Here is a 57,671-nt window from a genome sequence, read left to right as displayed (position 1 = left end):
TGGTGGTCACACATTACAAAACCCTGGAAGATTGCCTTTCCGATGTAGTTCCGGTAATGGAACATCCTTTGCAATTGTGTGAGATGATGGACAAGGTAATCCTGGATTGCACCAAAAATAATAGAGCGCAATTGGCGAACCGATTTTTTGTGGAAGGCGACCCGGAAGCTTTGCTACTATTACAAGTGAGTGCACATAATGAAAAAGGATTGCAAAAAGCTGTTAATGAACTCCAAAAAACAATTGCCGGATCTGGGTTGAGCTATGCCAGCCCCGTCTTAATGGGCGTTGATATCAACAGGGCTATTGAACTGCGCAAAGCAGGGCTGGGACTTTTGGGGAATATAGTGGGCGATATGAAGGCCGTGGCCTGTATTGAAGATACTGCGGTCGCCTTACCGGACCTGAAGGATTTTATTGGTGAATTCACCCAAATTATGAAGGGGTATGGGCAAAAGGCGGTGTATTACGCCCATGCGGGGGCGGGGGAATTGCATTTACGCCCGATCCTTAATCTCAAAAAGAAAGCCGATGTGGCCCTTTTCAGGGCCATTACCACGGATGTGGCCAAGCTGACCAAAAAATATAAAGGATCTTTTAGTGGAGAACATGGCGATGGTATCGTAAGGGCAGAATTCATACCATTGATGATCGGGGAAAGCAACTATGGACTTTTAAGGCGTATAAAATCATATTTTGATCCTAGAGGGATTTTTAATCCGGGTAAAATCGTAGATCCTTATCCCATGGACGGATCTTTAAGATATGAGGTGGACAGGGAAGAGCCCGAGATAAAAACACTTTTTGATTTCTCCGATAGTGAAGGGATTTTGAAGGCTGCCGAGAAATGTAATGGGAGTGGAGATTGCAGAAAGACACATCATATGCCCGGGGGAATGTGTCCGAGCTATCATGCCACCAAGAACGAAAAGGACACGACCAGGGGCAGGGCCAACGCCTTGCGGGAGTTTTTGACCCACCCTAAAAAAGCCAACGGTTTTGATCGGACGGAATTGAAGGAAGCATTTGATTTATGCTTAAGCTGTAAGGCCTGTGCCAGTGAATGCCCCAGCAATGTGGATGTAGCCACATTGAAAGCGGAATTCCTGTATCAATATCAAGAAACGAACGGGTACTCTTTACGAAGTAAATTGTTCGCCCATAACACCAAACTCAATAAATTGGGAAGTAAGGTGCCTGGATTGACCAATGCCGTTTATTCTTCGGGATTTTTGGGGAGGTTGTTAAAAAAAGTTAGTGGAGTGGCCGAACAAAGGACCTTGCCTAAGGTTTATAATTTTAATTTCGATAAACACCTTCAAAACATTGAAAGTCAATACAATGTGAATAAAAATAAAATTGTTTTATACATAGATGAGTTTACACGGTATTTGGATATAGAAGTAGGTAGAGATGCCCTGGAGCTTCTAGTGCGGTTAGGGTATGGTGTCCAACTTTTTTATGCGGAAAGCGGAAGGACATATTTGTCAAAAGGGTTTTTGAAAGAAGCCAAACGATTGGCACAAAGAAACATGAGGGCCATGGAATCCTTTATGGAAAAAGGGCAACCGGTAATAGGCTTGGAACCATCTGCTATTCTTTCCTTTCGCGATGAGTACAAACGAATGACGGATGATAAGGATTTAGCCGATCGTATCTCGGGAAATTCTTTTTTGATCGAAGAGTTTTTAGCAAAGGAAATAGAAAAGGGAGTTTTGGAAGCTTCCATGTTTACCGAAGAACCAAAACATATAAAAATACATAACCATTGCCATCAAAAAGCATTGAGCGATCAAAAAGTGACTTTTGATGTACTGAACCTCCCAAAAAACTATAAAGTGACCATTATCCCATCCGGATGTTGCGGTATGGCAGGTTCTTTTGGTTATGAGAAAGAGCATTACGGGACCAGTATGAAGATTGGTGGCCTAAAGCTCTTTCCGGCCATATCCAAAACACCCGAAAGCACTATTATTTCAGCAAACGGCACAAGCTGTAGACATCAAATTTTTGATGGCACCCAAAGAACGGCAAAACACCCGGTGAGCATCTTAAAAGAGGCCTTACGGCTCCACTAAAGGACCTGTAATATTCCCTAATTTAATTTAATAGAAATATAAAATTTATTTCTGCTGCTCCAAAAATGCCAGTAATGAGGCCATTTCCTCATAACTAAGGGCATTGGCCAATCCAACGGGCATCATGGAATTTTCCAGTTCCTTTCTTTCGGAAATATCCGATTTCTTTATCTCCGTAGCCAATCCGGCGATATTCCGTATGGTAAGTGCAGAGGCGGATTCACTGGTAACAAAGCCTATATAATTCTTTTCCCCTTTTGTACGGATCTGTACGGTAGAAAATCCTTGTGAAATAGAGGCATTGGGTTTCAATATGGATTCCGCGATCTGCTCCCTGTTCATAATGGAACCGATTTGTCCCATAAACGGCCCTTTCATCGGTTCGCTACTTTTTAAGCTATGGCAGGTATTGCAAGCCTGTGCCTTATATATTTTACTGCCCAGTTCGGCATTTCCCTTAATTTGTTTGATCGCTATCATCACATCTTCTATAGAAGCTTTTCCTATTTGTCCCTTTTTGTTTTTGATGTTATCCAAATCAACAATGGGCAGGTCTTCCTTAGGTTCGGAAGGTTCTATAATTCCGAACTCATCAATTTCCAATCGGTATTTTGTGTTCAGTGCCGCATAAAAATCCTTGTCGTTTTCGGATTCCTTTTTCCATTCATTGGTCAGGAACGTTTTAATTTTTTTGGTAGATTCCCAAGGCCTTGTCTTATAATAAGGTCCATGGGTATCCGGTCTTGTGCTCCACCACCAGGATGCATCGTATGGAGCTTCTTTGTGGTAGATACGGGCCAAAGTGTTTGTTATTTTATCTTTAAAAGTATCCTCGGTCGTATTTTTATATGCAGTTATCAATCCATCCACTACCTGTGGATTGTGCATATATCTAAGTGCCCAAAGTGCCAGTTCCTTACGGTCAGAATCCAATGCCGCTATACAGATTTCCATAGCGTTCATTTCCACTAGGGCCTTTACGGCCAGATGAGGAAGCAAAATATCCGAATTAGGTTTGGCATGTGGTCCTTCGGTACCCATGGCCGGGGCAACAAAGGAATCGGGCACGGTTACGTTTAACAACACATCCGCCGCTTCTATTTTTCCCAGTCGGCCCAATCCTACTATTGCCGCCGCCTTTGTGCGGTCCGATCCCAATTTTAAGGCCTTTAAAAATGGTGCTAAAGGTATTTTATCCGTGTTCACCTTTCTATCGGCCAGGGCCCTCAGGGCAAATTCCTGGATATCCATATCTTCCGTCAATGCTATCAATTGATCGATTCCTTTATCGTTCATTAATTGGGCATAGGTAAAAACACCGGCTACCCGTACTTCCAATGGCAATGTTTTGTCTTTCGCTATCTCTAGGGCGGCATCACTTCCTTTTCCCCTTCGCAGCAATTCATACTGGGCACTTAATCGTGTTTTTGCGTTGTTTGATTTTAAAAGCTCGGCCACACTTTTTGTCAAGAAAAAATCTTCAACATCCGGAAAAACCTCGTACTCCAGATTATTTGGGATTACCCGGACTACATAACCCTTATCCGGACTTCCGGAATATCCCGCACCATCCCATGCGGAAAGGTACATGGCCCCTGCGGCATCAATGTCCACATCGGTAATTTGGGGGAGTTTGATAAATTGCTCTTCATCTTGCCTAAAACTGGCTTTATCCTGTGCCAGTCTGTGCATATATAAATAGCTCCTGCCCCAATCGGCCATCATAGGGACATTATTGTAATTCTCGGGCCAACGGTCGTCGTTCAAAAAAAGTGCCCCGGTCCCTGAACCTCCGCCTACATCAACAAGAGCAGGAATTATTTCTTCGGTAAAATGTTTGAAAAGAACGGGGTATCCATATTCCCCACTTTGTATCTGATGAATAAATCTTATGTTCCATCCACCCCCATCATTGGTATTACCTCGGGTGAATATATTCATGTAGGGATCTATGGCCACATCATAAATATTTCTAAGGCCATGGGTATAGACTTCCATTTCCGTTCCGTCTGGACGTACGCGTACAATACCCCCGCCCAACATGGTCAATTGTGTACCATCGCGATCCGTCGCATTATGAAATCCAAAGTCGCCAACAGCAATATAGATCCAACCGTCTATTCCCATTTGGATTCCGTTCGTAGCATGATCGGTGCCTCTTTCCCGTAAATACTTTGGATTACTTATATTTTTGATCAATACTTTTGAAGGACCGTCCGCAATACCATCTTTATCCACATCTTTAAAGACTACCAAATCCATATTTACCGCTTTCTGGGTTTCTTCGGAAAAAGTGGTATGCAATACGAATACTTCATCACCAATGGCCAAAATACCCCTCGGGTTATTTACTTGGGCAAATTCGGTATATGAATCCAGGATACCATCGTGATCACAATCTACCAAGCGCTTAATATGTCCCTTGTTCATATCCTTGCCCAATGACCCCATCATGTCCACGCCCACAAATACTTCTCCAGTAGAGGCAACGGCCATACATGCAGGGCTTGGGGTCAGTTCTGGGCTAGAAAATGTAGTAATATTTAAATCTTTCGGCCAATTTAATACACTGGCCAAAGAATCCGTTTTTGGATAGTCTATAACTTTTACATTTGAAGCACAGGATGTCTGCTTCTTATTGCAACTAAATAAAATTGTACAAAAAAAGAGTGAAAAACCGATTCTTTTTAGCATGATGGAAAATATTGGATTTATTTCAAAAAAAGCCGGAAGTTACTAATAAATCATCATAATTTTTGAAATATGGATGCAGTTAACCCTAAATTTTATCAAATTTTTAGCATATTATAAATAACTGTTCCCGATTGGAAAATTTATGGATCGTGTTTGAGCGTTGTATTATTCGAATCTTAAATACTTGACTGAATTGCAAACCGTTTAATTTTTATTTAGATTTAGCACCAAACAAATTTATCATGAACCGTATTTTGACCTTAAGACCTTATTTGGTTATTATTTCGCTATTATTCATTGCCTTTATGGCAATAACAAATTGTAAACCCCAGGAGAAGGAACCGGAAAAGGAAGAATGGATAACATTGTTCGATGGTTCCGATATGGGTGACTGGACACCGAAATTTGCCGGATACGGGTTAGGCGAAAATTACAAGAACAGATTTGTGCTAAAAGACAGCCTGCTTAGCGTTAGATATGCTGAAAAAGATACCTTTAACGGTAATTTTGGACACCTGTATTACAAGCATAAATATTCCCATTACAAACTAAGGGCTACATACCGTTTTGTGGGCGATCAACAATCTGGCGGGCCTGGGTGGGCCGTTCGGAACAATGGTTTAATGCTCCATTGTCAAGACCCTTCTTCTTTAGGGCTTGACCAAGATTTTCCTATTTCATTGGAATTGCAATTATTGGGAGGCAATGGCACCAACAATCGTACAAATGCAAATTTGTGTACACCGGGCACAAATGTAGTTCTTAACGATTCGCTTTTTACACCACATTGCGTTGGTTCTTCCTCGGACACCTATCATGGGGACCAATGGGTAGAGGTTGAGGCTTTGGTGCTTGGGGACTCTCTAATTCAACACATTTTAGAGGATAAGGTTGTCATGGAATATAGAAAACCGACCATTGGGGGAGGTTCCATAAGCGGTTACTCGGAAAAAGCATATCAAGAAGGAACGCCCTTGAAGGAAGGTTATATCTCCATTCAGGCAGAAACCCATCCTATAGATTTCAAGTCCATTGAATTGTTGGATCTATGTGGTTGTATGGACAAGAAGGCCAAGAATTACAAATCTTATTATGTAAAAGCGGATAATACCACCTGTGTGTATTGAGTTGGATGGGAATTATTATCAAAAGAAAAGGATTTCTTAAAGAATGAATGTAAGTCCTGATTTTTGGAACTTTAATTTTCCCCTTCTTTTTGCTTTTTTGCCTTCTTTTCCATGGTAATAGCAGCTATCAGCTCATTGATGTCCATTTCTTTGAGTTCTTCATCCATGTAAAAAGGCAAAAGTTTATCATTCTGGTAATTGTAAAGCTTCCATCTTTTAAAAGAATATTCCAGGGCTGTAAGGTTTTCTACCCAATCGCCCGAGTTTAGATATAGGCATTTTCCTTTTTTTGTTTCTGCCAGTTCTTTTTTAGGTTGATGGATGTGACCGCAAACCACGTAATCAAAATGATTATCAATGGCCAATTCAATGGCAGTTTGTTCAAAGTCCGAAATATATTTGACCGCTCTTTCTGCACCGTCGTCCTTTATTTTTTGGGATAACGAATATCGTTCTTTGCCCATTTTTTGCAAATACCAATTCAACCATTGATTTATCAGAATAAGGAAATTATAGCCGTAACTTCCTAATTTGGCTACCCATTTGGCCCGATGTACGGAGATATCAAAAACATCACCATGAAAGAACCAGGCTCTTTTTCCGTCCAGTTCCATGATAAGTTTGTTTCGGACCTTAATATTTCCCATTGCGGTGTCCGCAAACTTGCGCATCATTTTATCATGGTTTCCCGTAATATAATAGACCTGTGTTCCTTTGGAGGCCATTGAAATTATCTTTTTGACAATGTTCAGGTGCGAAGGTGGAAAATAACTTTTGCTGAATTGCCATATATCGATAATATCGCCGTTTAGAATTAAAGTTTTGGGCTGTATGCTACTTAAATAGACAAGTAGTTCATCTGCATGGCACCTATAAGTACCTAAATGTATATCGGAAACAACGGCTATTTCAAGTTTTCGTTTTTTCAAAATAGGATTTTGTCACTAAATTAGACCAAATGGTATTTTTAGATACCTATCCCGTATCAATATTTTTTAAGTTTAGTGTTAAATTATCGTTACAAAATCAGCTCAAGGTTAACGGAATATTAAGGCGGGCGTAAATTTTTCTTTAAAGCATTTAAGATTTACCTTTGACGGAATTTGAAATAGCCCACAACTATATATTGAAAACATGGCGGGAAACAGTTTTGGAAACTTCTTTAGGGTAACAACATTTGGGGAATCACATGGTAAGGCTATTGGAGGGGTGATAGATGGTTGCCCTGCAGGAATAGCGTTGGATCTAGATGCAGTTCAAAAAGACCTTGATCGCAGAAAACCGGGGCAGTCCGCCATAGTGACCCAACGCAAGGAACCGGATGAGGTAGTGTTTTATTCGGGCTTGTTCGAAGAAAAGACCACGGGAACGCCTATTGGCTTTGCCATTCACAATACCAACCAGAAGTCCAAGGACTACGGGCATATAAAGGATTCTTACCGACCTTCACATGCCGATTATGTCTACGACCGGAAATACGGGTTTAGGGACTATCGTGGCGGTGGAAGGAGTTCGGCCAGGGAAACGGCAAGTAGGGTAGTGGCCGGTGCCATTGCAAAACAATTGTTGAAGGATGTTAAGATCAATGCGTTCGTTTCTCAGGTAGGGACACTAAAATTGGACAAAAGCTATCAGGAGCTGGATTTTTCCGAAATAGAAAAAAATCCGGTACGCTGCCCTGATCCCCAGATGGCCGCTAAAATGGAGGCGTATATTAAATCCGTTAAAAAAGAAGGGGATACCATAGGAGGTGTTATTACCTGCGTAGCCCAAAACGTTCCCGTTGGCCTTGGGGAACCTGTATTTGATAAGTTGCATGCGGAATTGGGAAAAGCCATGCTTTCCATTAATGCCGTAAAGGGTTTTGAATACGGTAGTGGTTTTGAAGGGGTTAAAATGAAGGGAAGCGTACACAATGACCCTTTCAATACCGACGGCTCCACCAAAACAAACCATAGCGGGGGCATACAGGGAGGTATTAGTAACGGGATGGATATTTATTTTAACGTGGCCTTTAAGCCCGTGGCTACCGTTATCCAGGGTTATGAGACCATAGATAAGGATGGGAATACTATAAAGACACAGGGCAAAGGGCGCCATGATCCATGTGTGGTGCCACGGGCAGTACCTATTGTAGAAGCAATGACCGCTTTGGTCTTGGCCGATTATTACTTGCTCGCACGGGGCAATAAACTTTGATCTTTTTCATTTAGGGCTTCTGCTTTCAATTTGGTATATTGACCCCAAAACAGATTAATATGCGCAAACTGGAACTTCATTGGAAAATTTTAATAGGAATGCTCTTGGGTATTCTTTTTGGTTTTGGGATGACCCAAGTGGATTGGGGAAAGGATTTTGTATTCGATTGGATACAACCTTTAGGGACCATTTTTGTAAAATTACTCAAGTTGATCGCCATTCCATTGATTCTCGCTTCTTTGGTCAAGGGGATTTCGGACCTTAAGGATATTTCAAAATTTAAGAATATCGGTTTGCGAACCATTGGGATTTATATGTGTACGACCGTAGTGGCCATTATACTTGGCCTTTTATTGGTAAACGTATTACAACCAGGGGATGGCATTTCTACGGAAACCATTACCAAACTGACCGATACTTATGCCTCCAACAGTGGCGTTACTTCCAAATTGGAAGAGGCCACCAGACAGAAAAGTGCGGGTCCGCTACAATTTTTGGAAGATATGGTACCGGATAACGCCGTTGCCGCAATGAGTAACAATAGATTAATGCTCCAGGTGATATTCTTTACCATATTTTTGGGCATATCAATGCTATTGATCGGGGAGAAAAGGGCAAAACCCTTAAAAGATTTTTTTGACTCCTTAAATGATGTTGTCCTGAAAATGGTGGATTTGATCATGTTGATCGCTCCCTATGCCGTTTTTGCACTTTTAGCCAATGTAGTGGTTTCCTCAGGCGATTCTGAACTGCTCTTGGCCTTATTGAAATATGCAGGGGTAGTCGTTTTAGGTTTAATGCTCATGATCGTGTTCTATGGGGTTTTAGTGACATTCTTCACCAAGAAAAACCCTTTTTGGTTTCTTAAGGAAATGAGTCCCGCACAGTTATTGGCCTTTTCTACAAGTTCCAGTGCGGCGACCTTGCCGGTTACCATGGAACGTGTGGAAGAGCATATTGGTGTGGATAAAGAGGTGTCCAGTTTTGTATTACCGGTGGGAGCTACCATAAATATGGATGGCACGAGCCTGTACCAGGGTGTGGCGGCCGTATTTATTGCACAGGCCCTGGCCTTTGATCTGCCCCTTTCCGCACAGTTGACCATTGTGTTAACGGCTTTATTGGCATCCATAGGCACTGCGGCCGTACCCGGTGCCGGAATGGTCATGTTGGTCATCGTATTGGAATCGGTAGGCTTTCCATCGGATAAGCTCGCTATTGGCCTGGCATTGATTTTTGCAGTGGACAGGCCCTTGGACATGTTCCGCACCGTGGTAAACATTACAGGTGATGCCGCGGTATCCATGATGGTGGCCAAATCTGTGGATAAACTGGGAAAACCGAACGTTAAAGAATGGGACGACCACTTGGATGAGGTCAAATAGAAAATAACAATTCCAGAAACTTCACAAATCAAAACTTGAATGGCCGTTCTTAAAAAAAATTACGGGTTAAAACGCAATACAAAACCGTCTGCACCGGAACCTGTGGACCTATTGTTTTGGTCAAGGAGCAATTGCCCGTCCAAAAAGGAAATTCCGGAAAATTCCTGTCCATCAATTTCCAAATAATGTTCGTTTTGAACCAGGAGTATGGCATAGTCATATGTTCCGGTAGGTAGGCCGTCATAAATGGCCGTTGTTGGATCGTTGGTATTGACAACCGTTAGCTTTGACGTTACGGATGCAAAAGTCCATGTAATGACACCGGAAGTATAATCATCATCTATTCCGGCGAATCCTCCGCTTATATTTTGTACTTGCCAGGTTCCGCTTAGGATATCGGCATCTTTTGTACCATCCGTATCGGTACAACCTAACAAAGTCAAAACAAAAAGTAGGACAAATGCGGTAGCTTTCATCATAATAACATTGGATTAGTTGTTAGTAAGATGCCAATTCTTCAAATAGGTTGCTTTTCAGGGACATATCGGTCCTAAACCGGAAGTCATTCCAAGAATTTGGCCTTCAATTCCATGGTCGGGACCATACAAACCTCTTTTTTGCCGTACCACTTGTATCGGTTCCTTGCTATAAAATCGTATATGATATTTCGTAAATTACTGGGAATCAATATTAAAATTTTAGAAATGGTTCGGCAGCCCTTTAAATAGGCGCCAATTTCCAAAGCGGCATCGGATTTCGTATAATAGGCTACTCCTGGGTCGATCAAAATGATGGAATCTACTTTTGTGATGTCGATACTGCGTTCGGATATTAATTTTTTACCCACCTCACTTTGTATGGCCGCAAAGCGGAATTCATCTTTTTCGTCCTTGTTGATCACAAATTGGACCGAACTGTTGCAAAGGTTGCAAACGCCGTCAAAAAGAATGATTTTTTTATTTTCCTCCACGGTATAAAGATACTATAGCGTACAATAATTACCTAGATTTATAGGGCATTTGAAAAACAGCTTGTCGATTTAATGATCCGGTGTGCCGACCGTTATTTTTTGGCTTCTACCAGTTCTAACTGATCTATGCTAACATTGGTAGTGAAAACGCCATAATTTACAATGGCCTTGTTTTTTTCCAGTACATCTATGCTGCCAACGGATTTGCCGTCCTGCATACGCACGCGATCGCCCACTTTAAAAACGGGCCTTGGTTTGTTTTTTTCCTTGATAATGGCCTTTTTCTTTTCGATTTTCTTTTTCTCCCGAATAACCTTGACCTCTTTTTGGACTTCCTGTGCTATTTGTGTCTTTTTGGCACGTTCCGTTTTCGCTTGTTGGGCGGTTTTCTTTTTGCGCTTGCTGTTTTCGGTCTCTACAATGCGCAGGAGTTCGGAGACCAGTATTCTTTTCTTTTTGTCCTGAAAGTATTTGTCCGCTGCGGTATTGACCTTATTTCCCAATTGGATCATACGTTGGTCGTGATCGTACAATTCCTGATAATTTTCCAATTTGGACTTTATCTTGGCGTTCAGTTTTTCTAAACGAACGGCTTCTTCCCGCGCCTTAGCCTCTTCCTCTTGCAACCGGGAACCGGTTTGGGACATTTTACTGCGTTCTTTCTGCAGTTTTGCGATCGTAGCATCAAAACGGACCTTGCTGCGGTCTATTTTTTTCTTGGCCTTGTTGATTAGCGAATAGGGGATACCGTTTTTTTGTGCCACCTCAAATGTAAAGGAGCTGCCCGCCTGCCCCAAGACCAATTGAAAGGTAGGTTCGAGTGTTTTTCCATCAAAAAGCATATTGGCATTGGTGGCATGGGGCAGTTCATTGGCCAAAGCCTTTAAATTGGCATAATGGGTGGTAATGACCCCATAGGAACCCCGTTCATAAAAGACCTCTAAAAAAGTCTCCGCCAGGGCCCCGCCCAATTCCGGATCGCTACCGGTACCGAATTCATCTATCAAGAATAAGGTCCTATGATTGCAACGTTTTAAGAATTGATTCATGTTTTTGAGCCGATAACTATACGTACTTAAATGATTTTCAATGGATTGATTGTCTCCAATATCCGTTAATATCTTATCAAAAAAACAAACTTTACTACGTTCGTGGACCGGAATCAACATACCGCTCTGTAGCATCACCTGTAGTAATCCAATAGTTTTTAAAGTGATGCTTTTTCCACCGGCATTGGGACCCGAAATCACAATGATCCGGTTTTTGCTATGCAATTCAATGGTCTGTGGAAACGTCTTCTCGTTCTTGCGTTTATTGCCCAAATATAAAAGTGGATGATAAGCATCCCGTAGATATAAGCGATTATCCGTATTCAATTCGGGCAGGATAGCGTTGATATCCTGTGCGTATTTAGCTTTTGCGGCCGTTACATCTATCTGGCTCAAAAAATCCTGATAATCGCTTAAAAGTGCTCTAAATGGTCTAATATGATCCGTCAATCGATTCAAGATCCGTTGTATCTCTTCCTTTTCCTCAAATTCGAGATTGTTCAGTTCCCGGCTGTATTTTAACGCAGCCTCGGGTTCTATGTAGACAATGCTACCTGTCTTTGAAGTACCCATAACACTGCCCCTGACCTTTTTACGGTACATGGCCTTAACGGCAAGTACCCTGCGATTCTCTACAACGGACTCCCGGATTTCGTCCAAATAGTCGGAAGATTGGTACAGGGCCAATGCCGTACCAAAACTATGGCTGATCTTACCCCGCACCTGGTTTATTTGCCCGCGAATATGATATAAGTCTTCGGAAGCATCGTCCTTTATTTCACCAAAACGATCTATTACATTATTGATCGATACCGGTATTTCCGTATTGGGTTCCAACTGGGAAGAAAATGCATGGAGCAACGGAAAATATTCCTTGAATTTTTTAAAGAACTTTTGATGGGTGGATACGGTCTTGCAAATGCCGGAAATACGTCTAAATCCCAACAGTTCCAATGTGGTGTTCTCTATTTTGAGCAATTTTAGATCTTCATTGATACTATCAAAACCGTGGTTTGGTACACGATTATCGCTTTCCAGTGAAGAAAGGTATTCCGCCGTTTTCCCTAAGGCCTCCCTGATTTGGGTTTCGTCTTGAAACGGGACGATATCCAAAGCGGCTTCTTTGCCCAAGGTCGTATTGCAACGTATGGATACCTGTTGTAAAACGATAGGGAATTCTAAATCTTGAAGGGTCTTGGAATGGATGTTCGCCACTTTTCTGGTTTCTGTCCCGTTGGTAACCGGGACGGCAAAGTTAAGGATTGGGGGTGAAATACGGAATTTGAATGCTTTATCGTCCTTAATATTCCCAGCGGCACTATCTTAAAGTTATTTATCCGAAACCCTGAATTCCAAAATATCGTCGATTACCGAACTTGTTGCACGTACTCTATAGCCATTATGTGTAGTTTCCAATATCTCAACATTAATTTCCTGTCCAATTAGCCCGCTTACATCTTCCGGATAATTCAATATGGTTTCATAGGTCATTATATATTCACATTCGGAAATCCATTCTAGAGAAGAATGGACTTCGAGTTTGGTAATGGGATTGATCTCAATTTGGATCGAGTCGTTCCTAATTATTAACTCCGGTCTATTTTCTAGAACATAATTGAATCTACCGACTTTATAATCCGAACATTTTTTTTCTTTCGAACAACTTGTAAAATAAAGTAGAGGTATGATGAAATAGATGGCGGTTTTTAGGTGATTTTTATTCACAGATCTATCTTAGATAGCTTGAAGATAATAAATTTGAACACCTAATAAATGCTACTCGTAATTTTCTTTATATACTTGTTGTGTGCAAGCTGAATAAAATGAAGTATTTAAAAAAAACTTACGGAATTGTAATATTGGTTTTGGTTGTTAGCTGTCAAATTTTTGACAAAAGTGAAAACCGACTCATCAAAGAATATTACAATCCAAAATCGAATATGAAAGTAATAGTATTCGAAAAAATTGGGAATGCAACAGTGAATAATTCGATTCAAGCTTCAATACACGGATATGATTATGAATTGAAAAATGAAGATATTGGAAATGTATTTGTGGCAGACAAAATTGAGGAAATAAGCCAAAGTGTTGACAGTATCTTAATGGTGAATTGGATTGAAAATGAAACTGTTGAATTTATACACCCAAAAAATATTTGGACTTTTAAAACAGAAAAACGATTTGAGAATAATGTTGGAAAAGTACGAATTGAATATAAATCGAATGAATAAAACCAGCACACAATAACATGTAAACCCCATTAAAAAGAGGTTTACACAAAACGTTGTGTGTAATACTGACCCGTCCTGAAAAATTTAATTTAAAAATTACCAAATGAAAAAATATCTAGTATTAATGTTAAGTCTAGTCTTTTTTTCTAGTTGTAAAAAAACTGACAAAGAAATTTTGAATGAAACCATTTTGAAAATGACTTCTTTAAACAATATAGAATATGATGTAATCAGCGAATATGTTAATAAATCATATAATCAAAATAGAAAAGATAGCGCCACTTGCTATTTTGACTTTTCCAGTAAAGACACTTTGATTGGTACTAAATATCATTTTACTTCAAACCACGGGGAACAAGTCTTTAATGGTCAACAAGAATTTAGTAGTCAAAATAAAGATAAGCTTGTATTATACAATGAGAAACCCTTAAAAAGGCAAGTGGTCAGTTCAATTTTTATGCAAAATTCATTTTTTGTGCTCCGCAATTTGCTTCCTAAAATTGTCAAAGATTCCACTATTAGTATTTCTCATTCACAAGATACTATACTTCTTGGTAAAGACTGCTATAAATTTGATATCTCAATGAAAGGTAAGTTTATTGGGTTAGGTGGCGAACTTACAACCATACAAGAAAAGGTAACCACTTCAATAAATTATGTTTTATTTATATCTAAAGAAAACCATCTTCCTGTACGATTTGGAAATATTCAGCAAAAAAATCAAGGTTATAATTATTCAACATTTTCAAATTATACAGTTTCAAATACCAAAAATGACTCAATTTGGAATTATTCCAGATTTCCAAAAGGCTATTTGAGGTCTACTTACAATGATTATTTCGAAGGGTTAAAGAAAAAAAATAAAAACTGGATTGGTACGATGGCTCCGGACTGGGAGTTATCTGACTTGGGTGGTAAAACAGTAAAACTTTCCAATATAGATAAAAGTCTAATTTTACTTGAGTTTTGGTTCCCTTACTGTGGGGGCTGTGTGCAGGCAACTCCGATTTTAAACGAAATACAAAAGAAATATAAAAACAAAGGGCTATCCATTTATGGAATTGAGTTTACAAATACACCTTCTAATGCTTTGATTGAATATTCAGAAAAGCAAAAAGTCGAAATTTCTACTTTGTATAATGGTAAAAATGTATCAAAAGATTATGGAGTTTACGCTGCTCCGACATTCTTTTTAATTGACAAAAAAGGGGAAATAATTTATACAAGTGTCGGACTTAATAAAGATAAACTGATTGAACAAATTGAAAATAATATATAATACAAAAATACTACACACACTCAACAATTACTTATAGCAGATACCGCCACAATGCCTTAGTTTTAAGCAGTTAAACAATGATTGTAGAATAATTAATGCCCCAAGGCAATATTGCCTTGGGGGCATTACCCAGGTGCATCTATGGTTTCCCGTTTGATTATTTCCAGTTGGTTTCACATTTCCGTAAATTCTCTTTAAGGTTTACCTTCCAGTCCGTCTTTATGCTTTCGCTATCAAAAAGATAGAGTTTCTTATCAATAATCTCAAAAGCATAGGGGTCGGAATTTGCCGTAAACCCTTTACTAATGGCAAAAGCGCAGTAACCGCCATATTGCGGGGCATATTTTTCAGGATTTTCAACGAACATCTTTTTGTTTTTGGCCGTGAAAAAATACCAATCTGCATTTTTCCAATGATGGGAATGCGCCTCTTTGCCCAATAATGCCTTGTTTTCCGTAAAATAGGCAACGGCATCGTATCCGTTGATGGCCTTGGTCGATAACATGGATCGGTTTACCATTTTATGTCCCCAGGGCAAAGGGGATATACGTTTTACCTTTGCAAAGATGAATACCAATGCCACAACTGCCACAAATGCTGCTAGTATAATTTTAGTGCTTTTTTTCATGATCATCTATTTTGCCAAACTTTGTCCGCTTTTTCAATACTATTGGGAAGGATTTTGAACAGGAACTTTGCGACGGGATTTAAAAATGAAAAAGTCCGTCCATTTTTTGTCAAGGTGTATTTTTCTTTGGTAACCGGGGGTGTTTTGCCTAAACTCAGGGCAAATGCGCACTTTCCATCGTATTCTAATTGTGGGTTTTTTTCCATGGTGTCGTTTTTTAGTTGATTCCGTCCATTTGTTTGATCGGTCGTATTTCAATGGTAGCTTCTTGGCTCTCGAACATGGGATTAGCTTTTGCAATGGTAATGGCCTCTTCCAGATTCTCGGCCAGAATGTGGAAATAACCTACAATAACCTCTTTAGACTCGTTAAAAGGGCCATCTTTAAAATTGCCTTTGTTGCCGTGGATGACCGCCCCGTCCATTTCCAAAGGTTGCGCGCCTTTTAATTTGCCGGATTCCATTAATCCACCGATATACCGACCTATTTTTTGAACATGGGCCTGTTGTTGTTCGGGTGAAAGCTCGGCCAAATGGTCACCCTTGGTCTTGATAAAAATCATAAATTCTTGCATGATTCGTTTGTTTGAATGTTTGTTGAAAATGTTTTATGCCCCATAGACAAATGGGGAGCGGTAAAAGGGACATGAAACTCGAAAAATAATCAACTATTTTTTGAGATTTCTTCTATTTTACTGTTAATTAATGCTTTATGTGCTTTTTCCAAAGGAAGTTCCAATGCTTTATTTAAAAGGTCAAGCGCAATTTTTGGTTCGTTATCTTGAAAATGAAGTGTTGCTTTTGTAATATAAAACGGTAGGTAAGCCTTAAAAACAGGATTGTTTTCTATGTTGTCCAACAATCGTAATGCTTCCTTTGGATTGGTCGTTTTGGAAAAAACAATGGCCCTGTTGAGTAGAATAATGGGGGATTTATCCACCTGAACGAGCATATCGTACAAAGACAATATACTTTTCCAATCCGTAGTTGCATAATTGGGTGCCGTGCAATGGTGGGCGGAGATGGTAGCGAGTATGTGATATATGGAAACTTCGTTTTGTTGTGTGGCAAATTCCAGATAATAAAGGCCCTTTTTTATTAAATCCCTATCCCATTTGGTCCTGTCCTGATGTTCAAGGTCCATGATATGATCGAACGCATTGACCCTTGATTTAAAACGTGATGCATTAAGAGTCATTAGGGCCAGTAAGGCATAAGTATTGGAAGATTTTATAATCGAGTTGGAAGCGATGATTTCAGCAAGTCGGATAGCTTCGCTACAGAGTTCAAAACGTATGAAAGTATCGCCAGAAGTGGCGTTATAACCCTCATTGAATAATAAGTAAATAGTTTCAAGAACGCTCGAGAGCCGTTGCTCCAATGCCTTTCCCGTGGGCACCTCAAAGGGAACGGTCGCGTCCTTAATCGTTTTTCTTGCACGTACTAATCTTTTATTGATATTTTCCTCATTGGTGAGAAATGCCCTTGCAATTTCCGGGATACTAAACCCACAAAGTGTTTTAAGCGTAAGGGCCACTTGTGAGTCGGATGAAATGGAGGGATGACAACAGGTAAATATCATGCGCAATTGATCGTCCGCAATTTCCTTTTCCGTGAATATATGCTTTAACGCTGGTTCTAATGTCCATTCCGACCGCAAATGATAGGCGACCTCGGATACGTATTCCTTTTTGTGTTTTTCCCTGTTCAGGACATTTAGCGCTTTGTGTTTCGCAACTTTGTAAATCCATCCGACAGGGTTGTCGGGTACTCCGGTATATGCCCATTTATGCAATGCTTCCAGCATGGCTTCCTGTACAACGTCTTCTGCCAATTCTATATGGGAAGTTCCAAAAGTTTTGGTCAATACGGCAACCAGTTTACCATATTCATGCCTAAACAGGTGTTCAATTTTATTGGATATATCGGTTTCATTTTCGGTCATAGATAAAGCTATAACAGTGAACGTATATGCTATATGGACTCGGGATAATTCTATGGAAATATAATAAAATTGAATTATTTAGTACAGGATACGACAATATAGAGTTTCCTACATCATGTCGATTTTTCATTTTGTAAGTATATACTGTTTGCAGCGTCTTAGTAGAAAAACAAATACAGATTAATTTAATTATGGAAAATCAAATTAAAAATGCACTTTTAGATTTAAAGGAATTATTAGGTAAAGGACAATTTATTGAAGCTATGGAAAAATATTTAGCCGATGATGTTGTGTTACAAGAGGCCAATAACGAACCAAAAGTGGGCAAGGAAGTTTGCTTACAGGCCGAAAAGGAACTTTTGGCCACAGTGACCGACTTTGGAGGGTATCAGATGAAAAACATAGCTATTAATGGTGACGTATCCTATTATGAGGCCGTGATGGATTTTACGACCAATGATGGCACAAAGCATCATTTTGAACAGGTGAACCGCACGCAATGGAAAGATGGCAAAATTATCAACGAACGCTATTTTCACGCATAGACCCTATAGTTTAAACAACTTTTCAATTCCGGTTTTCTGTATGAAAACCGGAATTTTTTATGGATACTGTTCGGATATTCCTTTTATAATACAGGCAAACCGAATAATCAATAATCCATACCTTTTTCATTAAATTTGACCCATCACTTTAAACGAACGGATTTCCATCTTTTGATGAAATGGGCTTGTAGCCCCTGTACGGAAACAACACTATGATATGGCGGTTACTATTCATGATAGCTGGAAAACCCAATTACAAACCGAGTTTGAACGGCCTTATTTTCAGGACCTGATCAAGTTTGTAAGACAAGAATACTCCCAACATACCTGCTACCCCAAAGGTTCGGATATCTTTGCCGCTTTTGACCATTGTCCATTCGATGAGACTAAAGTGGTCATTATCGGTCAAGACCCGTACCATGGCCCGGGGCAGGCCAACGGCCTTTGCTTTTCCGTAAAGGACGGGATTCCACACCCACCTTCGCTCATCAATATTTTTAAGGAAATAGAAACGGATTTGGGGCAACCCTATCCCAAAAGTGGTAATTTGGACCGTTGGGCCGGACAGGGAGTACTTTTGCTCAATGCCACATTGACCGTTAGGGCACACCGGGCCGGCAGCCATCAGGGAAAGGGCTGGGAAATCTTTACGGACGCCGTTATTCGGAAATTATCGGAAGAAAGGGAGCATTTGATATTTTTGCTATGGGGAGGATTTGCCAAAAAGAAAGCAGCATTGATAGATTCCAATAAGCATCACATCCTTACATCGGGGCATCCATCGCCCCTAAGTGCGAACCGCGGATACTGGTTCGGAAACCGTCATTTTTCAAAAAGCAATACAATTTTAACACGCTTGGACAATAAAAACATAGTTTGGTAAGTTCTCTACATAGGATTTTTTGTAATTCTAATAACGTAAATTCTGACCAAAACAAACGTAACTATTCTAAACTATGAAAAATTTAGACCATTTAAACTCTATTTTACTGGTAGATGACGATGAGGCCAGTAACTTTTTACACTCTATTTTCATCAATAGACTGGAACTCGACATTAACATTAATTCTGCACTCAACGGACAAGAAGCCTTGGATTTCATTTTGAATAAAGGAGTGGAAAAGCTGCAATTGCCGTGCATGATAATGCTGGATCTTAGAATGCCCGTAATGGACGGCTGGAAATTCATGGAGATGTACGAAGAGCGGGTACCTCTTGAATTAAAGGAACAAATTGATATCGTACTGGTCACTATTAGTGACAATGAGGAAGACAAGGAACGAGCCATTGCTAATCCGCATATTGTAGATTTTTCGCAGAAACCACTTTCTGACGAGACATTTAAAAAATTGATCAAAAAACATTTTTCCCGGGCTTTTGCCTAAAGAACATTAAAGATGGGCCAATATTTTATCTGCGGGCAATTTTGTAGTGATAAGTCCCAGTTCTAATAATGTTTCCTGTACTTTACGTAAGGTTACCGCAGTCATTTGCTGTTGGCTCCATTGCGTTAGGCCCAACCATTCTTGAATATCTTCGGGTTTTTGTCCATATCTGTTGGCCAAGGTCCGGTCAATGCTCGGAATGTGCTTAAACTCCATAGTATATCTGTTGATAACCCCCAGAATATTACGCAGTACCGCACTGTTTTCGCTTAAAAATGCATCGGTAGCCACGATCATAAAACAAGGCCATGGAGTAGGGCAATCGCCCAATCGCCTAAAAGTACCATTGTCTACCAGAGGCTTTGTGGTAAAATGTTCCCACATAAAATAATCGGCCTGTCCATTAGTGAGGCCATTGACCGCCCCATTAAGATCATTAATGATCTCAAAATCCAATGAACCGGTATTCCAACCTTCGCTTTGGGCATTTACATAGGCCATAAGATGGCTTCCGCTCCCATACCTGCTTATGGCTGCTTTCCCTGCCATTAGTTCCTGTACATCCGTAAAATTGCTATTGGCGGCAACATGAATGCCCCAGAGCAGGGGAGAACCGATATATTCCTGAACAATTTTGGATGAATTACCTTCCGTTATGCTTTTAATGATGCCTTCTGTGAGTATAATTGCCAAATCGGTTTCTTCATTGGCCAGCATTTTGCCCATTCTTCCGGTTCCTTCGGGAATATGGGTCCATTGAAGATCGATTCCGCATTCGGAGAATGCACCTTCCTCAATGGCCATATGCCAGGGAAGGTTAAAATGTTCCGGCACTCCTATAATTCTGATTTTTTTCAATGAGAGGTTAATTTTTGAAGGACAAAAGTAATGAGTTCGTCGATCGATTTGGAAGGATTTTTTGAAAATTCGCCCGTGGCCCTGTTCGCAAGGATACAGTTTAAAGATATCGCCTGGTGACCTAACAATCGGGATAGTGCGTATAGTCCCGAGGTCTCCATTTCCAAATTGGTAATTTGCTTGTTTTGATAGTTGAACCGCATTATTTTTTGCAGAAGGTCACTACCGTGTGGAGTTATACGTAAAGACCGTCCTTGAGGACCGTAAAAACCTGCACTCGTTGCAGTTACACCTAATCGTATATGATTATCCTTGAAAAAATTCCTTAATTCCGAACTGTATTTCACGATATAGGGCCGTGCCTTGTTCGGGTGCCATGCCGTTTGCGCAATAAAGGCATCTTCAAATTCTAAATACCGATCGTTCTGGTTTTTATACCAATGTAAAAGACCATCAAAACCGATAGCATATTCGCTTATCAGAAAAGAATCGACCGGAATTTCCGATTGGATGGCCCCCGAAGTCCCGATTCTTACAATTTTAAATCGTATATGATTTTTGTTGACCGATCGGGTACTAAAATCTATATTGGCAAGGGCGTCCAGTTCATTTAAAACAATATCAATATTGTCCGTACCGATTCCTGTAGAGATTACCGTTAAACGTTTTCCGTTTAAATAACCGGTATGGGTCAAAAACTCCCGTTTTCCTTTTTTAATTTCTACGGAATCAAAATATTTGGATACTTGCACAACACGATCCCTGTCACCTACGGTTATGATCGTAGTGGCAATGTCTTCTGGGCGTAAGTTGAGATGGTAAATACTGCCGTCCTCGTTTAAAATAAGCTCAGAGGGGCTTAAGGGCATGCTATAGTTTTAGTATTCTATCCGAATCGGTGTTGTAAAGAAAATTGTATTTTAAGGAACCGCCCAGGTAAACGTCATTGTTCCGCATATAGGAATAATAACTGGTCTTGCCTTCCAATATAGTTTTTCCTTTTCTGGTGAGTCGTACCGGATCAAAGCTGGTAAACAAGGGTTTTAGTCTTTTTATGGCCCTGTCATATTGGGTATCCCCAAAACCCAGATTTCCTTGATTTTTCAAAATAGCGTCCATAAGTCCGTTCCGATCCATTGGTTTTTTCTCCAAAGATTGCTTTAAAATATTGTTTTCCATATCGTTAAGACCATTGGCAATACTGGGAAAACGTTTTAAATGACTTTTTATGGCATCGCCCAAATAATCAAATTGAAAGTTATTGAAGTCGGATAGGTTTTCCAGACGCATGGGGTTGTCGCTACAGTATAATTGCCATACATAATCGGCATATTCAATATCGTCCTGTGTCAAAACCGTTCTATTTTCATAAAGCGTACGCAATTGTTCTTCGGAAACCTCATTAAGTCTATGCATTTTAGGAGACCCGTCCACATTTCTACTACAGACCAATGAAATCTCGGCATATTTTCGATTTGCCGACAGCCAACTGATGACGGCCAACATATTTATCTGGCAAAAAACATCATATTCAAACCAAAGTACAATTTGATCTTGTTGTTTGTGGTTACATAAGGAACGGTATTCCTTTAAGGTCTTTTCTATAAACCATGATTTGGAGACTTTGTAGTTCTTATGAAGAAAATCAAATCTGGTCTTCCAAAATGATTCACTGCCAACATTGGTAAGGGTCTTGCCTTCACAGAGCATCTCCCGCCATGTAATAACATCTCCTTTTAAATTCAGCTTTTGAAGACGGGCGGTAAAATTATCCCCATTGGTAATATGTAGGAGGGAACTCATTTTTGGTGTTGTTTTGGTTTTGACAGCTAAAAGTAATATTTAACATAAAAATACCAAAGATTTTAACAGAAAAAGACGCAACCCTGTATTTTAAGCCTCAAAACATCAATGTTTTAGCCCCCTACACGTTTTACGGCAAACCCTTTATCTTTTAAAATAGCCATGATTTTATCCCGATAATCCCCCTGAACGATGATTTTTCCATCTTTAAAACTGCCTCCTACGCTTAATTTGGTCTTAAGTTCTTTGGCCAGTTGTTTAAAATCGGAATCCGCTCCGGTATACCCCTCCAAAATAGTTATAGGTTTTCCCTTACGCTTTTCATATTTGCAGATAATGGGATCGTCCTGTAACCATATAGTGGGCTTCGTTTCCTTTTCGGGGGTTGCCTCGGGTACATGGTCCGGAAATAGGTTTTTTAATTGATCTTGTAAATCCATAATCCTTTAATATTTCTTAAAAACTTTATGTCCTTTCCTCCGATATCAATCCCAATTCGATCAAACGTTCATGTAGAAACATTCCTGCCGTAATATCCCCATACTGTTTTGGATGATCTTCATCAATACAATTTTCCAGACAATTTAAGGGCATTTCACTAATGGGATGCATAAAGAAAGGTACTGAATATCTTGAAGTCCCCCATAATTCCTTGGGCGGGTTGACCACCTGATGTATGGTAGACCTTAGTTTATTGTTGGTTAAGCGAGACAGCATATCGCCTACATTGATCATCAACTGATCGGGCCTGGCAATCGCATCGATCCATTCTCCGTTATGATTTTGCACTTGAAGCCCCTTACCATGGGCGCCCATTAACAGTGTTATTAAATTAATATCCCCATGGGCCGCCGCCCGTACGGCGTTTTCAGGTTCGGAAATAATAGGGGGATAGTGAATGGGGCGCAAAATAGAATTTCCGTTTTTAATGAATTCATCAAAATAGTCTTCCTTCAAATTCAAATGCAATGCCAGGGCCCTCAATACATATTTGGCCGTCTTTTCCAACATTTGATAGACTTCTTTGCCTATCTTATTGAATTCCGGTAGTTCTTTGACGATAACATTATCCGGATATTCATCGGATAATTTTGGATCGTCTTCAACATATTGGCCAAAATGCCAAAATTCCTTTAAATCTCCTTCTTTTCTGCCCTTAGCATGCTCTTTTCCAAAAGAGGTATATCCTCTTTGGCCTCCAATACCCATAATTTCATAGGTGTCTTTGATCTCTTGGGGGAGTTCAAAGAATTTTTTTATCGTCGTGTACAGGTCATTGACCAATCGGTCGGATAAAAAATGACCGCTCAAGGCCACAAAACCGACCTCCTCAAAGGCCTTGCCGATTTCTGTTGTAAATTTTTCCTTTCGTTGGTGATCGTCCGAAATAAAATCGGTCAGATCCACACTGGGTACCAAACTCATATTACTTTTCTATATCGGTAAAATTACAAATTATTGCACCGGCCATAGAACGTTAGGGTATTATTTGATAAATGCCTTTTTGTTACATTTAACCTTCGGTTTAAAATTTAAGTGTATAAATGGACTACAAAGAATGGGAGATCGATGATCAGGTGAAGCGATCGCTGTACAGGGCAATGTTGAAGCCCAGAATGATCGAGGAAAAAATGCTGATCCTTTTGAGGCAGGGAAAAATTTCCAAATGGTTTAGTGGAATAGGCCAGGAAGCCATTTCCGTAGGGGTTGCCAGTGCTTTGGAGAAAGAAGAGTATATACTGCCCATGCATCGCAATTTAGGTGTTTTTACTACCCGGAACATTCCCTTGTATCGATTATTCTCCCAATGGCAGGGAAAAGCCGATGGATTTACTCAAGGCAGGGACAGAAGTTTTCATTTTGGCACCCAGGAATATAAGGTTATAGGAATGATTTCCCATTTAGGGCCTCAATTGGGAGTAGCGGACGGAATCGCATTGGCCCATAGATTACGTAAAGAACAAAAGGTTACAGCGGTATTTACGGGTGAGGGGGGTACCAGTGAGGGCGATTTTCATGAAGCGCTCAACATAGCATCGGTCTGGGACCTTCCAGTCCTATTTTGTATCGAAAACAATGGTTACGGCCTTTCCACACCTGCCCAAGAACAGTATAGATGTAAAGATTTGGCGGATAAGGGAATCGGTTATGGCATAGAATCGCATATTGTGGACGGAAACAATGTTCTTGAGATCTATGCCAAGGTAAACGAACTCTCTATGCAAATGCGTAAAAATCCCCGACCTGTGCTGTTGGAATTTAAAACGTTTAGAATGCGAGGGCACGAAGAGGCCAGTGGTACCAAATATGTTCCCCGGGAATTAATGGACGCATGGGCCGCAAAAGACCCTTTGGATACTTACGCCCGGTTTTTAACGACTTCTGGGTTGATGACCGAGGCGGAAAAAAGTAAGATGCGAACCGAAATTGCCGAAGAAATCGACGGACACCTGCAAAAAGCATTTGATGCACCTTCAATATCATACAATAGAACAAAAGAATTAAACGAAGTGTATAAAGAATTTGATTATCAGGAAATTAAACATTCAATTCATAAAAAAAATATACGTTTTGTAGACGCAATTTCAGATAGTTTAAAGGAAGCTATGGAGCGCCATGATAATTTGGTAATCCTTGGACAGGATATTGCCGAATATGGAGGTGTTTTTAAAATTACCGAAGGTTTTGTGGACGTTTTCGGAAAAGAACGGGTCCGGAATACGCCCATTTGCGAGTCTGCGATAGTTTCGGCATCCATGGGACTATCCATTAATGGTATGAAGGCCGTTGTGGAAATGCAATTTGCCGATTTTGCCAGCAGTGGTTTTAATCCCATTGTAAATTATTTGGCCAAAAACCATTATCGCTGGGGCGAGAAGGCAGATGTGGTCATTCGTATGCCCTGTGGTGGCGGTGTTGCAGCCGGGCCTTTCCATTCCCAGACCAATGAGGCCTGGTTCACCAAAACCCCTGGCCTAAAGGTGGTTTATCCTGCCTTTCCATTTGACGCAAAGGGATTGTTGGCAACGGCCATCGAAGACCCTAATCCGATACTGTTTTTTGAGCATAAAGGATTATACCGCAGCGTGTACCAAGATGTGCCCGTTAATTATTATACCCTGCCTTTTGGAGAAGCATGTCTCTTAAAGGAAGGGGGGGACATTACGGTGGTAACCTATGGTGCCGGTGTACACTGGGCTTTGGAAACTTTGGAAAAACACACACAGATCAAGGTGGATTTGTTGGACTTAAGGACCTTACAACCATTGGACACCGAAAGTATTTATGCGTCGGTAAAAAAAACGGGGAAACTGATCATTCTTCAGGAAGATAGCCTATTTGGCGGAGTGGCCAGTGATATAGCCGCCCTGGTCATGGAAAATTGTTTTGAAAGTTTGGATGGCCCCATAAAACGGGTGGCCAGTTTGGAAACCCCGATTCCGTTCAACACCGACCTGGAACAAAACTACCTTCCCAAAAAGCGTTTTGAAACCGCCTTATTGGAATTGGCCGCTTATTAGGTTCTTATTCAGGATATTGCCGTTTATTTTGTATTGTAGTTCATCCAAAAACCGAACCAATCCGTATATAGCTACAAATCCAGAAACAATTACTTTATGAGAAAAACGATTACGCTCTTAGGAATTTTTGCAATGCTACTTTCATCTTGTTCTGTATCCAAAACGGCTAGGGGCCAAAGAAACCTTTTAAGTGGCTCATGGACATTGAACAACATATCCTTTGAAAACAATACCGGTAATTTTAAGGCCGTACTCTTTAATGATGTGGAGGATATATGTTTGGAAGGCAGTAATTGGTTTTTCCGTGATAACAATAGCACGGGAAGATATACTATTAAACCCTCCACACTTTGTGGCGGAGGGGATCGTTTTATACGATGGTCCGTAACGGAACGCGGGGAAAATTATCAAAGTCAGTTACAGTTCAAATTTATAGACGAAAAATTAAAGGATATTTCCGGAGGTTTGGGCTATCGGTTGAACATTCAGGATTTAACGGAGCAGGCAATGACGCTAAAGTCCAATGTATCCGTAGATGGAGAGCCGATAACCGTTATCTATGAATTCACAAAAAAATAAGCACCTAACTAATTAAAATGGGAATAATGAAGCATAAAATAATAAAAAACACAAGTTATATAATGGCTTTGGCCCTGGTCATGAGCTGTAGTACGGTAAAAAACGCCAATAAAACGCAAAAAGGAGCGGCGATTGGAGCTGCGGGCGGGGCCATAATCGGTGGTGTTATCGGTAATAATGTCGGGGACGGTAACAATACCGCCCTTGGTGCCATTTTGGGAGCGGTTATCGGTGGTGCCGCCGGAGGTTATATCGGTAATCGCATGGATAGGCAGGCCGAGCGAATAGAAGAGGAAATTCCCGGAGCCGAAGTAAAAAGAGTAGGCGAAGGAATCAATGTTACCTTTACCGAGGATGCAGGCGTTTATTTTGACACCAATAAATCTACCGTAAAAGGTACATCGGCAACAACTCTGGACAAGTTGGCCGGAATCTTTCAGGAATATCCCAATTCCAATATTTTGATCGAAGGGCATACGGATAGTGCCGGATCCGAGGATTATAATATGAACCTTTCCAGACAACGGGCGGAATCCGTAAGTACCTATTTGAAATCCAAAGGCATCGCCCCTTATAGGTTCACGACCAAATGGTATGGCGAACTGCAGCCTGTAGGCGATAATACTACGACTGAAGGAAAAGCGAAAAACAGACGGGTGGAGCTGGCCATTGTCGCCAGTAAAGAACTAAAAGAGGAAGCAATACAAAAGACCAAAGGGTAAACTTTTTGGAATTAAAAATTTTAATCCCCGCAATTGCGGGGATTTTTTTTGAAATATGTATCTTCCCTAACGGTGAATTTGCATGATGTTATAATTATTGGGGGAGGCCTTGCCGGATTAACGGCTGCCATCCATTTGGCCGACTCGGGACATGATGTGGTCCTTTTTGAATCAAAGGAATACCCACACCATAAAGTCTGTGGTGAATATGTATCCAATGAAATACTTCCGTATTTGGAGCGGCTCGGGGTCGATGTTTTTTCAAAAGGTGCCATACGCATATCCAATTTTGAAATTAGTAGCGTGAAGGGAAGAAAAGTGGCCGTAAAACTTCCTTTGGGCGGTTTTGGGATGAGTAGGTTCGCTTTTGACCATCTATTATATCAAAAAGCCATTGAAAAAGGGGTGCAATGTTATTTTGAGAAAGTTACCGGTATTGCGTTTATTGAAAACCAATTTACGATAAGAACACATATCGGTAAATCGTATTATGGCAAGGTGGCCATAGGTGCCTATGGCAAACGTTCCGCCTTGGACAGATCATTGAACCGCAATTTTATTTTCGATAAAAACTCATGGTTGGCGGTAAAATCCCATTACCGTAGTTCCGGTTTTCCGGAAACCAAGGTTGCCCTACATAATTTTGAAGGCGGTTATGGTGGATTGTCCAAAACAGAGAGTGGAGCCGTTAATTTTTGTTATTTGGCCCATTACGACAGCTTTAAAAAATACCAGGATGTAGAACGGTTCAATAAAGTGGTGGTATCACAAAATCCCCATTTAGGGGATTTCTTAAAAAAGTCGGAACCTTTGTTCAACAGCCCTATGACCATTGCCCAGATTTCTTTTGGTAAAAAAGAACCGGTAATCGATCATATGCTGATGTGCGGGGACACGGCGGGCTTAATACATCCGTTATGCGGTAACGGTATGGCCATGGCCATACATAGTGCAAAACTGGCTTCGGAATGTATCCACGAATTTTTAACGGGCGAAAAGCTTTCAAGAGCTGTATTGGAGAAAACATATACTTCACTTTGGAGCGATACTTTTAAAAAAAGGCTTTGGTTTGGAAGGAAATTGCAAAACGTGCTACTAAGTAAACAATGGACAAATCTGGGTGTCAGGGCCGTGAGTAATTCAACATCGCTTTTAAAATACATTATTACCAAAACCCATGGAAAGCCGATAACGTAATGGTAGATTTAAGCAAGAGAAGCGGTCAAAAAGAGTTGATGGATGACTTTGGTGGCACCCCTGAAGCATTTCAAGAAGTTTTGGTGGACATTAGCAGGGTCAATCGGGTTTTAGGAGGGAATAGGATTACCTTAAATGCCGTGTTTAAGCTTATAACGGAGAATCCAAAAAAATCATATACGATTTTAGATGTGGGTTGCGGGGAAGGAACCATGCTTAGAACGTTAGCAAGAGCGGCCAAAAAAAGAACTATTGGACTAAAATTGATCGGGGTAGATCTCAATACCGATGCCCTGAAAATCGGAAGGGAAAATTCAACGGATTTTCCTGAAATAGAATACCGGGAACAAGATGTGTTGCAGGGTGATATAAAAAATTTGAAATGTGATATCATAATCACCACCTTGACGATGCACCATTTTTCCGATATGGAAATCAAACGTTTCATAAAACGCTTTTCTAACATAACGTCACTGGGAATAATCGTCAATGACCTTCACAGGAGTAGATTGGCTTATTATTTATATAAATTGTTCAGCTTGTTTTTTATCAAAACCAGGACGGCAAAAATTGACGGATTGATTTCCATACGGAGAGGGTTCCTAAAATCGGATTTAAAATCCCTTGCAAGCTCCATTACCGGCGTTCAGCATGAAATTCACTGGAAATGGGCTTTCAGGTATGTGTGGACCATACGGACAAATGCATTAAAAGAATCTTATGAATAATACCAAAATAGTCAAGGTGGCCAAGGTCTTGCCCGAGTATTGCAGGGATACCAAGGAAATATTGCCCTTTGTAGAATTATGGCTGCAGGGACAGGAAGAACGCTTTAAGCGCAAGGTGATAAAGATTTTTGAAGGGGCGGCCGTAGATAAGCGTTATGGCATCATGCCCATAGAAGAGGTATTTCTGGCCACTTCTTTTGAAGAAAAAAATACCATTTACGTGCGGGAAACCAAGAAATTGGGAGCAGAGGTCCTGAGAAAAGCGTTATCCGATGCCCATTGGAAACCCGAAACCCTGGATTATATCATTACGGTTAGCTGTACGGGAATCATGATCCCTTCCTTGGATGCCTATCTAATCAATGCATTGGGACTAAAACAGGACGTAGTTCGGCTCCCGGTAACGGAAATGGGTTGTGCGGCAGGCATTTCGGGCCTTATTTATGCACATAACTTCCTTAAATCCAATCCAGATAAGCGAATTGCCCTCGTAGCCGTCGAGAGTCCTACGGCTACCTTTCAGCTAAATGACTATTCCATGGCCAATATGGTAAGTGCCGCAATTTTTGGGGATGGGGCCGCATGTGTGCTGCTTTCCTCCGAAGAAGAGGCTTTCGGGCCCAAGATCATTGGTGAGGAAATGTACCATTTTAAGGATGCTACCCATCTTATGGGTTTTGACTTAACGAACCACGGGTTAAAAATGATTCTGGATCCCTTAGTTCCCGAAACCATAACCGAACATTTCCCTATGATCGTCCATCCTTTTTTAGAAAAGCACGGCAGTGGTATCGATAAGGTAGATCATTTGATCTTTCATCCCGGTGGCCGAAAAATTGTGCAGACCGTAGAAGAACTTTTTGGTAAATTGGGGAAGAATATCGATGATACCAGAGAAGTACTTAGATTATATGGCAATATGAGCAGTGCAACCGTACTTTACGTGTTGGAACGCTTTATGGAAAGGGGGATACCGGAAGGCGAACAAGGTCTGTTACTGAGTTTTGGTCCCGGATTTTCCGCTCAAAGGGTATTGATAGAATGGTAATTTATCGATATTCATAGAAATGGTTTTGATTTTATAACTATGGAGCAAAAAAGTTTTGAATCGGACAAAGACCTTTCCCAAGAAGGGCAGGAACAAACTTCCTGGGCCTTGATTCTTGGGGGAAGTCAAGGTTTGGGGCTGGCAACGGCAAGGAAATTGGCGGGGCATGGTTATCATTTAATTATCGTTCATAGGGATAGAAGAACGGACTTGGAAGAAATCCGTCATGACTTAGAAGAAATGAGATCAAAAGGCGTACAGGTAAAATCCTTTAATATAGATGCCCTCAACAACGAAAAAAGAAGGGATTTGATTTCCCGTCTTGGAGAAACGCTTCCCGCTGATCACAGCATAAAGATTTTGATACATAGCATTGCCAAGGGAAGTTTAAAGCCGATGTATGCCCAAGATAAACCAACATTATCCGAACAGGATTTTAAAATAACCTTAGACGCCATGGCCCTAAGTCTATATGATTGGGTCAAAGACTTGGTCAAAGCCAATTTATTTGCCGCAGATACTAGAATTGTAGCCTTTACCAGTGAAGGCAATACCAAGGCGATAGCCAATTACGGAGCGGTATCCGTTGCCAAAGTGGCCTTGGAGGCATTGGTACGTAATATAGCTTTGGAATTTGCACCGATCGGGATAAAAGCGAATTGCATCCAGGCGGGGGTGACCGTTACCCGTTCTTTTGAAATGATTCCGGGCAATGCACAAATCAAATCGAATGCCTTGAAGAGAAATCCGAACAATCGCCTCACCATGCCCGAAGATGTAGCCGATGCCGTTTATTTATTAACACTTAACGAGGCAAAATGGATAACGGGTACCGTAATTAAAGTAGATGGAGGGGAAAGTCTTCAGTAAATCCATGAAAACGACCGAAAACATAGATTGGATCATTGAAAAGCTACCGTATACGGAACCTTTTTTGTTTGTGGATAAACTAATTGCGGTTACGGCAAATAGTGCCCATGGAGAGTTTACCTTTCAAAGGGAAATGGATTTTTTTAAGGGACACTTTATAGACAATCCCATAACTCCCGGCGTTATTTTAACCGAATGCTGTGCACAGATAGGATTGGTATGTCTGGGAATTTTCTTGCTCAGGGACGAATCAGGGCTGGAAAACCTGCAAATAGGAATGAGCAGTGCTGAAATGGAATTCTTAAAACCTGTTTTTCCTGGAGAAAAAGTAACGGTTACTTCCGATAAAATCTATTTTCGATTTGGGAAGCTCAAGTGCGAAGTGAAAATGTACAATGCGCAAGATGAACTTGTCTGTAAAGGTATTTTATCCGGTATGCTAAAAATCAGACACCATGGGTAGACGGGTCGTGGTAACAGGTTTGGGGGTATGCGCACCTAACGGAGTAGGGATCAAGGATTTTGCCCATGCCCTAAAAACAGGGAAAAGCGGTATCCGGTTTCAACCTAAATTAAAGGAACTTGATTTTGGATGTCAAATTGCTGGAAAACCATTGGTTAAGGACAATATGTTAAATGATTACTTTACACCATTGCAATTAAGGGGGTTAAATGCTTCCGGTCTGGTCTATGGTGTAATTGCGGGTATGGATGCCTGGAAAGATGCGGGCCTTGAGAAGAATACTTCCGATGTGCCTTCCTGGGATTATGGGGTGCTGTTCGGTACGGGTGTTTTGGGTGTCGATAAATTTCGGGAGGCTATATATAAGGTGGATGAGAAGAATGTTCGCAGGCTGGGAAGTACTGTTGTGGTGCAGACCATGGCCAGTGGTATAAGTGCCTATTTGGGAGGCCTTTTGGGCTGTGGGAATCAGGTTTCCACAAATTCATCGGCGTGTACCACGGGTACGGAAGGGGTTTTAATGGCCTATGAGCGTATTTCTGGGGGAAAAGCGGAAGTAATGCTTACCGGTAGTTGTAGTGATAGCGGGCCTTATGTATGGGGCGGATTTGATGCCATGCGGATTTTACCTAGAACCTATAATGAGAATCCAACGGCCGCAAGCCGACCTATGAGTGCTTCCGCAAAGGGGTTCGTTCCCGGTAGCGGAGCCGGGGCCTTGGTCTTGGAATCGTTGGAAAACGCCCAAAAAAGAGGAGCGAAGATATATGCCGAAATCTTGGGCGGTGAAATCAATAGTGGGGGTCAATTGGGCGAAGGTTCCATGACGGCACCAAATAGCACCGCGGTTCAACGTTGTATTCAAAAAGCGATCGTGAATTCAGGTATTGAAGCTGTGGAAATCGATGCAATAAATGGGCATTTGACCGCTACGGCCAAAGATACCTTGGAGATTGAAAATTGGAGTAGCGCATTACAACGAAAAGGTGATGGTTTTCCCATCATTAATTCTTTTAAGGGAACCATAGGACATTGCTTGGCCGCAGCGGGAAGCATAGAATGTGTTGGTACCTTGCTTCAGTTTGAAGAAAGTATGGTTTTTGGGAATGTCAATTGTGAGGACATTCACCCGGGGATAACACAGGTTGTCCCACCATCTAAAATCCCTCAAAAGACCCTTTCCTATAAACCTAAAACAATAGCCAAGGCCAGTTTTGGTTTTGGAGATGTAAACGCTTGTGTTATTTTCAGGGCGTTCAATGACAAATAATTATAAGCCATTAATCCAAACAAATGCAAGAAAACGAAAAATACCAAAAACTTAAAGAGATTATAAAAATATACCTCCCCGAAGATGTATCCGTAGATCAAATAAGCCTCGAAAGCGACTTTTTAGAGGAACTTAATATCAATTCGGCCAATTTAGTGGATATTGTCCTGGATGTGGAAGATGCCTTTGATATTCGCTTAGAAAATGAGGATATGGATCAAATGAGGACGGTACAGGATGCTTTGAAAATTATAGACAAGAAGCTCGTTGATGATTGATTCACTGCTTTAGAGATCCGGAAGAACCAATAAAAATTTCAATACCAAAAAGTACAATACACGCCATAAACCATGGATTATGGTAGAAATATTCGAACTATACGATATAAAATTATGAATGCATTTTTTAATTGGGCCAAAGAACAGTTTAAAGTGGATAAACGATTGGTAATCTTATACTGTATGGTCTATTTTTTATGGGGTTTGGGCATGAACTGGTTTGGCACGGAAATGGAAATAGCCCGATTTACCTTTTGGTGGCAGGTGATTACTTGCTATATTCTATATATGGTACCCATATCCCTGCTTTTAAGAAACTTGCCTTTTCATGCGCAATATGCCTATGGCCTTATTGCCATGGGGTTATTGGAATTTGGAGGTTATGCCTTGGAAACTTCGTATGCTTATCCCGATAACCTAATGGATCATTTTTTTGGAGAGCGTACGTTCGCCTTGGGTATGGCCTTGTTTTTTGCGCTTTATTTTCCTCTTGGAAATTGGGGAATAGGAAGGTTATTTACCGTTCTTTTTAAGAAAGATGGATAGAACGTTGTGTTAAATACATAGAGTACCCTAGGTCTTTGGAAACGGCCTATTGCAATATTAAATCGAATTCTACGGAGACTTTATTGGATTCCCTTCCTTTTTTTAGAACGGTTATGCCAAAATCCGATGAAAATAGGGTAGTGGTGCCCCGTAAGGAATTCCCCTTCTTTTGAAACTTGATATGTATAGGTTTGGTAATGGTCTTGATCGTTAAATTACCGGTCACCAGAACATCCGATTCCTTTAATTGTACGGACGTACTTTTAAAATATATTTTGGGATAATCGTTGGCATCAAAGTATTTTCCTCCTTTAAGGGACCAATCCCTTAAAAAGTTTCCGGTCTTTAATGTTTCCGTAGCGACCGAACCTTCAATTACGGCCCGTTCCAAATTGTTCCAGTCGATTTTTGATTTTGATGTAAATCCCGAAATACTGCCATTCACATTTTTTTCTACAAAATTAAAAGTAACGGCACCCGACTTTATAGCAACAGGGGTTTGGCTCCACATGAATTGGGTCAATATTATCACAAACAGCAATGAAACTATTCTTCTCATTTTTGAATATTGAATCGAAGTCGAAATCGGATGAAATGTCGTTAAAACCCGATGCTTTATCCGTTCTGTTCATAAATATAGTCGCTCTACCTAAAATAGCTTACATTTAAGCAGAACACATTCATATGAAAATGAAATATAAGGCCCTGTTTTGTGGTGGTCTTATGATAGCCTTTTTTGGGCTATTTACCGGTAAGGCGCAGACAACATTGGATAAAAGGGAGATTAAGATCAAAAAACGTACCTTAATGGCACAGTTTGAATCCGATTATGTTATTCCCGTCGAAAAGAGAATCGCCTTAAAGAAAAAGCGAATAACGTATCAAAGGCATACAAAACGTATTCTGGATACCTTAAAGATTTCTGACCGTAAGCGCAAAAGACTGCTTAAAGAATTGAGGAAAAGCCCATTTTCCGAACGGATCACTAAAGTCATCCTGGCCGAAACGAGGTTTGAGGACGATATGGAAAACCGTGAAGAATAGGGGTTTTAGCGTGATTTCATTTTAGCTTTTCGCTTGTGAAGTTGCCGAAGCAATTCATCGACTGATTCTGCAATGGACGCTTCAAAGCTAGAATTACTAGCCTCGGCAAATAATCTGGGTCCGGGCGTACTTAAGCGTATATTACAAATGGATCCCGTATCTGGCGAAGAAGTATTTTCTTTTTTGAAAAACACATCGGCCCGAACGATAAAATCAAATTTATCCAATAACTTATCCAATTTTTTGGCGGCTAAAATCTCTAATCGGTTGCTGGCCTTGACATCATCATATTCAAAATTGATATTCATACACAAAATCTTTAGCATAAGATAATCAATTCTGGAGTATTGCCCAATATAATTTTAACAGAAAATGGAACGGATCGTATTGGGGCAGCTATTAAATATTGATTGTTTGGGTTTTAAGGATTTGAAAAATCTCCAAAGTATTGGAACCCTTCAATTGTTTTTTTCGATAAAATACTAAAAACGTATTATTAAATGAATACTATTTTTGTTATAATTATAGATGTAGATCGAATCATAATTTATATGACCGTTCTTTAAAGTAATAAATCGGAATGCCATGGGAAGAAAAATTTTATGGATAAATATCCTGTTTATACTTAGTATAAGCTGTGGTACAAAAAGAACCGTAATAGGGAATAATAAAATTTTGGATGCACTTATTGAAAGTAATAGTTTTGAGATTACGGTTACCAAAGTACAACCTCTTGTTACAAATGCCTTAAATCAAATTGCATCGAGTGGATTGATACCATTAGGAAGTACGATCAATCAAATTAACCTAAACGGGGCAAGTAATTTTATAAGAATAGTTGGCGATTCTATATCGGCCAATTTGCCATATTATGGCGAAAGACAAATGGGTGGAGGCTATAATCAAAATGCTGGAATACAATTTAACGGACGACCTAAAAATCTTGAAATTTTAAAAGACCGGGTCAAACAGGATTATACCATAACGTTTCGAATCAGAAATACAAGTGAAAGTTATAACGTAAATGCAATTATCCATTCCAACTTATCAAGTAGTATAACCATTACCAGTTCCCATCGATCGGTTATACGTTATACGGGATACGTTACAAATTATGAGGAATTGTGATAGCGTTTAGTAATGGTTTAATAGATAGGACGACAAAATATCTATTTTACATAATGTAAATTATAGTACAAATATCATATTTCGATTATATCCTGTTGTTATGCCATTTGTAAGCTATAATTCCATATTATGTAAAATATCCCAGAAAGTCTTGAACACAAAATAAACTTCAGTACTAGGGTCATTAAACATCTGGCTCTTGGGTTTAGTACTAAATAAGAAACATTCTGCTGTTTGTAGCTATAATTAGCCGTTATGTAAAATTGCCGCTGCCTATGCGCTCGATTGCTTTTTATAAATTAAACGCTTACTGGCGTTTATTTCTAAACACAATTTCCAACCGCATAGCCACCGCCATAAAAAAGCTAGCCTTTTAGAATGATTCAAAATTCGCGTATTCGATAATAATCCTGCAATATTTTTTTCTACGACATTCTCGTAAAGCGTTCCGCAAGAGTATAAAATTACTCTGCGAGATAATTTCTATACACTTGCTCTAATTCTGCAATTATTTAACTTTTTTGGGTTTGAGCTATTTAAGAACCTTTAGAAGTGAAAATTTGAAATTGTGACTATTAATGGTTTATTATTATCTTTTTTTATCAAGAAAAAAAGAAACAAAAAAATCAAGGCTGCACAAAACTTTGGAAACAATATACGGCTCAATCGCTATATTTTAGAAAACATTAGAAAGTTTTAAGATTGCTTTGAACTAGCTTTAAAACTTTGGAAATATTAAGAATATGTATTGCTAAATCTCTAAAATATGCACGCTCATTTCACCTATTGTTTTAGCTAAAGTTTTATGAGGCCGTTTTGCCAACGCTTCATCTGGGTAAAAACGCACGTCTATTTTACATAATATTATAAAACTAAACTCTTAGTTTACTAATCATATTGTTTAAAGCGTACTTTTCCAGCTCTTCAATGGATTTGCTTGATATTTTAATCTCCCAATTAGATAAATTAGGTATTAAACTGACTTCGTTATTTACAAAGAAACTGTTATTGAAATCTTGTAAGTCTTTGGACGGAATGAAATAAACAACCCTTGGTTGTTCCTCCGTTATCAAAACTAAAGCGATAAACAAGTTATCGTTTAACTCTCCTAAATCTTGTTTTGGGATTTTAATACCTTGTTTTACAGTATCTAAATCTAGTGGCTGTAAGTATATTTGGTTCTCGCCAATTAAAAAATCAACCCCTTCCCTCCCATCGGTTTTAGCGGTTAATTCTAAATTATGACTTTTTAATTCTGATTTTAGAAACTCTAAGGCAATCATTTTGTAGAAACTAATAACTCTCTAATATCAACATCTAGGATTTCTGCTATTCTTTTTAAATCTTTTAAATGTGGTTGTGATTTATTATTGCAAAAAGCCGTTACAGAAGTTGTACTTTTTCCCAATTCTTCCGCAAGCCAAACTTGAGATTTGCCTTGAATCACTAAAACTTCTTTTATTCTATTTATCCTTTCTAATGCCATATTTATTAATGTATTCTATTTTAAATATATAATACATTCTTGTTAAAACATAAGTTTAAATTAAATTTTAGTAATCTAAACTTGCGTTTTTAAAATTTTAATCATAAGTTTGAGTTAACTTTATATAAGTATAAATTATATAAAAGTAATTATAACTTAAATTTTTTATTGTTAATAACTTTATTTCAAATTTTATGCCATATCCAAAATACACTAAAGCCGACCTAGAGAGAATCGTATATACACAACTAGATAACTTAAATGCCATTCACGACTTGTTATGTATTATGAAACTTCAAAATGAACTTATTGAAAATGCCAATAAGAAATTAAAGGATGAAGTAATTGACTTTAAGAAGCGGGTTAATTATGGAACAGGGAAGTTAAAAAAATAATATTTTCAATTAAAAGTTTCTTTTATATTAAGAATTATAATTATCAATCATCACTTTTAAATTATTCCCTTCCTCGGTTATCCAATGGTTTTTAATTATTAATTCTCTTATTCTCGTTTTATTTTTTTCTGAGTATAACTCTGGTTGTAAGCCAGACAATAATTCTGGTTGGTCAGGGTATAGCCAATGGCTTTTATGTTCTGTTGTAGCAATACCTCTTGAAATACCATCTGGATGTAATAGTTTTAAATCTGGGATTTTTTGCTTTGCTAACTGGAAAATTTCTAGTCCGTCTTTATCCCAATCGCAGGAATAGTAAATAGGTAATCCTCTTCTTATTTGATGTGTGTATTCTAATTTAGGAATATTTCTACCACCAGCATACCAAAGCTCATAGCCATTTGCTCTAGGAATTTTATCTCTGTTAAGAAAATTACCGTTCTCGCATAAAATGATAAGATTAGGGTCATCACATTGTAGGACATACAGATATTGTTGACTTTTATTATCTACAAGCGTAATATCAAATATGGAATTTATAGCATCTATTAAAAGCGTTTTTCCATCGAGATATTTGTCATTTTTAAAGAACATATGCGAGAAACCTCTAACAGATTCTTGAGCTTCCTCTAATTCATTTCTTCGCGTTAACAAACTACCATTTGCGATACCTTGTTTGAATTGAATAAGTAAATCAATATCATTCTTATTAAATCGTAACTGTGGTTTCAAAAGCCCTTCACCTTCTAGAAAAGCCACATATTTTTCGTAGTCTTTTAAATATCGTCTTTCATAAACCTCAAGGAATACTTCATTTCTCGTGAAAGATTTTCTCCTACGCTCAATTTCCAAAGCGTTTTGGTGATTTTTAAATACAGGACTTTTCGCCAAAGTCTGATTTATTCTAACTTCACCATTGATGTATAGTTTATGTAATGCTTTTATCTCAATCCAATTCATTTCTGATTCATTCTTTTAAGATATCCCTGCAACTGTTCATTTTTATAGTTAGTCTTAAAACTGCTATTTGGAATTGGATAGTTTCTGTTCTTGTCTGTTTTTCCTTCTATTAGTTGGTGCAAATACCAACCGTCATCACTATTAGAGCCGAATGGCTCCGGTGTCATCGTTATAATTTGATAACCATATTTTTTTGCGATTTCTGGAAATGTATTGAAGTTATCGTCATCAAGATTAGACACTTCTTCAAGAATTAAAAATTTAAGTCCTTCTCTAATGTTCTTAGATGTAATGGACAATCTGCCGATACCAAGTAAGACTCTTGCAGTATAACTTTCGCCTGTGCTTCCTGGATATTCTTTACCATCATCATCTTTAAACTCAGTCTTGAGTGTGAAGTAGGTTTTTGGGTCTAGTAAGTCTGAAAAATTTATGGTATCTGAATAACCTGAAATTTCTTTAAACGATTCTTCAACAAATTTTTCTACGTTGTCGGAGTTAAATAGTCCAGCAGCTTGTGCTTTCGAAGATAAATCGTTTATCCAGTTTACACTAAATTTTTTGCTTGGGTCAAAGACAATCTGAAAGTAGTATTTTTTACTAATCAGCTCTCCCTTAAAGAAGGTATTAAGATTTGTGACTACTTTTTTATAATTATCGTACTCATCTTGTGTTTTACTAAAAATACTCAGCATTGAGTCTATAATAGTTTTTGCAAGTTTATTTCGGTTGGTATAAAGGCTACTTAATGCACTTTCTATATTTTTTGTAGTTCCTATGTCATTGCCCAAAAGCTTTTTCTCCAACAACTTAAATTCGTATTGATGCTGTTTTTTATCTTTTATTTCTATATCATCATTAAGCTCTTTGTAGAAAGTCAACGTGTTATCATACTTTTGTTCATAGGCTGTTTTAGCGAGTGCGTAGACCTCTTGATAATCCATTTCTTCGCTCGTCTTCCATTTATCTAAAACATCCTTTAGTTCTGGATATTTATCAGTAATTCGTTTCTTCTCATTTGTTAAATTACTTTGCAGTTTTTGTTTTTCTGTTTTGACCTCTTCTGGGTTAAAATTGATAGATTCTAATTGCTTTGACAATGTTTTAATTAGCGTTTTTGCTTCTTGATGTTTGCTATTTGCTTTAAGCTGTGCCTGATTTAACGTGTCTTGTTCTGTGTTGCATTTTTCTAATTCATCTGCAAAATTCTTTGTAGAAAAATTGAAGGGAATTGTTTTACTTAAAACTTCTAAAGCATTCTTATCAGCAGTCAATTCCGACTTAATATTTTCCTTTAAAGCGTCTAGACTTTGAATCATTTCCATGGTTTTTCTGTACTCATTGACTTGGCGCTGGTCTGGAATATTCATATCCCATTTAAAGTCAAAATCAAGTTGCTCTAATACTTCTGTTTTACCTTGTTCTAAAGATATTATTTGCTTTAAAGTTTCATTTATATCATTTACTTGAGTATTAAGTGTTTCTTTTTTTAATGTAAATGCTTTTGATAGCGCTTCTGAGTTTTCGAATAGCCTTTCTGAAGACAATGCTTTGATAAATCTGTGAATACCGCCCATTGTAAACCAATATCCGCCATTGCCTTCATCTTTTTTAATATTGTTGTTGTCGAGTATGTTTAAATCTTCGGCGTACATCACGTTATCCAATACTTTTTCGGGAAATTCCCAATGCGTGTCTAAAAGAAATCCTCGTAGTACAGTTTCCTGCCCTAAAGAAATACTCTTATTCTCTTTTAAAATTTTAGAAGCAAACGACTTGTCATTATCCAAATTTAAAATGTCAATGAGCTTTTCAGTATTTACCTTGTCGTCTTGTAGTTTTTTCTTGAGCGTATTTAATGAAGCAACTTGCGATTGATATTGCTGTTCTATTTTATCGACACTACCGTAGGTTTTAAGTAAAGGTAAAAGATGGTTTACTTTTTCTATTACTGCATCAGGAGAGCTATTTGTAAAATCAAATTGTTTACTCTTTTGGTCTAATTCCTTTGGTATCTTTAAGGTGCGAAGTGCATTATATGTCTTGGTTTTGGCTTCAAAGGTTTTGTGATTATTTTTATAGGTATTAAGGTTACTCAATGCAGTAGAATATATTTTAAACTTACTAATGGCTTCATTCGCCTTAGTTTCCAAGTCTGGTAAAGCCTTTTTCTGTTTGCTAATATCTGTTTTAAGCTTTTGTTCTCTTTTTGCTATGTCCTCCCATTCTTTGCATTGGGTTTCAAATTGATGTTTTTGTTGATGGTACTTATATTGAAAATACTCTTTTTCTGAGCTAGTATATGCTTTTGAAAGCATTTCTAAATCTTCTAAAAATTCTCTTTTACCTTTTAGCGTTTCAATAAGCAAACTCAAGTTTTTATATCGGGCTACATAATCATCTAGATTCTTTTTGTTTTGCTTGTAGTTGTCCTCAATTTCAGCTTTTTTATTTTCGAACAGAAAATTTTTAAGACTAACATCTTTATCTGTATCGAGCGTGTTTGCTTTTGAAAAAGCTTGTAGCACTTTCGCGAAAGCGGTAAGATGTGCTTCTTGACTAAGGTTGAGAGGCAGTATGTTTTTATCATAAAAGAACTGATACAATTCCTTGCGCTCTGCCTTTTTTGAATAAATGTCTAAGTGAAGCTCGTAGTTATCGCGTAGGTGCCTTGTGAGAACATCTATAGATGGAATGGTCTTATTTACTATAAAGTTGTTGTGGTATATGAGTCTGTCTTCTGGAATGAGATATTCGCTTATTTTATGACGCTCTTTTACTGTTTTTCTACTATCGACACTAGCATCAAAAGGCTCATTTAACACTCGAAACAACTTGATTTGACCAGAACTTGTATTTGGGATATTCACTCCAAAGGTCAAGTACATTTTATGCTCCACTTCAATATTTAAAAAGAAATAGGCATTGGGACCGCTGTAAGGAATAGTGTGTATTTGGCGATGTTCTTTCTTTACGCTATCGGTACCAAAATGAATTTTCTTTCGCTCTGCTATAAATAATATTTGTAGTAAATCTGCTAGTAGGGATTTCCCTATACCATTTGGTCCTGTGAAATCTGTGCGCGTATCGTGAATAAGGTAATCTTGATTGTAATGCTTGACAACGTTTACCGTAGATATGGAATGTATGAGAGGGAGTTTATTCATAATTTGATTGGTCTAAATTATTAACGAACTCTTCGAAGTTTGAAATTTCGTATTCATACATTGTCTGGAAACGATGTATAGCCTCCTTAATTGTAAATGAGAAATTTTTATCATCTATTTGAATAAATTTATCCACCCATCCTAACTGTTCAAAATCCTGAATAACGTTCTTGAAATTCTTAGTGAGATTAGCCCATTCTTTAGGTGTAAAATTGTCTCGATTTCCGTTTTTAAAAAATGCTAATTTGTATAAATGGCTAAATTCACTTTCTTTAATTTTTGCCTTAATATCTTGAAACGAAATCTCTTTTACATTGTCAAAATACCTTTCATAATACATTTGTAATAAGGTAATTGCAATAATAGTTTCAATAGGAGTTAAGTCTCTATGTCTTGAATTAGCTGATAGCACACCTTTTGAATCTTCATAAAAAGTCAAAAAGAAATAGGTAACGCCTTCAAATGTTTTTTTATCTAGCTGGAGATTGTAAAATACTTCGTAGTACTTTTTAAGTTCTATAAAGTATTTAGACAATAATCTATGAAAGTAGTGGGCATCATCCTGAATGTGCCGACCTCGTAACAATTCTATATTTAAATCGGCAAAATGCTTTTGAACATCTGCCTTCTTAAAAATATCTACAAAGTGATTATTTACTGCTTCTGCAGTATGTTCATTTGCCATATTAATATGTTTTTATCCTGGTACTTTTCAGGTATGTTTTGTTCGATTTTCAAATCGTATTCTTTGTGTTTGCTTGCATACTTCAGAATATCAAAAACTACTTTTAAAGCGATGTTTTCATCCTTCGTCTCTTCAAGAAGCCTGTAGAACTCTTTGGTAAGGTCTGTATCTACTTGTTTTGATAAATTGATTTTAAAAATGTTGAGTTGTCGCGCCACCTCTTCCTGCTTATCGAGTGCCACATTTGCGTTCTTTGTCTGCTCCAGGGCATAAACTGGGTCTAATTCCTGTTCTAGCACATAACTCTTCTTTTTAATAAACGTATCGTATTTTTTAACGTTTAGATATTTAAAACGTTCTTCCGGAATGGCATTTATCTCAAGGGGCTTATAAAATTTTAAGCCTTCATTTCGGTCGCAGACGGAAGCTTCGAGGGTTGCTTCTAAGAACTTACGAAGATTCCTTTGAAATTGGGTTCTGGTTCTAAAGTTCTCCTTAAAATTTGCCAATTGTTTATCTGCATATATGTATCTATCAATAATTTGGTCTAGCTTTTCCTTTATAAGGTCAAAAAAGTTAAACACCTCTGTTTTTATTAGTAAGGCAGCATCATAATTAGCCTTTAAATCTTTTAAAACCTGAGGGTCTTTTTGTGCTAAAATATGATTGACACTAGCTACTCTGTTATCGAAATATTCAACTACGGTACGTATTTGAGCTCTGAGATTACCGCTAAGTTGTAGTGTTTCATTTATTTCATCAGACCGAGAAACACTATCACGAAATAACTGTGTAAACTCATCAAGATTATCTAATGCAACATTATCTGGACTAGAAATAATCTTGTTGAGTCTAATTATAGACTCATTAATGACATCCTTAAAAGCTTCAAGATGATTTTCAATTAAAGTCCTACTACTGTTCTTAAAATTATTCTCAAACCAAACTTTAAAGTCTGTTATTTCTTCAATAGTTTCAGCCTTAAACAGTCCATAATTCTGAAATGTTTTTCTAAGCGGAAAGTGCTTGTGTTCATTAAAAAGTTTATTTCCGAGAAAATCTAAAAATCGAGTTGCGTGAGAGGTAAGAATATATTTATAAGGGTCGTTTCTAGGATGCTCAATAAAAAAATGAAGTAATTCTTGGGTAAGTTTTTCTATTTGTGGTTTGCCGATGGAAGCAATTTCTAAAACCTCGTCTAGGGCATATTCCAAATCTATTTCCTCAAAGCGATGTGGAATTATTTGTAATTCTATTTTTTTGTGAAGTATGTATATTAATAGTCCTCCTGCTTTTGTTGGGATTATTCTATCATAAAAATCATTTATATCTTGTAATTGTGTTTTTATAATTTTTAGTTTTTATTATTAAGTGAGTGTAAATATTCAATTCTACATCTTTGTTAATTTTTCACATAAATAATTCTGTTTTATAGTAGCTTCTACTACAAAACAATATTAGATTGAGACAAGGTTTAGGGAGAATTTGTTACTCAAAAGTGTAACTCAAATATAATAAAAATTAACAAGTATAATTTTACTTATTTCCGTAATCAATTGAAAATAAGAGAGTGTATTCCCATTCCATACACATTTTGCCTCCACTCCTCTACCCTTTCTGCAAAAAGAGTATTCCATTACATTTTTTAAAGAAGTTTTTAGAAAGAAAAAAATCAAAGAAAATTTGAGTCGTAAAAAGCTTTTTACCAAAGCAAAGTTACATAACGCAGAACATTATAGTACATTTTGTATTTTAGGTTTAGCCAGTGGCTGAAGCTAAAATCAAGAAAGATGATGCGGCTGCCAACATACCGTAAAGGTTGAATTAAAAACGTAAGCTATAATTCTATTATGTAAAATATCCCTGGCATTTGTAGCTTTTAAGAGAATTACTAACAGGGTCATCAACCTATTTAATTTACGCTACCGGAAATTTTCCACACAAAAGAAAAATTATTCTAAACTTCGAAATTCGTTAACCCTGGCGACAAACCTTTCGTCTGTACTCATAATTTGCCGTTATGTAAAATAGCCGCACGCTCCCGATAGCTATCGGGACTCGATTGCTTTTTAAAATCAAATTGCTCAGGCAATTTATTTTAAACACAATTTGCCATCGCTTGCCAACGTCATTTAAAAGCTAGCCTTTTAGATTCATTTAAAATTCTCTTATTCGAGGAAATATGTGCAAGATTTTTTTTCTACGACATTCTCGTCAGCTCGCCGCAACAGCTAAAATTTTCTCTGCGAGCAAAATTCTTAGCCCTTGCTAACCTCTTGTCTTGTTTGAAGTTTTTTTGAACGTGTTCCTTACATTATGTAAAATACGGCACAAATTCTGAAGATTATTAATCTTAAGAATTTTGAGCGAGATGGCGCGCTGGCATTATTTTTTTCGATGTTTAAGCCCAACGCTACGGCTGGCTCACAAAATAAAATCCTCCTCAGGAGAATTCTATTTTATGCCCTCTTTTTTTCTTGATAAAAAAAGAAACAAAAAAATCAAGGCTTACGGATAATTTTGGAAACAATGTACGGCTCAGTCGCTATATTTTAGGATCCATTGTAACTCTTAAGACTGCTCTAAGGTTAAATAATCATTTCAACTGTCAAGAAAAATTGTAACCAGCCCCCTAAAATATGCCCGCTCCCCTCGCCTATTGTTTTACCAAAATTCTCTTAGGCCGTTTAACCTTGTACTTAAAATCCATTTTAATAACCAATAATTAATATTCCGGATAAGGGTAGCTTTAACCTATCACTTGTATAAAGAGTATTCAGAAAAGATATTACTTTTTCGAAATCTTTACCAGATTTATAGATATTTCGAACAGCTATAACTAGATATTCAATATCGTGCATTACCGAGGCTTGAAAAAGGTCTTTTAAAAACTGATAGTTTGCAACAGCTCTTCCAGCTTCTACTTCTAAAACCGTTTTAAATTCTTCATTTAAGCCGTCAGCCTCAAAATATTTATCAAGCTTCCCATTTCTGCCAAACAAAACAGGTACCTGAATTTTATCCACTCGTTTCTTTGACCTTTCAACTTCATAATTTATCGATTCTAGACCACTTCTTAAATAGGATAGAACTTCATCGCTTGAAAATTGATAATTTTCAGAATCAATCTTTTCAGCTTCATTTTCAAAAACCTCTACAACTTCTTTAAGATGGGAAGGAATTTTATCGGACTTTGGGAAGTATTGCCAGTTAATCATATTTATAAGAACTTAATTAGCGAATACTTGAGTTGAATTCTACTAATTTATCCCAATCAATTGCTCCATTTTCTAAACAAAAGCTTTCCGAAAATTCTAACGTAAACTTATTTAATATTTTAGAATAGGATACTAGAAACTCTTCATTCTTCTCTTTAGCTTTATACCCAATTGGTATAATTAAATCCTTGTACAAATTGTCATCATTTGAAATGTAAGTCCAAAATGATTGTCCGCAATATTTGTATAAATCCCCTTTCTTTTTGTATTCAAATCTCTTGGTGGATCTGCCATAACAACATCCGTTTACTGCGACAACATTAATTCCACTACCAGAAGTTTTTAACCTTCTTCTAGCAGAGTCAAAATTATCTATCATCTTTTTCCATGAACTGTCATTAAACCAATTAGGTCCTGATTTTATTGTTACAATATGTCTTGCTCCTTCCTTATCAAATTCTAAATCAATACCGTCTCCTCCAGACTTCCAACCTCCATAAACTTTATTATTTACAAATATTGCTAACCCTTCTAGCCAATCACCAAAAATTCCTTCTTCACTTGATGAAACCCATGCGTCTAGAATACCCTGAACAATATCAGATGCTATCAAGACGTTTTTTGCTCTAAACAAATAAGGATTTTTTCTTTTTAGAATGTCTTTCAACTTTAAGTCATCGAGCTTGTCTATTCTTTTTTGATGAAAAATTCCAATATTCTCCTCAACATAAATCTTTACGTCTTCTAAATTTAGTTTATTCATTAAATGACCATTTTAAATTGATTCATAACTTTAGAAGTTTGCAATTCCCAGCGTTCATCGTCTGTATTGCTATATCTTGAATATTTAAATCCTTGGTATTGAGTTGCAGGCACTCCGTTCATGTGGTCTATTATGGCCTTTCCTACTGCCTTGCCCAAACCGACGGGGACTGCATTTCCTATTTGCCTATACTGCTCAATTAAACTTCCTTCAATAATAAAACTGTCGGGAAACTGTTGAATTCTTTTATACTCCTCAATACTCAACGGCCTATTCTTCTCAGGATGAGCTAAGTCCGTAGCAGGCATTGCTGGGTGTGTTACTAAGGTTGGAGATGGTTTATCCCAAGCTAGTCTTCTAAAAAAGCCAGTTTTTCCACCACCAGAATAAAAAGATTTTCCCATAGCCTCTTTCTGAGTTTCTATGGGTAAGTTCTTCCAGTATTCACCTGGCCCTAACATTCTATAATATTTTAATCTTTTTTCAGGAAAATTAACATGATTCTCAGAATCAGTTTTCATATTAGAAACAGCATTTCTAAAACTTTTCCATTTTGGTAAACCGAATTCTCCATTTTCAGAATGAGTTGGTGTTAAATAAGGTAATTTTTCACCTGTTCTCGACGCTAAGATTATTACTCGTTCCCGTTTTTGCGGAGTTCCAAAATTTGCTGCGTTGTATAAATTAAAACTTACGCCATAACCATTATCTCTCAGAATATTTACAATGTTAAGTAGAGCTCCACCTTTTAATTCAGAAAAGTTTAAATCTTGGAATTCACTTCCTCGTTGATTGTGTGGTCTATGACTCAGAGGAGCTGATAATAATCCACGAACATTCTCTATTACGGCATATTTTGGCCGTAACTCTAAAATTCTATCTATGAAAGTTAAAAACACATTACCTCTCTCATCTTCAAACCCCTTTCTTTTACCTGCAGTACTAAATGCCTGACATGGTGGCCCGCCAACAACCAAGTCTATTTCATCGTTTGCTCCGAGACCAGCTTTCTCTCTTATTTCTTCGGCGTTATAATCCCTAATATCTCCAATCAAAGCAATATCTGGCTTATTTCGAGTAATCGTCTTACGACTTGCTTTATCAACTTCACAAGCAAGGAGTGTTTTGAAACCTGCTTTTTCAATGCCTAAATCTAGACCCATAGCACCTGTAAAAAATGAAAGAGCAATTGGTTCGTTGAAACTTATTGAATTTGAGTTATTGTTTTGAGATAAATTCTTATCCTCAGTTTTACCGCAACTGTTTGTTGATTTATAGTATTCAACCTCGCTCTCATTTAAAATCCAAGAACTTCCTAGTTTTTCACTAGGTAATTTGTCATATCGACATAAATTTCGAACTTGCTGTGGAGTAAGGTCTAATTTTGTTGCTGCTTCCTTGATTGTTAATTTGGTACTTTCCATTTTTTCGTCTACGAAAATATTTATAGTCCAAATATATAAAGACTTTTATTAAAATCATAGACTTATTATTCCATTCCACACACATTATGCTTCCCTCCTTTCGTCGGGTCGTATAACAAGTGTTCCATTACCCTTTCAGAAGAAACTTTTTAGAAGAAAAATTTAAAGAAGATTTAGTACCAACTACTTTGCTTTACCCAAGCAAAGTGTCATAATGCAAGACATTATGATACAGATTGGTCTGTGTTGTAAAACGGCGCATGCTTGCATTTTACATAATTGCAGATATGACCTTCGCGTCAGCGAATCATATCGTCAGCCATTATGTAAAAGCCGTTTTACTGGAATGGTTCTTAACGGCTGTAAGTCATAATTCTATTATGTAAAATATCCCTCACATTTCGAGCTTTTAAGCGAATTACCAACAGGGTCATCAACCTGTTTAATTTACGTAGCTTCAAATTTTCCACAAAGAATAAAATTTATTCTAAACTTCGATATTCCGCAACCCTGGCGACAAACCTATTCGTCTGTACTCATAATTTGCCGTTATGTAAAATTGCCGCGCCCAACCGCTAGATTGTTTTTAAAAAATTAAATGCTTTATGGCGTTCATTTCTAAACACAATTTGCCAACGCTTGGCCAGCGCCAAAAAAAGCAAAACCTTTTAGCTTTTTTGAAATATGCAATTTATGAGAAACTATCGGCCAATAAATTTTTCACGAATATCTCGTCAGATTGCCGCAACAGCACAAAATTTTGAAAATAAAATTTCTGTGCACTTGCTACCCACTATTCTTTGTTTGAAATTTTTCTTAGGCACTTCTAACATTATGTCAAATAGAATTATCGATTAGGGTTTAGATGGTATTCTGCTATCCAATCAATTAAGCCATCCCTATTGACTAAATCTAAAAGTTCTCCTTTTTTATTTTTTCTTTCTACAGCTGGTTTAGAAAAATAAGAAGTAGTTACTAAAATACCTTTATTAGCCTTTTCCGTTTCTATAACATCACAAAAACTTCTCACTATTTCCACACCAACGGTCTTCTTATGCCTTTTACATTCTACTAGCATTTTGAATGGAATTCCTCCTTGCTTTGTTATTGCTAAAATGTCGAACCCCCCATCTCTGGTTTTTTGCGATATATTAACTTCAAACCCCTTTGAATAAAGTAATTCTCCTATTACTTCTTCAAATTTATATGGGTCAATAGTGTAAAGAATTTCGTTATCATTATAAATTTTAGTGATAATTTCTTTGGTGTCATTATAAATTAATATTGTATCCTTTTCATCATATTCAGCTTCTTCAGGAGTGCTCATATGGTATTCCAACATTGATAATTCCTCAGCTGATACTTTTAATTCTTTACCAATATTTTCGAAAATTTCTGTAGATATCGGTACTCTAGTGAAATCAACAAAATCGGAATAAGCAAGATTTGTGCTAATTAAGTTTAAAGATTCAAAATTAGGTTTAATGTAATCCCATGGTTCGTAAAACCCCTTCAATTGTTTAGCAACTTGAGTTAATGGAGCTGTTGCCCTTAGCATATCTTCCTGAGTTTTTATAAGTTCTTGGGCAATTGGTTGCAGGATATTCAGATTAGACCATCTTTCTTGGTCTTTCTGGATTTTTTCAAGCATTTTAGCTACTGAAGGTTGAATTACAGGCCCAATTTTTTGAAGCCTTTCAAGGTCTTTAGAGATTTTTTTTTGTAACAGCGAAACTGATGGTTGATAATCTGAAATTTGCTTATAGAATTTATCCATGCGTGTAATTATTGAAACTTTTATCCATTAATTGGAAAATATCTTTTCTTTTTTTCTTGATAAAAAAGAAACAAAAAAATCAAGGCTTACAGATAACTTTGGAAACAATGTACGGGTCGGTCGTTAAATTTTAGGATCCATTGTAACTCTTAAGACTGCTTTAAGGTAAAAGAAATAATAGAGAAGTCAACTAGTATATTGTAACCAGCCCCCTAAAATTCTTAACGCTCCTCTCCCCTATTGTTTTGCCAAAATTCACTTAGGCCGGAAACCTTCCAGTAAACACTAGAATTATTTCAAATTTTCAATAAGATGATTTTTAATGTTTTTAGATTGGTAGTAACTAAATCTTGGTGGTAGTGCGTTGCCTATCAAAAGAGCAGCCGAAGTTTTTGAAATATCTACCGGTATTTTATAGTTCTTAGGGAATGTTTGTAAAAGTGCAGCTTCTCTAGCTGTTATACATCTATCCTCTTCTGGGTGTAAAAATCTACCTTTAGATGGGTTTAAACAGCCGCCAGTTATTGTTGATGAGTAATTTTCCCATTTTAATCTTCCATAAACATCGTTGAAACCTACATTTTCTTTTTTATGGCATTCGAGAATATATTCTTTAGGTAAATCTTTTCTACTCCCACCGTTCTTTGGAATTAATTCAATCATTCTTTGAATTCTTGGAATGTGGTTAGCAACTATCTTGTGAGCTTCGTCATCGGTATTTTCTATTTTTGGTAAATCACCAATAGCGTGTCTAACAGTTCTTTTTTGAACATACATTTTGCTAAGATCCAATTCCCCAAGTAGCGAGCCTACTAAAACCAAACGTTTTCTGCTTTGTGGAACTCCAAAGTCTTTGACATTTAAAATATCAAATTTTGGATTATATCCCAATTCTGTTAACTCTTTTACTACTTGTTTAAAAAGATAGTAATTGACTAGCCCTGGAACATTTTCCATCATAATGGTTAGCGGCTTTAATTCTTTTACAAAACGTAGATATTCAAGAATTAAATTATTCCTGTCATCTCTAACACTTTGCTTTCGGTTTAAACGCCTTACAGATGAAAAACCTTGGCAAGGCGGGCACCCCGCGAGCAAGTGCAGGGGCTTAGCCCCCAATAATTTCTTAATGTTTTCGGTATCTATTTCTCGAATATCGTAATCGAACACTCTTGTTCGAGGATGATTTTGTTTATATCCTTTAACCGCGTTTTTATCAATCTCGACTGAGGCCTTTATAACGAACCCTGCTCTTTTTAGACCTACAGATTGACCGCCAATACCGGCAAATAAGTCTACTGCGGTAAATTTTTGCTTATTCATTTCCAATTAATTCTAAAATATCTTTTAAAGGGCTATATCCTACGCTCTCAATATACTTTTTTGCTTCTGCCCACAATTCGGCACTAGGATTACCATAACGGTCTGAAAAGAAATTAATATATACCTCACCACTTGTGGCAAAAAACATCTCTCCTCCGACAATTGCTTTTTGACAACCTGTTATATTCGTATGACAAACTATTGGCTTATCCGTTCTTAATATATTTCTAGTAGTTTCTCTTAAAATTTTTATTGACACATCGTCTAGAACCCATAAGAAACATTTCTCCTCGTATTTCCCGCCATTTTTAATCATTGCTTCCACCTCTTCATCAGTCAACTCAGCATAATTATGTCTTGGTTTATTATTGTCGATACCATCATGGATATATTCTAGAAATTCACCATTATGCCCCTCCCCTTCTTTCAAGTCCTTTTCTATTGTTTTTCCCCTGGTATTTCTTTGAAATGGGATAATAGGCTCACCCATCAAATCTTTTTGTTCTTGACTCAATGCCGGCATTTACACTAAATTTTAATTAAACTTCTTGAAAGGGTATTTGTTAAGCTTTCAAGACCAAATTTTTTTGCGACTTCTAAAAAAGACAATGCAACAGTCGGTTCAAACTTTTTCGTTATTATTTCTGATTCATTAGTCATTAGATAACCCTTTTCAGGGTTCCAAAATATTTTTTCATTTGATTCGCTTAACAGTTGTTCTATAGAACTTTCGTTAATTCCGTTTTTTAGTTTTTGAATTATTACTCCTCTATCAAACATTTTTTCAAGGTATTGAATATCACTTACCTCTTCTAGATATCCTGATGTATTAAATTGAATCGGAATGCCCTGCATCATAATTTCATTATCAGAACGTACTCTACCAACAATCAGATTTAAAATGAATTCTTCTGAAGAAAATAAAGAATTTTTATTGTTTCCTTTGCCAAAAAGTTGAAACCTATCAGCATATTGGTCAAAGGATTCTTTGTTTAAATGCGCAGGAATAAATTGTTTAACCCCGGAATACACAAAAATAAAAGCTTTGGTTAATTCAATAATTTCCATCAACCAATTACTGGAATTATTATCATGCTCGCTACCGTATTCCCAATCATAAATTATTATATCTGGCAGAATGCCGCTATCTATATGACTTAAACATATTTCTGGATGAGTAAATCCTTCAATCGATATTTCTTTTTTTTGGCTTACTGCGTGATTTAATAAATATTTCAGAAGCCGTTGAAGGTTTTGCTCTCCTTTCCATTCCGCATTTCTTACTAAATAGCTAAGGTCAATAGTATCAATTGAAGAATCGTATTTATTGTTTTCAACGAACTCAGTAATTTTGGGTATGTTATCATCAATTACAAAAACCTTCATTTTTTAATCATTTTCTGGATTACTTACTTTAGAGAAATCCAACAAGAACTGGGCTCCATTTAAACCGGATAACCTATCTCCTTCTCTTACTAAATATATATCTCCCCTCTTCTTCATTAAGTTCAAATAATGTTTACAAACATAAAGCCCTAATCCACTAGGTGGGTATTTCAAACTATAACCAGGGGTAAACAAATATGGTAAAACAGATTCATCAATTCCTGGCCCATTATCCGCAACTATCAAAGTTCTATGTGAAGAATCCATTTCTAATTTTATTTCACGACTTAATATTTTTGGGTTGTCCATCCAGTAACAAGAATTTTCAAAAAGATTGGTCAAAATTTGATTTACGGCACCATATCGAGCGACAACTTTAAAATCTTGACTGACGTTGTATGAAAATGATATATCCAATTTTTCAAATCTCCTTTTAAACATTGAGTATACATAATCAATTGATTTTGAAATTTTAAAAGCGATAGGTTCTTCATTTCTTAGAGCACGTAATGGGCTTAATCGTTTTAATTCTGATTCTAACGATTTTGATGTTTCCTTTAATTCGTCTAGTTTATTTGTATCGAAATCTCCACTTTCAATTACTTCCAAAATGCCGTAGTAGAAATTAGAAGTGGTTTTGCTTATTTCATGCAAAGCAACTGCGATTCCTAGTCCAAAACCAGCTTGTTCAGTTAACAATTCTTGTACTTCTTGAATTTGTCCTAGATTTTTTTCTAGATTTTTTAAGGACTTCGAAAGGTCTACAAGATGACTTTTTCTCTCAGAAAGGGTACCCAAATTAGTTAGTAGCTGATAAGGGTCTTTCGTTAAATCATATTTATCGTGAATATTCGTTATAATCTGAGCGGATTCGGTAGAGAATTTTTTGACAACTTTAGTGTCACGAATTAAACCACCGGTCAATCGATTTAGTTCATCTCTTTTACCCATGTAGTCTTTTTCGACTAAAAAGGTTACTCCTTTAACCAACTCTTTCAAATCTTTAAAAGCACGATTTCCAATCATCCCTTCCCGATTTGTTTTATCGGTAATACTTATGTTTTCTCCCTGTTCGATTTCAACATTTCCTATCATATGATAGTAAGAAAGTCTTTTTGCTTGTTGAATTTGCCTTTGTCTAAGTTCTAACCAATCCGATTCTGCTCCCCATTCCGCAGAAAAAACATTTATCCCATCGCGATATACAGAAATCCCCCCATATTTCTTTAGAAAACTTAAAAAGTCATTGTCCAAATTATCCTTCCACGGTTTATCCCTATACCAAATATCAATATGAACATAAAATGAGCCACAATTCGGAATTCTCCATAATTTTTGATTGTTTACTTCTTCAAACCAAAAATCCTTATTTAAAACCTTTAAGTCTAAAATTTTATTTTCATGAATTATAGGTGCTAAAGGTATTTTTTCATGATAAGGCGGAGTGAATTTATAATCATAATTAAATACTCCAAATTCGTCAACAATACCAGATATTGAAAAAACCGGAGAATATTTCTTGTAATCTATTTTTTTATCTAAATTTTTAACTTGAAGACATTCAAATTTTGCGCTAAATGGAGAAAGTTGAACACTTGGATTAGGATTAGGGGTATTAAGTTTTAAAATTGTTCTATTAATCTCGTGAATTTCATCTTCATCTAGTTCAAATCCTTCTCTACCACCGTAAATAATTATTTGAGTTCCTGAATTAGTTTCACCATAATCTCGACTAGGTGACTGCCTAGTAAGTGAGATACCAACCGAATTTAAATTTTTGTACTCTTTTCTAACAGGGTTAAAATCATCCCAATCTATATTTAAAACATACTCATAGTCTTTTTCTGCTATTTTAGTCTTTATAGTCAATTTACTTCCTAGTCTATGACAGGCAAAACGTCCTACACCTTTTTCTCCGAGAGGAACTCTTCCTTTATGTTCTATTTTAAGAAGCTTTAGAAATTTCTCAAAAGCTTTCTTTTTACCTGATTGGACGGCTTGTGCTCTCTCTTCCCTAATTCTGTCTTTAATATTCGTTTTAATTGTAGAAGCGGGTCTGAGCCAACCATATTCAATATCAGTTTTACTCATTCCTTTTCCGTCATCTTCTATAACTATAACAGGACCATCATATTGATTAAATGAATATAAGTCTTGTGGAACATCAGTAAGCCCAGGAACTTTCTCGATTCTTACGCTACATAGACTTGCACCTGCGTCAAAACCGTTCTTAACTAATTCTAAAATCCCTACTCTTTCTGATGCAATTAACTGTTCTCCTAGGATTTGAACTAAATGTGCATCCGCTTGGAAATTTAGAAGAACCTTACCATCTAAGCATATTTCATCAAGTAAATCAGAAGGAACTTTCCTAACTGAATTTCCAGAATTATAATGAGGGTTTCTTACCTCTTCAATTATATTTCCTTCAGAATCCTTATAACTAATAGGTGCTGCAAATTCATTGTATTCTTCAATTTCTACAAAATAGAAACCTTTTTCTCTTTTATCTTCAAAAGGCGGTTTAACAATTTTGCCATACCCAAAAAACTCTCCTTTACCTTCTTTCCGTTTTTGAGGTTCATGGTAAATAAATTCTATTGGAAGGTCTTCAAATTGATTTAGATAAGACTGCGGGAAATGATAAAATTTTCCAACAAAATCATTATAAGTTGTTCCCTCTCGGTACTGGCTTAAAACTAAACAGTTTCTCTCGGACATTAAAATTATTCAAATCGATTATTGCGCATCGTGCTTATCAAAGATAAAGTATAAATTACAATTTTTTTTACGGAATCCATTCCATACACATTCCCACTTCACTCCTACCGTCGCTTAGGGCAAAGAGTATTCCATTACCTTTTGAAAAGAAAGTTTTAAAAAGAAAAAATCAAGGAAGATTGTAACAACTTTCGCTTTTAACCAAAGCTCAAGTTACATAACGCGGTACATTATAGTACAGATTGATTTATAAGTATTTCTGATTCAACATCTTAGCTGTAAGCTATAATTTTATTATGTAAAATATCCCAGAAAGTCTTCAACACACAATAAACTATAGTACTGGGGTCATTAAACATTTGTCTCTTGGGTTTACTACTAAATAAGAAAGATTCTGCTGTTTGTACAATAATTAGCCGTTATGTAAAATTGCCCTTAAACCGTTTAAAACATTTTTGAGATGAATTTTCAGAAAGTGTGGAGTCTAAATTATCGTTTTTAACTTAAGATCAAACATGATAATTGATTTCAATACTTCTAGTTAAGGTTGTTGTTTTATTCTTCTTTTTTGAATAGCTTGCCAGCAATATTTGCAAAGCTAAAACCAACTCCAAAATAGAAAGGATCTTCTTCTCCAGATCCTGTAGCATTTAAGTTAATTCCCCAAGTAAAAAAGAGTTTATTTCTAAAAAGGCCGAACATCAATCCTGCCCCAATTTCTACATCGTCTTGAGTATTAAAATCCAAGTAAGAAACATTAAGCCCAAATGAAGGTTCTAGCGCGTTTAGGAAACTTTCATTTTCATAGCCACTATTATTTCTAGTTAACAATAAAGATACTCCCGGTGCACCCTTGAAATTTGAAGGTGATAAATTTGAATCTTCCGAATCTGTTTCATTAGAATTAGTAGCTTGGTCAGGCTCATTAATACGGTTTACTAGAATAAAGGAATCAGCAATCTTGGTTTTCCAACCTGTTTCCCGTATTTCATAACTTCCAATTGGCACCTTTTGTCTATCATTTGTAATTTCACCGGAAATAGGGTCTTTTTGCTTCTTTTCAAGGATAGCATAAAGGTTAAGGGTGTTTCCTTCCTCAGCACGCTCTTTTCTTAAGTTAACCGTTGCCGTTTTTAACTCCTTATATAAAATTATGCTAGATCTTACGGATAAAAAATTAATCAAAGGTATCCGGTTCCGAAATAGTGCTTCACGAACCATTTCATAATTTTTATATCTATTTTGGTCATATTCTTGGTCACAGAACAAAAATCTGTCAATCTGTGAACCCTGCATGTTTTCCAATCTTTCAACATATTCCAGACCTCTTTGATATAAAAGCTTGATTTCATCATTTATTTTTTTGCTTTCCACGGTTTCAACTATAAAACCATTTTTTGTGCTGGAGTTACTTCCTTCTCTTAGAAGTTTGTCCAATTCAATATGAATGGATTCCAAGTTTGCATCGATATTCGCCAGAACCGTTCTGTCCAAAGAACTTAATGAAAGAAAAGCTTCTTCAGCTTTTTCACCTGATAAACGAAAGTTTTTTATGTATGAAGCTATCAGGTCAAGTCGAGAATTAAAATTATCAATACCATCGTATAGCATTCTAAGTTTCGATTCAAATTCAAATTTCAGGTTTTTAGTAATTGAGTCAACCTCTTTTTGCAATTGTTTCTTTCTATTTTGAGTTACGGGAGCTGGAGAGGAACTATCCAAATCTTCAAGAACTGGAGTCTTAAGGTTAAGTTTAAGGCCAAGGATTGATTTATTAATTGAGTTTATAGAATTAGACTTTAAAATTGGAGGTCTCTTTGAATCGTCAACCCTAGCAAGTTGAGTACTTGATTCCAGCTTCTGATATTCCTCAGATAATAATTCAAGATCTCTTATTTTTTTTCTGTAATTTACTTCATCAAAGTTGACTTTGCTAGCATCGTCTAAGGCATTTAAAGATTCAAGGAATAGGTTAACAAAAGTTCTTGAAATTTCAAATGGAGGTAAAAAACTTGTCCCTATTCCAAGTTCATCTTCACCAATTAAAGAAAAGGGCAGCACCTCAACAGGGTCAGATTCCTTATTAGAACTTAAGTTTCCAACAATTGAAATGTTCCCACTAAACCATGTATTATTTTGTAAGGCCTCTTTTTTAAATCTAATTTTTATATCGCTGTCTTTGTCAATGATTTTAACTTGCTTTTCTGCTTTTTGCGGTTTCTCTTCAAATTTCCAAAGAAGTCTTGGTTTATATCTTTTCGTTAGTTTATTAGGATTCACTTCGTATACCTCAATGTACTTTGTGGGGTCAGTATTATAGTTGTCAACTTGTTCTATGTTTCTTTCTTTTTCATAAGCTTGTCGTAATTCAGAACAATCGATATTCTGGGCATTTAATTGTAAAACACCTATAAGAAAAACTAAAGCAGCATACTTTATTTCTTTACGAGATTTATTCCATGAACTAAAATCGCATACTACTTTTTTACCGGGTAATCTAGGATATGATCTCATTGGAGAATATTTAAAATTAATGATTAGTTGATTTAATAGGTCTAGTGTAAATTTTCTTAAATAAGTCTAATTATACTATACCCTTTAAAGGGTATTTTTTGGGGGAAATAAGTTGTAGGAAGTCAATTCTTTGGAGTCTTTAAATATAGAAAAAGACTATTAAAACCCATTGTGCATTTTAAACAATGCTGATTTTAATGTTGTTTATATTTCTATCAAAGACGAACCTGTTAACGAACTGAACCATTGTCAAGGCAGTGATTTTGGACAGCACCCTTGTCTT

General features: G+C 37.4%; 54 protein-coding genes and 1 pseudogene (1 of these 55 running past the window's edge). 22 read left to right on the top strand and 33 right to left on the bottom strand.

Annotated elements, in window-relative coordinates:
- On the top strand, positions 1-2,078 hold the 3' portion of the coding sequence (locus ACKWB9_RS12780) for an FAD-binding and (Fe-S)-binding domain-containing protein (protein ID WP_414003414.1). Its footprint begins 838 nt before the window's first position; the window shows 2,078 of its 2,916 coding nt (coding positions 839-2,916); its start codon lies off the left edge, out of view; the stop codon is at positions 2,076-2,078.
- 45 nt (positions 2,079-2,123) lie between these two features.
- Here the strand turns inward: ACKWB9_RS12780 and ACKWB9_RS12775 are convergent, their stop codons facing one another.
- Positions 2,124-4,772: a DUF7133 domain-containing protein gene (locus ACKWB9_RS12775; RefSeq protein ID WP_414003413.1), complete on the bottom strand. Its 2,649-nt coding sequence runs from the start codon at positions 4,770-4,772 to the stop codon at positions 2,124-2,126.
- Positions 4,773-5,014: 242 nt separating this feature from the next.
- On the opposite strand from ACKWB9_RS12775, the gene ACKWB9_RS12770 reads away from it, so the two are divergent.
- Positions 5,015-5,899, top strand: coding sequence for a 3-keto-disaccharide hydrolase (locus ACKWB9_RS12770; protein WP_414003412.1), 885 nt, complete (start codon positions 5,015-5,017; stop codon positions 5,897-5,899).
- Between the two features lie 71 nt (positions 5,900-5,970).
- Here the strand turns inward: ACKWB9_RS12770 and ACKWB9_RS12765 are convergent, their stop codons facing one another.
- The gene (locus tag ACKWB9_RS12765) at positions 5,971-6,828 is read right to left on the bottom strand and encodes a UDP-2,3-diacylglucosamine diphosphatase (protein ID WP_414003411.1); all 858 of its coding nucleotides are present in this window, start codon (positions 6,826-6,828) and stop codon (positions 5,971-5,973) included.
- A 205-nt stretch (positions 6,829-7,033) separates the two neighbouring features.
- On the opposite strand from ACKWB9_RS12765, the gene aroC reads away from it, so the two are divergent.
- Both aroC and ACKWB9_RS12755 read left to right on the top strand, forming a co-directional pair.
- Positions 7,034-8,098, top strand: a complete 1,065-nt coding sequence (gene aroC / locus ACKWB9_RS12760) for a chorismate synthase (protein WP_414003410.1) — start codon at positions 7,034-7,036, stop codon at positions 8,096-8,098.
- A gap of 59 nt (positions 8,099-8,157) precedes the next feature.
- A complete protein-coding gene (locus tag ACKWB9_RS12755; protein WP_414003409.1) occupies positions 8,158-9,483 on the top strand; it encodes a dicarboxylate/amino acid:cation symporter in 1,326 nt (441 codons plus the stop codon).
- A gap of 59 nt (positions 9,484-9,542) precedes the next feature.
- Here the strand turns inward: ACKWB9_RS12755 and ACKWB9_RS12750 are convergent, their stop codons facing one another.
- The 4 genes from ACKWB9_RS12750 to ACKWB9_RS12735 all read right to left on the bottom strand — a co-directional run bounded on the left by ACKWB9_RS12750 (position 9,543) and on the right by ACKWB9_RS12735 (position 13,227).
- Positions 9,543-9,962, bottom strand: coding sequence for a hypothetical protein (locus ACKWB9_RS12750; protein WP_414003408.1), 420 nt, complete (start codon positions 9,960-9,962; stop codon positions 9,543-9,545).
- An 83-nt stretch (positions 9,963-10,045) separates the two neighbouring features.
- Complete coding sequence (locus ACKWB9_RS12745) at positions 10,046-10,453, bottom strand: thiol-disulfide oxidoreductase DCC family protein (RefSeq protein WP_414003407.1); 408 nt, start codon at positions 10,451-10,453, stop codon at positions 10,046-10,048.
- A 92-nt stretch (positions 10,454-10,545) separates the two neighbouring features.
- Positions 10,546-12,717, bottom strand: a complete 2,172-nt coding sequence (locus ACKWB9_RS12740; RefSeq protein WP_414003406.1) for an endonuclease MutS2 — start codon at positions 12,715-12,717, stop codon at positions 10,546-10,548.
- A 114-nt stretch (positions 12,718-12,831) separates the two neighbouring features.
- The gene (locus ACKWB9_RS12735) at positions 12,832-13,227 is read right to left on the bottom strand and encodes a hypothetical protein (protein WP_414003405.1); all 396 of its coding nucleotides are present in this window, start codon (positions 13,225-13,227) and stop codon (positions 12,832-12,834) included.
- 98 nt (positions 13,228-13,325) lie between these two features.
- On the opposite strand from ACKWB9_RS12735, the gene ACKWB9_RS12730 reads away from it, so the two are divergent.
- Both ACKWB9_RS12730 and ACKWB9_RS12725 read left to right on the top strand, forming a co-directional pair.
- Positions 13,326-13,733 carry a hypothetical protein gene (locus ACKWB9_RS12730; protein WP_414003404.1) on the top strand — a complete coding sequence of 136 codons (408 nt, stop codon included), beginning with the start codon at positions 13,326-13,328 and terminating at the stop codon, positions 13,731-13,733.
- Positions 13,734-13,836: 103 nt separating this feature from the next.
- Positions 13,837-15,012, top strand: coding sequence for a TlpA family protein disulfide reductase (locus ACKWB9_RS12725; RefSeq protein WP_414003403.1), 1,176 nt, complete (start codon positions 13,837-13,839; stop codon positions 15,010-15,012).
- A gap of 157 nt (positions 15,013-15,169) precedes the next feature.
- On the opposite strand, the gene ACKWB9_RS12720 is transcribed toward ACKWB9_RS12725, so the two are convergent.
- The 4 genes from ACKWB9_RS12720 to ACKWB9_RS12705 form a co-directional block, all read right to left on the bottom strand.
- Entirely contained in the window at positions 15,170-15,640 is a 471-nt protein-coding gene (locus tag ACKWB9_RS12720; RefSeq protein ID WP_414003402.1) for a YHS domain-containing (seleno)protein, read from the bottom strand.
- Between the two features lie 2 nt (positions 15,641-15,642).
- On the bottom strand, positions 15,643-15,846 hold the full coding sequence (locus ACKWB9_RS12715) for a hypothetical protein (protein ID WP_414003401.1): 204 nt from the start codon (positions 15,844-15,846) through the stop codon (positions 15,643-15,645).
- Between the two features lie 11 nt (positions 15,847-15,857).
- A complete protein-coding gene (locus ACKWB9_RS12710) occupies positions 15,858-16,214 on the bottom strand; it encodes a YciI family protein (RefSeq protein ID WP_414003400.1) in 357 nt (118 codons plus the stop codon).
- An 89-nt stretch (positions 16,215-16,303) separates the two neighbouring features.
- Positions 16,304-17,584, bottom strand: coding sequence for an RNA polymerase sigma factor (locus ACKWB9_RS12705; protein ID WP_414003399.1), 1,281 nt, complete (start codon positions 17,582-17,584; stop codon positions 16,304-16,306).
- 191 nt (positions 17,585-17,775) lie between these two features.
- On the opposite strand from ACKWB9_RS12705, the gene ACKWB9_RS12700 reads away from it, so the two are divergent.
- From ACKWB9_RS12700 to ACKWB9_RS12690, 3 genes are all read left to right on the top strand, one after another.
- Positions 17,776-18,129, top strand: coding sequence for a nuclear transport factor 2-like protein (locus ACKWB9_RS12700; RefSeq protein ID WP_414003398.1), 354 nt, complete (start codon positions 17,776-17,778; stop codon positions 18,127-18,129).
- A 217-nt stretch (positions 18,130-18,346) separates the two neighbouring features.
- Positions 18,347-19,012, top strand: coding sequence for a uracil-DNA glycosylase (gene ung / locus ACKWB9_RS12695; RefSeq protein WP_414003397.1), 666 nt, complete (start codon positions 18,347-18,349; stop codon positions 19,010-19,012).
- A 73-nt stretch (positions 19,013-19,085) separates the two neighbouring features.
- Positions 19,086-19,514: a response regulator gene (locus ACKWB9_RS12690; RefSeq protein ID WP_414003396.1), complete on the top strand. Its 429-nt coding sequence runs from the start codon at positions 19,086-19,088 to the stop codon at positions 19,512-19,514.
- A 6-nt stretch (positions 19,515-19,520) separates the two neighbouring features.
- Here ACKWB9_RS12690 and ACKWB9_RS12685 read toward each other — a convergent pair whose 3' ends face one another.
- The 5 genes from ACKWB9_RS12685 to ACKWB9_RS12665 all read right to left on the bottom strand — a co-directional run bounded on the left by ACKWB9_RS12685 (position 19,521) and on the right by ACKWB9_RS12665 (position 23,600).
- The gene (locus ACKWB9_RS12685) at positions 19,521-20,372 is read right to left on the bottom strand and encodes a substrate-binding domain-containing protein (RefSeq protein ID WP_414003395.1); all 852 of its coding nucleotides are present in this window, start codon (positions 20,370-20,372) and stop codon (positions 19,521-19,523) included.
- Positions 20,369-21,241 (bottom strand): nucleoside phosphorylase, encoded by an 873-nt coding sequence (locus ACKWB9_RS12680; RefSeq protein ID WP_414003394.1) that lies wholly within the window; start codon positions 21,239-21,241, stop codon positions 20,369-20,371. The genes ACKWB9_RS12685 and ACKWB9_RS12680 overlap by 4 nt, the downstream gene beginning before the upstream one ends.
- Position 21,242: 1 nt before the next feature.
- Positions 21,243-22,175: a DUF1835 domain-containing protein gene (locus ACKWB9_RS12675; protein WP_414003393.1), complete on the bottom strand. Its 933-nt coding sequence runs from the start codon at positions 22,173-22,175 to the stop codon at positions 21,243-21,245.
- 113 nt (positions 22,176-22,288) lie between these two features.
- Complete coding sequence (locus ACKWB9_RS12670) at positions 22,289-22,615, bottom strand: translation initiation factor (RefSeq protein WP_414003392.1); 327 nt, start codon at positions 22,613-22,615, stop codon at positions 22,289-22,291.
- Between the two features lie 25 nt (positions 22,616-22,640).
- Positions 22,641-23,600 (bottom strand): isopenicillin N synthase family dioxygenase, encoded by a 960-nt coding sequence (locus tag ACKWB9_RS12665; protein ID WP_414003391.1) that lies wholly within the window; start codon positions 23,598-23,600, stop codon positions 22,641-22,643.
- 119 nt (positions 23,601-23,719) lie between these two features.
- Between ACKWB9_RS12665 and ACKWB9_RS12660 the strand changes: the two genes are divergently transcribed.
- From ACKWB9_RS12660 to ACKWB9_RS12610, 11 genes are all read left to right on the top strand, one after another.
- Positions 23,720-25,696 carry an alpha-ketoacid dehydrogenase subunit alpha/beta gene (locus ACKWB9_RS12660; RefSeq protein WP_414003390.1) on the top strand — a complete coding sequence of 659 codons (1,977 nt, stop codon included), beginning with the start codon at positions 23,720-23,722 and terminating at the stop codon, positions 25,694-25,696.
- A gap of 96 nt (positions 25,697-25,792) precedes the next feature.
- A complete protein-coding gene (locus ACKWB9_RS12655) occupies positions 25,793-26,275 on the top strand; it encodes a hypothetical protein (RefSeq protein ID WP_414003389.1) in 483 nt (160 codons plus the stop codon).
- A 26-nt stretch (positions 26,276-26,301) separates the two neighbouring features.
- Entirely contained in the window at positions 26,302-26,997 is a 696-nt protein-coding gene (locus tag ACKWB9_RS12650; RefSeq protein ID WP_414003388.1) for an OmpA family protein, read from the top strand.
- 48 nt (positions 26,998-27,045) lie between these two features.
- Positions 27,046-28,194, top strand: a complete 1,149-nt coding sequence (locus ACKWB9_RS12645) for an NAD(P)/FAD-dependent oxidoreductase (protein WP_414003387.1) — start codon at positions 27,046-27,048, stop codon at positions 28,192-28,194.
- On the top strand, positions 28,194-28,922 hold the full coding sequence (locus ACKWB9_RS12640) for a methyltransferase domain-containing protein (protein WP_414003386.1): 729 nt from the start codon (positions 28,194-28,196) through the stop codon (positions 28,920-28,922). The genes ACKWB9_RS12645 and ACKWB9_RS12640 overlap by 1 nt, the downstream gene beginning before the upstream one ends.
- Positions 28,915-29,970 (top strand): type III polyketide synthase, encoded by a 1,056-nt coding sequence (locus ACKWB9_RS12635; RefSeq protein WP_414003385.1) that lies wholly within the window; start codon positions 28,915-28,917, stop codon positions 29,968-29,970. Before ACKWB9_RS12640 ends, ACKWB9_RS12635 begins: the two co-directional genes overlap by 8 nt.
- Positions 29,971-30,009: 39 nt before the next feature.
- Entirely contained in the window at positions 30,010-30,840 is an 831-nt protein-coding gene (locus tag ACKWB9_RS12630; protein WP_414003384.1) for an SDR family oxidoreductase, read from the top strand.
- Positions 30,841-30,844: 4 nt separating this feature from the next.
- Positions 30,845-31,303, top strand: a complete 459-nt coding sequence (locus ACKWB9_RS12625) for a 3-hydroxyacyl-ACP dehydratase FabZ family protein (protein WP_414003383.1) — start codon at positions 30,845-30,847, stop codon at positions 31,301-31,303.
- Complete coding sequence (locus ACKWB9_RS12620) at positions 31,296-32,573, top strand: beta-ketoacyl-[acyl-carrier-protein] synthase family protein (RefSeq protein ID WP_414003382.1); 1,278 nt, start codon at positions 31,296-31,298, stop codon at positions 32,571-32,573. Before ACKWB9_RS12625 ends, ACKWB9_RS12620 begins: the two co-directional genes overlap by 8 nt.
- A gap of 23 nt (positions 32,574-32,596) precedes the next feature.
- On the top strand, positions 32,597-32,851 hold the full coding sequence (locus tag ACKWB9_RS12615; RefSeq protein ID WP_414003381.1) for an acyl carrier protein: 255 nt from the start codon (positions 32,597-32,599) through the stop codon (positions 32,849-32,851).
- A 114-nt stretch (positions 32,852-32,965) separates the two neighbouring features.
- Complete coding sequence (locus tag ACKWB9_RS12610) at positions 32,966-33,397, top strand: hypothetical protein (RefSeq protein ID WP_414003380.1); 432 nt, start codon at positions 32,966-32,968, stop codon at positions 33,395-33,397.
- Positions 33,398-33,443: 46 nt separating this feature from the next.
- On the opposite strand, the gene ACKWB9_RS12605 is transcribed toward ACKWB9_RS12610, so the two are convergent.
- Positions 33,444-33,956 (bottom strand): YceI family protein, encoded by a 513-nt coding sequence (locus tag ACKWB9_RS12605; RefSeq protein ID WP_414003379.1) that lies wholly within the window; start codon positions 33,954-33,956, stop codon positions 33,444-33,446.
- A gap of 125 nt (positions 33,957-34,081) precedes the next feature.
- Between ACKWB9_RS12605 and ACKWB9_RS12600 the strand changes: the two genes are divergently transcribed.
- Positions 34,082-34,441, top strand: coding sequence for a hypothetical protein (locus tag ACKWB9_RS12600; protein WP_414003378.1), 360 nt, complete (start codon positions 34,082-34,084; stop codon positions 34,439-34,441).
- Positions 34,442-34,446: 5 nt separating this feature from the next.
- On the opposite strand, the gene hpf is transcribed toward ACKWB9_RS12600, so the two are convergent.
- The gene (hpf, locus tag ACKWB9_RS12595; RefSeq protein WP_414003377.1) at positions 34,447-34,749 is read right to left on the bottom strand and encodes a ribosome hibernation-promoting factor, HPF/YfiA family; all 303 of its coding nucleotides are present in this window, start codon (positions 34,747-34,749) and stop codon (positions 34,447-34,449) included.
- A gap of 277 nt (positions 34,750-35,026) precedes the next feature.
- Here hpf and ACKWB9_RS12590 point away from each other — a divergent pair, with 277 nt between their 5' ends.
- Positions 35,027-35,569 carry a DUF4251 domain-containing protein gene (locus tag ACKWB9_RS12590; protein WP_414003376.1) on the top strand — a complete coding sequence of 181 codons (543 nt, stop codon included), beginning with the start codon at positions 35,027-35,029 and terminating at the stop codon, positions 35,567-35,569.
- A gap of 872 nt (positions 35,570-36,441) precedes the next feature.
- Here ACKWB9_RS12590 and ACKWB9_RS12585 read toward each other — a convergent pair.
- The 16 genes and pseudogenes from ACKWB9_RS12585 to ACKWB9_RS12510 form a co-directional block, all read right to left on the bottom strand.
- Positions 36,442-36,852, bottom strand: coding sequence for a hypothetical protein (locus ACKWB9_RS12585; protein ID WP_414003375.1), 411 nt, complete (start codon positions 36,850-36,852; stop codon positions 36,442-36,444).
- Positions 36,849-37,055: a helix-turn-helix transcriptional regulator gene (locus ACKWB9_RS12580; protein ID WP_255843013.1), complete on the bottom strand. Its 207-nt coding sequence runs from the start codon at positions 37,053-37,055 to the stop codon at positions 36,849-36,851. Before ACKWB9_RS12580 ends, ACKWB9_RS12585 begins: the two co-directional genes overlap by 4 nt.
- A gap of 422 nt (positions 37,056-37,477) precedes the next feature.
- Complete coding sequence (locus ACKWB9_RS12575) at positions 37,478-38,410, bottom strand: hypothetical protein (protein WP_414003374.1); 933 nt, start codon at positions 38,408-38,410, stop codon at positions 37,478-37,480.
- Positions 38,407-41,577 carry a hypothetical protein gene (locus tag ACKWB9_RS12570; RefSeq protein ID WP_414003373.1) on the bottom strand — a complete coding sequence of 1,057 codons (3,171 nt, stop codon included), beginning with the start codon at positions 41,575-41,577 and terminating at the stop codon, positions 38,407-38,409. The genes ACKWB9_RS12575 and ACKWB9_RS12570 overlap by 4 nt, the downstream gene beginning before the upstream one ends.
- Positions 41,570-42,262 carry a condensin complex protein MksE gene (locus tag ACKWB9_RS12565; RefSeq protein WP_414003372.1) on the bottom strand — a complete coding sequence of 231 codons (693 nt, stop codon included), beginning with the start codon at positions 42,260-42,262 and terminating at the stop codon, positions 41,570-41,572. The genes ACKWB9_RS12570 and ACKWB9_RS12565 overlap by 8 nt, the downstream gene beginning before the upstream one ends.
- Positions 42,232-43,476, bottom strand: a complete 1,245-nt coding sequence (locus ACKWB9_RS12560; RefSeq protein WP_414003371.1) for a hypothetical protein — start codon at positions 43,474-43,476, stop codon at positions 42,232-42,234. The genes ACKWB9_RS12565 and ACKWB9_RS12560 overlap by 31 nt, the downstream gene beginning before the upstream one ends.
- 1,497 nt (positions 43,477-44,973) lie before the next feature.
- Positions 44,974-45,480: a hypothetical protein gene (locus tag ACKWB9_RS12555; protein ID WP_414003370.1), complete on the bottom strand. Its 507-nt coding sequence runs from the start codon at positions 45,478-45,480 to the stop codon at positions 44,974-44,976.
- 16 nt (positions 45,481-45,496) lie between these two features.
- On the bottom strand, positions 45,497-46,243 hold the full coding sequence (locus ACKWB9_RS12550) for a PmeII family type II restriction endonuclease (protein WP_414003369.1): 747 nt from the start codon (positions 46,241-46,243) through the stop codon (positions 45,497-45,499).
- Positions 46,243-47,667 carry a DNA cytosine methyltransferase gene (locus ACKWB9_RS12545; protein WP_414003368.1) on the bottom strand — a complete coding sequence of 475 codons (1,425 nt, stop codon included), beginning with the start codon at positions 47,665-47,667 and terminating at the stop codon, positions 46,243-46,245. Before ACKWB9_RS12545 ends, ACKWB9_RS12550 begins: the two co-directional genes overlap by 1 nt.
- Before the next feature lie 847 nt (positions 47,668-48,514).
- Complete coding sequence (locus ACKWB9_RS12540; protein WP_414003367.1) at positions 48,515-49,444, bottom strand: restriction endonuclease; 930 nt, start codon at positions 49,442-49,444, stop codon at positions 48,515-48,517.
- Between the two features lie 291 nt (positions 49,445-49,735).
- Positions 49,736-50,767 carry a DNA cytosine methyltransferase gene (locus tag ACKWB9_RS12535; RefSeq protein ID WP_414003366.1) on the bottom strand — a complete coding sequence of 344 codons (1,032 nt, stop codon included), beginning with the start codon at positions 50,765-50,767 and terminating at the stop codon, positions 49,736-49,738.
- The gene (locus ACKWB9_RS12530) at positions 50,760-51,290 is read right to left on the bottom strand and encodes a hypothetical protein (protein WP_414003365.1); all 531 of its coding nucleotides are present in this window, start codon (positions 51,288-51,290) and stop codon (positions 50,760-50,762) included. The genes ACKWB9_RS12535 and ACKWB9_RS12530 overlap by 8 nt, the downstream gene beginning before the upstream one ends.
- A gap of 5 nt (positions 51,291-51,295) precedes the next feature.
- Complete coding sequence (locus ACKWB9_RS12525; protein ID WP_414003364.1) at positions 51,296-52,153, bottom strand: hypothetical protein; 858 nt, start codon at positions 52,151-52,153, stop codon at positions 51,296-51,298.
- 3 nt (positions 52,154-52,156) lie between these two features.
- Positions 52,157-54,874 (bottom strand): ATP-binding protein, encoded by a 2,718-nt coding sequence (locus ACKWB9_RS12520; protein ID WP_414003363.1) that lies wholly within the window; start codon positions 54,872-54,874, stop codon positions 52,157-52,159.
- A gap of 555 nt (positions 54,875-55,429) precedes the next feature.
- The gene (locus ACKWB9_RS12515; protein WP_414003362.1) at positions 55,430-57,388 is read right to left on the bottom strand and encodes a hypothetical protein; all 1,959 of its coding nucleotides are present in this window, start codon (positions 57,386-57,388) and stop codon (positions 55,430-55,432) included.
- Positions 57,389-57,566: 178 nt separating this feature from the next.
- Positions 57,567-57,671, bottom strand: a pseudogene (locus ACKWB9_RS12510) (IS982 family transposase); the annotation flags it as partial.

The organism is Maribacter spongiae, assembly GCF_047345125.1.
Taxonomy (GTDB): Bacteria; Bacteroidota; Bacteroidia; order Flavobacteriales; family Flavobacteriaceae; genus Maribacter.
This window is presented reverse-complemented; position numbering and strand designations above follow the sequence as displayed.

Bases quoted from the DNA above. Each gene is read 5' to 3' on its own strand.
- ACKWB9_RS12665 (WP_414003391.1), bottom strand. From the start codon at position 23,600: ATGAGTTTGGTACCCAGTGTGGATCTGACCGATTTTATTTCGGACGAT.
- ACKWB9_RS12640 (WP_414003386.1), top strand. From the start codon at position 28,194: ATGGTAGATTTAAGCAAGAGAAGCGGTCAAAAAGAGTTGATGGATGAC.
- ACKWB9_RS12535 (WP_414003366.1), bottom strand. From the start codon at position 50,767: ATGAATAAGCAAAAATTTACCGCAGTAGACTTATTTGCCGGTATTGGC.
- aroC (WP_414003410.1), top strand. From the start codon at position 7,034: ATGGCGGGAAACAGTTTTGGAAACTTCTTTAGGGTAACAACATTTGGG.
- ACKWB9_RS12725 (WP_414003403.1), top strand. From the start codon at position 13,837: ATGAAAAAATATCTAGTATTAATGTTAAGTCTAGTCTTTTTTTCTAGT.
- ACKWB9_RS12605 (WP_414003379.1), bottom strand. From the start codon at position 33,956: ATGAGAAGAATAGTTTCATTGCTGTTTGTGATAATATTGACCCAATTC.
- ACKWB9_RS12530 (WP_414003365.1), bottom strand. From the start codon at position 51,290: ATGCCGGCATTGAGTCAAGAACAAAAAGATTTGATGGGTGAGCCTATT.
- ACKWB9_RS12600 (WP_414003378.1), top strand. From the start codon at position 34,082: ATGAAAATGAAATATAAGGCCCTGTTTTGTGGTGGTCTTATGATAGCC.
- ung (WP_414003397.1), top strand. From the start codon at position 18,347: ATGGCGGTTACTATTCATGATAGCTGGAAAACCCAATTACAAACCGAG.
- ACKWB9_RS12525 (WP_414003364.1), bottom strand. From the start codon at position 52,153: ATGAAGGTTTTTGTAATTGATGATAACATACCCAAAATTACTGAGTTC.
- ACKWB9_RS12580 (WP_255843013.1), bottom strand. From the start codon at position 37,055: ATGGCATTAGAAAGGATAAATAGAATAAAAGAAGTTTTAGTGATTCAA.
- ACKWB9_RS12680 (WP_414003394.1), bottom strand. From the start codon at position 21,241: ATGCCCTTAAGCCCCTCTGAGCTTATTTTAAACGAGGACGGCAGTATT.
- ACKWB9_RS12660 (WP_414003390.1), top strand. From the start codon at position 23,720: ATGGACTACAAAGAATGGGAGATCGATGATCAGGTGAAGCGATCGCTG.
- ACKWB9_RS12570 (WP_414003373.1), bottom strand. From the start codon at position 41,577: ATGAATAAACTCCCTCTCATACATTCCATATCTACGGTAAACGTTGTC.
- ACKWB9_RS12690 (WP_414003396.1), top strand. From the start codon at position 19,086: ATGAAAAATTTAGACCATTTAAACTCTATTTTACTGGTAGATGACGAT.
- ACKWB9_RS12550 (WP_414003369.1), bottom strand. From the start codon at position 46,243: ATGAATAAACTAAATTTAGAAGACGTAAAGATTTATGTTGAGGAGAAT.
- ACKWB9_RS12635 (WP_414003385.1), top strand. From the start codon at position 28,915: ATGAATAATACCAAAATAGTCAAGGTGGCCAAGGTCTTGCCCGAGTAT.
- ACKWB9_RS12775 (WP_414003413.1), bottom strand. From the start codon at position 4,772: ATGCTAAAAAGAATCGGTTTTTCACTCTTTTTTTGTACAATTTTATTT.
- ACKWB9_RS12750 (WP_414003408.1), bottom strand. From the start codon at position 9,962: ATGATGAAAGCTACCGCATTTGTCCTACTTTTTGTTTTGACTTTGTTA.
- ACKWB9_RS12545 (WP_414003368.1), bottom strand. From the start codon at position 47,667: ATGGAAAGTACCAAATTAACAATCAAGGAAGCAGCAACAAAATTAGAC.
- ACKWB9_RS12565 (WP_414003372.1), bottom strand. From the start codon at position 42,262: ATGGCAAATGAACATACTGCAGAAGCAGTAAATAATCACTTTGTAGAT.
- ACKWB9_RS12650 (WP_414003388.1), top strand. From the start codon at position 26,302: ATGAAGCATAAAATAATAAAAAACACAAGTTATATAATGGCTTTGGCC.
- ACKWB9_RS12720 (WP_414003402.1), bottom strand. From the start codon at position 15,640: ATGAAAAAAAGCACTAAAATTATACTAGCAGCATTTGTGGCAGTTGTG.
- ACKWB9_RS12520 (WP_414003363.1), bottom strand. From the start codon at position 54,874: ATGTCCGAGAGAAACTGTTTAGTTTTAAGCCAGTACCGAGAGGGAACA.
- ACKWB9_RS12700 (WP_414003398.1), top strand. From the start codon at position 17,776: ATGGAAAATCAAATTAAAAATGCACTTTTAGATTTAAAGGAATTATTA.
- ACKWB9_RS12705 (WP_414003399.1), bottom strand. From the start codon at position 17,584: ATGACCGAAAATGAAACCGATATATCCAATAAAATTGAACACCTGTTT.
- ACKWB9_RS12710 (WP_414003400.1), bottom strand. From the start codon at position 16,214: ATGCAAGAATTTATGATTTTTATCAAGACCAAGGGTGACCATTTGGCC.
- ACKWB9_RS12770 (WP_414003412.1), top strand. From the start codon at position 5,015: ATGAACCGTATTTTGACCTTAAGACCTTATTTGGTTATTATTTCGCTA.
- ACKWB9_RS12590 (WP_414003376.1), top strand. From the start codon at position 35,027: ATGGGAAGAAAAATTTTATGGATAAATATCCTGTTTATACTTAGTATA.
- ACKWB9_RS12575 (WP_414003374.1), bottom strand. From the start codon at position 38,410: ATGAATTGGATTGAGATAAAAGCATTACATAAACTATACATCAATGGT.
- hpf (WP_414003377.1), bottom strand. From the start codon at position 34,749: ATGAATATCAATTTTGAATATGATGATGTCAAGGCCAGCAACCGATTA.
- ACKWB9_RS12555 (WP_414003370.1), bottom strand. From the start codon at position 45,480: ATGATTAACTGGCAATACTTCCCAAAGTCCGATAAAATTCCTTCCCAT.
- ACKWB9_RS12630 (WP_414003384.1), top strand. From the start codon at position 30,010: ATGGAGCAAAAAAGTTTTGAATCGGACAAAGACCTTTCCCAAGAAGGG.
- ACKWB9_RS12715 (WP_414003401.1), bottom strand. From the start codon at position 15,846: ATGGAAAAAAACCCACAATTAGAATACGATGGAAAGTGCGCATTTGCC.
- ACKWB9_RS12540 (WP_414003367.1), bottom strand. From the start codon at position 49,444: ATGGATAAATTCTATAAGCAAATTTCAGATTATCAACCATCAGTTTCG.
- ACKWB9_RS12670 (WP_414003392.1), bottom strand. From the start codon at position 22,615: ATGGATTTACAAGATCAATTAAAAAACCTATTTCCGGACCATGTACCC.
- ACKWB9_RS12515 (WP_414003362.1), bottom strand. From the start codon at position 57,388: ATGAGATCATATCCTAGATTACCCGGTAAAAAAGTAGTATGCGATTTT.
- ACKWB9_RS12585 (WP_414003375.1), bottom strand. From the start codon at position 36,852: ATGATTGCCTTAGAGTTTCTAAAATCAGAATTAAAAAGTCATAATTTA.
- ACKWB9_RS12620 (WP_414003382.1), top strand. From the start codon at position 31,296: ATGGGTAGACGGGTCGTGGTAACAGGTTTGGGGGTATGCGCACCTAAC.
- ACKWB9_RS12755 (WP_414003409.1), top strand. From the start codon at position 8,158: ATGCGCAAACTGGAACTTCATTGGAAAATTTTAATAGGAATGCTCTTG.
- ACKWB9_RS12730 (WP_414003404.1), top strand. From the start codon at position 13,326: ATGAAGTATTTAAAAAAAACTTACGGAATTGTAATATTGGTTTTGGTT.
- ACKWB9_RS12610 (WP_414003380.1), top strand. From the start codon at position 32,966: ATGAATGCATTTTTTAATTGGGCCAAAGAACAGTTTAAAGTGGATAAA.
- ACKWB9_RS12625 (WP_414003383.1), top strand. From the start codon at position 30,845: ATGAAAACGACCGAAAACATAGATTGGATCATTGAAAAGCTACCGTAT.
- ACKWB9_RS12615 (WP_414003381.1), top strand. From the start codon at position 32,597: ATGCAAGAAAACGAAAAATACCAAAAACTTAAAGAGATTATAAAAATA.
- ACKWB9_RS12675 (WP_414003393.1), bottom strand. From the start codon at position 22,175: ATGAGTTCCCTCCTACATATTACCAATGGGGATAATTTTACCGCCCGT.
- ACKWB9_RS12655 (WP_414003389.1), top strand. From the start codon at position 25,793: ATGAGAAAAACGATTACGCTCTTAGGAATTTTTGCAATGCTACTTTCA.